This is a genomic window from Hydrogenophaga sp. (genome assembly GCF_048549895.1).
Lineage (GTDB): Bacteria > Pseudomonadota > Gammaproteobacteria > Burkholderiales > Burkholderiaceae_C > Hydrogenophaga.
Genome location: NZ_JBLYYB010000053.1, coordinates 1 through 55,929, shown reverse-complemented (window position 1 = coordinate 55,929; position 55,929 = coordinate 1). Strand labels below are relative to the sequence as shown.

The 55,929-nt window shown below is 67.0% G+C and carries 54 protein-coding genes and 1 tRNA gene (1 of these 55 only partly in view); 22 read left to right on the top strand and 33 right to left on the bottom strand.

What is annotated here, in order from left to right:
* The 4 genes in view from ACN4F8_RS05635 to ACN4F8_RS05620 are tightly spaced (at most 36 nt apart) and all read right to left on the bottom strand, a layout consistent with a single transcriptional unit that may run on beyond the window.
* On the bottom strand, positions 1-835 hold the 5' portion of the coding sequence (locus ACN4F8_RS05635; RefSeq protein ID WP_159603838.1) for a TRAP transporter large permease. The gene continues 485 nt to the left of window position 1, outside the view; only the first 835 of its 1,320 coding nucleotides appear in the window; its start codon is at positions 833-835; its stop codon lies beyond the left edge, outside the window.
* Positions 832-1,386, bottom strand: coding sequence for a TRAP transporter small permease subunit (locus ACN4F8_RS05630; protein WP_419472647.1), 555 nt, complete (start codon positions 1,384-1,386; stop codon positions 832-834). Before ACN4F8_RS05630 ends, ACN4F8_RS05635 begins: the two co-directional genes overlap by 4 nt.
* Before the next feature lies 1 nt (position 1,387).
* Positions 1,388-2,479, bottom strand: coding sequence for a C4-dicarboxylate TRAP transporter substrate-binding protein (locus ACN4F8_RS05625; RefSeq protein WP_419472646.1), 1,092 nt, complete (start codon positions 2,477-2,479; stop codon positions 1,388-1,390).
* A 36-nt stretch (positions 2,480-2,515) separates the two neighbouring features.
* Entirely contained in the window at positions 2,516-3,346 is an 831-nt protein-coding gene (locus ACN4F8_RS05620; protein WP_419472645.1) for an intradiol ring-cleavage dioxygenase, read from the bottom strand.
* Between the two features lie 125 nt (positions 3,347-3,471).
* Here ACN4F8_RS05620 and ACN4F8_RS05615 point away from each other — a divergent pair, with 125 nt between their 5' ends.
* Both ACN4F8_RS05615 and ACN4F8_RS05610 read left to right on the top strand, forming a co-directional pair.
* On the top strand, positions 3,472-4,401 hold the full coding sequence (locus ACN4F8_RS05615) for a LysR family transcriptional regulator (RefSeq protein WP_419472644.1): 930 nt from the start codon (positions 3,472-3,474) through the stop codon (positions 4,399-4,401).
* 77 nt (positions 4,402-4,478) lie between these two features.
* A complete protein-coding gene (locus ACN4F8_RS05610) occupies positions 4,479-5,216 on the top strand; it encodes a hypothetical protein (RefSeq protein ID WP_419472643.1) in 738 nt (245 codons plus the stop codon).
* 53 nt (positions 5,217-5,269) lie between these two features.
* On the opposite strand, the gene ACN4F8_RS05605 is transcribed toward ACN4F8_RS05610, so the two are convergent.
* From ACN4F8_RS05605 to ACN4F8_RS05585, 5 genes are all read right to left on the bottom strand, one after another.
* Positions 5,270-6,328 carry a maleylacetate reductase gene (locus ACN4F8_RS05605; protein WP_419472642.1) on the bottom strand — a complete coding sequence of 353 codons (1,059 nt, stop codon included), beginning with the start codon at positions 6,326-6,328 and terminating at the stop codon, positions 5,270-5,272.
* Positions 6,325-7,194 carry an NAD(P)-dependent oxidoreductase gene (locus ACN4F8_RS05600; protein ID WP_419472641.1) on the bottom strand — a complete coding sequence of 290 codons (870 nt, stop codon included), beginning with the start codon at positions 7,192-7,194 and terminating at the stop codon, positions 6,325-6,327. The genes ACN4F8_RS05605 and ACN4F8_RS05600 overlap by 4 nt, the downstream gene beginning before the upstream one ends.
* A 130-nt stretch (positions 7,195-7,324) precedes the next feature.
* Complete coding sequence (pcaF, locus tag ACN4F8_RS05595) at positions 7,325-8,527, bottom strand: 3-oxoadipyl-CoA thiolase (protein ID WP_419472640.1); 1,203 nt, start codon at positions 8,525-8,527, stop codon at positions 7,325-7,327.
* Between the two features lie 118 nt (positions 8,528-8,645).
* On the bottom strand, positions 8,646-9,287 hold the full coding sequence (locus ACN4F8_RS05590) for a 3-oxoacid CoA-transferase subunit B (RefSeq protein WP_419472639.1): 642 nt from the start codon (positions 9,285-9,287) through the stop codon (positions 8,646-8,648).
* A complete protein-coding gene (locus tag ACN4F8_RS05585) occupies positions 9,284-9,985 on the bottom strand; it encodes a 3-oxoacid CoA-transferase subunit A (RefSeq protein ID WP_419472638.1) in 702 nt (233 codons plus the stop codon). The genes ACN4F8_RS05590 and ACN4F8_RS05585 overlap by 4 nt, the downstream gene beginning before the upstream one ends.
* Before the next feature lie 103 nt (positions 9,986-10,088).
* Between ACN4F8_RS05585 and ACN4F8_RS05580 the strand changes: the two genes are divergently transcribed.
* From ACN4F8_RS05580 to ACN4F8_RS05570, 3 genes are read left to right on the top strand one after another with little or no spacing between them, the layout of a single operon-like run.
* Positions 10,089-10,889, top strand: coding sequence for an IclR family transcriptional regulator domain-containing protein (locus ACN4F8_RS05580; RefSeq protein WP_419472637.1), 801 nt, complete (start codon positions 10,089-10,091; stop codon positions 10,887-10,889).
* Positions 10,886-11,536, top strand: coding sequence for a trimeric intracellular cation channel family protein (locus ACN4F8_RS05575; protein WP_419472636.1), 651 nt, complete (start codon positions 10,886-10,888; stop codon positions 11,534-11,536). Before ACN4F8_RS05580 ends, ACN4F8_RS05575 begins: the two co-directional genes overlap by 4 nt.
* Before the next feature lie 26 nt (positions 11,537-11,562).
* Positions 11,563-11,997 carry a DUF1841 family protein gene (locus ACN4F8_RS05570; RefSeq protein WP_419472635.1) on the top strand — a complete coding sequence of 145 codons (435 nt, stop codon included), beginning with the start codon at positions 11,563-11,565 and terminating at the stop codon, positions 11,995-11,997.
* Positions 11,998-12,050: 53 nt separating this feature from the next.
* On the opposite strand, the gene ACN4F8_RS05565 is transcribed toward ACN4F8_RS05570, so the two are convergent.
* The gene (locus tag ACN4F8_RS05565) at positions 12,051-12,719 is read right to left on the bottom strand and encodes a c-type cytochrome (RefSeq protein ID WP_419472634.1); all 669 of its coding nucleotides are present in this window, start codon (positions 12,717-12,719) and stop codon (positions 12,051-12,053) included.
* Positions 12,720-12,900: 181 nt separating this feature from the next.
* Here ACN4F8_RS05565 and ACN4F8_RS05560 point away from each other — a divergent pair, with 181 nt between their 5' ends.
* The 6 genes from ACN4F8_RS05560 to ACN4F8_RS05535 all read left to right on the top strand — a co-directional run bounded on the left by ACN4F8_RS05560 (position 12,901) and on the right by ACN4F8_RS05535 (position 21,871).
* Positions 12,901-13,743: an AAA family ATPase gene (locus ACN4F8_RS05560; protein ID WP_069045400.1), complete on the top strand. Its 843-nt coding sequence runs from the start codon at positions 12,901-12,903 to the stop codon at positions 13,741-13,743.
* An 11-nt stretch (positions 13,744-13,754) separates the two neighbouring features.
* A complete protein-coding gene (locus tag ACN4F8_RS05555; RefSeq protein ID WP_419472633.1) occupies positions 13,755-14,348 on the top strand; it encodes a GNAT family N-acetyltransferase in 594 nt (197 codons plus the stop codon).
* Between the two features lie 15 nt (positions 14,349-14,363).
* Entirely contained in the window at positions 14,364-15,551 is a 1,188-nt protein-coding gene (locus ACN4F8_RS05550) for a vWA domain-containing protein (RefSeq protein ID WP_419472632.1), read from the top strand.
* 97 nt (positions 15,552-15,648) lie between these two features.
* Positions 15,649-17,604 carry an autotransporter assembly complex protein TamA gene (locus ACN4F8_RS05545; protein WP_419472631.1) on the top strand — a complete coding sequence of 652 codons (1,956 nt, stop codon included), beginning with the start codon at positions 15,649-15,651 and terminating at the stop codon, positions 17,602-17,604.
* A complete protein-coding gene (locus tag ACN4F8_RS05540; protein ID WP_419472630.1) occupies positions 17,601-21,677 on the top strand; it encodes a translocation/assembly module TamB domain-containing protein in 4,077 nt (1,358 codons plus the stop codon). The genes ACN4F8_RS05545 and ACN4F8_RS05540 overlap by 4 nt, the downstream gene beginning before the upstream one ends.
* 119 nt (positions 21,678-21,796) lie before the next feature.
* Positions 21,797-21,871, top strand: a tRNA-Arg gene (locus ACN4F8_RS05535).
* Positions 21,872-21,898: 27 nt separating this feature from the next.
* Here the strand turns inward: ACN4F8_RS05535 and ACN4F8_RS05530 are convergent.
* The 3 genes from ACN4F8_RS05530 to ACN4F8_RS05520 all read right to left on the bottom strand — a co-directional run bounded on the left by ACN4F8_RS05530 (position 21,899) and on the right by ACN4F8_RS05520 (position 25,365).
* Positions 21,899-23,152: a nucleoside recognition domain-containing protein gene (locus tag ACN4F8_RS05530; protein ID WP_419472629.1), complete on the bottom strand. Its 1,254-nt coding sequence runs from the start codon at positions 23,150-23,152 to the stop codon at positions 21,899-21,901.
* An 88-nt stretch (positions 23,153-23,240) separates the two neighbouring features.
* A complete protein-coding gene (locus ACN4F8_RS05525) occupies positions 23,241-23,684 on the bottom strand; it encodes a twin-arginine translocation signal domain-containing protein (RefSeq protein WP_419472628.1) in 444 nt (147 codons plus the stop codon).
* A 73-nt stretch (positions 23,685-23,757) separates the two neighbouring features.
* Entirely contained in the window at positions 23,758-25,365 is a 1,608-nt protein-coding gene (locus ACN4F8_RS05520; RefSeq protein WP_419472627.1) for an ABC transporter permease, read from the bottom strand.
* A gap of 133 nt (positions 25,366-25,498) precedes the next feature.
* Between ACN4F8_RS05520 and ACN4F8_RS05515 the strand changes: the two genes are divergently transcribed.
* Complete coding sequence (locus ACN4F8_RS05515; RefSeq protein WP_419472626.1) at positions 25,499-26,614, top strand: ABC transporter ATP-binding protein; 1,116 nt, start codon at positions 25,499-25,501, stop codon at positions 26,612-26,614.
* On the opposite strand, the gene ACN4F8_RS05510 is transcribed toward ACN4F8_RS05515, so the two are convergent.
* The 3 genes from ACN4F8_RS05510 to ACN4F8_RS05500 all read right to left on the bottom strand — a co-directional run bounded on the left by ACN4F8_RS05510 (position 26,615) and on the right by ACN4F8_RS05500 (position 29,024).
* Entirely contained in the window at positions 26,615-28,030 is a 1,416-nt protein-coding gene (locus ACN4F8_RS05510; protein WP_419472625.1) for a PepSY-associated TM helix domain-containing protein, read from the bottom strand.
* Between the two features lie 4 nt (positions 28,031-28,034).
* Positions 28,035-28,520 (bottom strand): copper chaperone PCu(A)C, encoded by a 486-nt coding sequence (locus ACN4F8_RS05505; RefSeq protein WP_419472624.1) that lies wholly within the window; start codon positions 28,518-28,520, stop codon positions 28,035-28,037.
* Between the two features lie 117 nt (positions 28,521-28,637).
* Positions 28,638-29,024 (bottom strand): DUF2946 family protein, encoded by a 387-nt coding sequence (locus ACN4F8_RS05500; RefSeq protein WP_419472623.1) that lies wholly within the window; start codon positions 29,022-29,024, stop codon positions 28,638-28,640.
* A 102-nt stretch (positions 29,025-29,126) separates the two neighbouring features.
* Here ACN4F8_RS05500 and ACN4F8_RS05495 point away from each other — a divergent pair, with 102 nt between their 5' ends.
* On the top strand, positions 29,127-29,771 hold the full coding sequence (locus tag ACN4F8_RS05495) for a glutathione S-transferase (protein WP_419472622.1): 645 nt from the start codon (positions 29,127-29,129) through the stop codon (positions 29,769-29,771).
* Here the strand turns inward: ACN4F8_RS05495 and ACN4F8_RS05490 are convergent, their stop codons facing one another.
* From ACN4F8_RS05490 to ACN4F8_RS05465, 6 genes are all read right to left on the bottom strand, one after another.
* Entirely contained in the window at positions 29,772-30,515 is a 744-nt protein-coding gene (locus ACN4F8_RS05490; protein WP_419472621.1) for a lysophospholipid acyltransferase family protein, read from the bottom strand.
* On the bottom strand, positions 30,512-31,843 hold the full coding sequence (locus ACN4F8_RS05485; RefSeq protein ID WP_419472620.1) for a dihydroorotase: 1,332 nt from the start codon (positions 31,841-31,843) through the stop codon (positions 30,512-30,514). The genes ACN4F8_RS05490 and ACN4F8_RS05485 overlap by 4 nt, the downstream gene beginning before the upstream one ends.
* A 106-nt stretch (positions 31,844-31,949) precedes the next feature.
* Positions 31,950-32,912: an aspartate carbamoyltransferase catalytic subunit gene (locus tag ACN4F8_RS05480; protein ID WP_419472658.1), complete on the bottom strand. Its 963-nt coding sequence runs from the start codon at positions 32,910-32,912 to the stop codon at positions 31,950-31,952.
* Complete coding sequence (gene pyrR / locus ACN4F8_RS05475; protein ID WP_419472619.1) at positions 32,909-33,424, bottom strand: bifunctional pyr operon transcriptional regulator/uracil phosphoribosyltransferase PyrR; 516 nt, start codon at positions 33,422-33,424, stop codon at positions 32,909-32,911. Before pyrR ends, ACN4F8_RS05480 begins: the two co-directional genes overlap by 4 nt.
* Complete coding sequence (gene ruvX / locus ACN4F8_RS05470) at positions 33,421-33,849, bottom strand: Holliday junction resolvase RuvX (RefSeq protein ID WP_419472618.1); 429 nt, start codon at positions 33,847-33,849, stop codon at positions 33,421-33,423. Before ruvX ends, pyrR begins: the two co-directional genes overlap by 4 nt.
* A complete protein-coding gene (locus ACN4F8_RS05465) occupies positions 33,846-34,433 on the bottom strand; it encodes a YqgE/AlgH family protein (RefSeq protein WP_322275555.1) in 588 nt (195 codons plus the stop codon). Before ACN4F8_RS05465 ends, ruvX begins: the two co-directional genes overlap by 4 nt.
* Positions 34,434-34,509: 76 nt before the next feature.
* Between ACN4F8_RS05465 and ACN4F8_RS05460 the strand changes: the two genes are divergently transcribed.
* Positions 34,510-36,018, top strand: a complete 1,509-nt coding sequence (locus ACN4F8_RS05460; RefSeq protein ID WP_419472617.1) for a cryptochrome/photolyase family protein — start codon at positions 34,510-34,512, stop codon at positions 36,016-36,018.
* On the opposite strand, the gene tldD is transcribed toward ACN4F8_RS05460, so the two are convergent.
* Genes tldD through rodA form a run of 3 tightly spaced genes read right to left on the bottom strand, consistent with a single transcriptional unit; the run spans position 36,015 to position 39,553 of the window.
* Positions 36,015-37,475: a metalloprotease TldD gene (tldD, locus tag ACN4F8_RS05455; RefSeq protein ID WP_419472616.1), complete on the bottom strand. Its 1,461-nt coding sequence runs from the start codon at positions 37,473-37,475 to the stop codon at positions 36,015-36,017. The two genes, ACN4F8_RS05460 and tldD, sit on opposite strands and share 4 nt — an antisense overlap.
* A gap of 39 nt (positions 37,476-37,514) precedes the next feature.
* Positions 37,515-38,402: an NAD(P)-dependent oxidoreductase gene (locus tag ACN4F8_RS05450; protein WP_419472615.1), complete on the bottom strand. Its 888-nt coding sequence runs from the start codon at positions 38,400-38,402 to the stop codon at positions 37,515-37,517.
* The gene (gene rodA / locus ACN4F8_RS05445; protein ID WP_419472614.1) at positions 38,399-39,553 is read right to left on the bottom strand and encodes a rod shape-determining protein RodA; all 1,155 of its coding nucleotides are present in this window, start codon (positions 39,551-39,553) and stop codon (positions 38,399-38,401) included. The genes ACN4F8_RS05450 and rodA overlap by 4 nt, the downstream gene beginning before the upstream one ends.
* A 22-nt stretch (positions 39,554-39,575) precedes the next feature.
* On the opposite strand from rodA, the gene ACN4F8_RS05440 reads away from it, so the two are divergent.
* From ACN4F8_RS05440 to ACN4F8_RS05405, 8 genes are read left to right on the top strand one after another with little or no spacing between them, the layout of a single operon-like run.
* On the top strand, positions 39,576-40,184 hold the full coding sequence (locus tag ACN4F8_RS05440) for a YqiA/YcfP family alpha/beta fold hydrolase (protein ID WP_419472613.1): 609 nt from the start codon (positions 39,576-39,578) through the stop codon (positions 40,182-40,184).
* Positions 40,185-40,208: 24 nt separating this feature from the next.
* Positions 40,209-42,293, top strand: coding sequence for a ribonuclease catalytic domain-containing protein (locus ACN4F8_RS05435; RefSeq protein ID WP_419472612.1), 2,085 nt, complete (start codon positions 40,209-40,211; stop codon positions 42,291-42,293).
* A 28-nt stretch (positions 42,294-42,321) separates the two neighbouring features.
* Positions 42,322-43,191 (top strand): energy transducer TonB, encoded by an 870-nt coding sequence (locus tag ACN4F8_RS05430; RefSeq protein WP_419472611.1) that lies wholly within the window; start codon positions 42,322-42,324, stop codon positions 43,189-43,191.
* Positions 43,192-43,938 (top strand): monofunctional biosynthetic peptidoglycan transglycosylase, encoded by a 747-nt coding sequence (gene mtgA / locus ACN4F8_RS05425; RefSeq protein ID WP_419472610.1) that lies wholly within the window; start codon positions 43,192-43,194, stop codon positions 43,936-43,938. It abuts the gene before it with no gap.
* Positions 43,935-44,552 (top strand): lysophospholipid acyltransferase family protein, encoded by a 618-nt coding sequence (locus ACN4F8_RS05420; RefSeq protein ID WP_419472609.1) that lies wholly within the window; start codon positions 43,935-43,937, stop codon positions 44,550-44,552. The genes mtgA and ACN4F8_RS05420 overlap by 4 nt, the downstream gene beginning before the upstream one ends.
* Positions 44,552-45,541, top strand: a complete 990-nt coding sequence (locus tag ACN4F8_RS05415) for a phosphatidate cytidylyltransferase (protein ID WP_419472608.1) — start codon at positions 44,552-44,554, stop codon at positions 45,539-45,541. Before ACN4F8_RS05420 ends, ACN4F8_RS05415 begins: the two co-directional genes overlap by 1 nt.
* On the top strand, positions 45,538-46,086 hold the full coding sequence (gene ruvC, locus ACN4F8_RS05410) for a crossover junction endodeoxyribonuclease RuvC (protein WP_419472607.1): 549 nt from the start codon (positions 45,538-45,540) through the stop codon (positions 46,084-46,086). The genes ACN4F8_RS05415 and ruvC overlap by 4 nt, the downstream gene beginning before the upstream one ends.
* Before the next feature lie 2 nt (positions 46,087-46,088).
* On the top strand, positions 46,089-48,338 hold the full coding sequence (locus ACN4F8_RS05405; protein WP_419472606.1) for an ATP-binding protein: 2,250 nt from the start codon (positions 46,089-46,091) through the stop codon (positions 48,336-48,338).
* Between the two features lie 4 nt (positions 48,339-48,342).
* Here ACN4F8_RS05405 and ACN4F8_RS05400 read toward each other — a convergent pair whose 3' ends face one another.
* The 8 genes from ACN4F8_RS05400 to ftsA form a co-directional block, all read right to left on the bottom strand.
* A complete protein-coding gene (locus ACN4F8_RS05400) occupies positions 48,343-49,743 on the bottom strand; it encodes a glycosyltransferase family 2 protein (protein WP_419472605.1) in 1,401 nt (466 codons plus the stop codon).
* Positions 49,740-50,789 carry a HEAT repeat domain-containing protein gene (locus ACN4F8_RS05395; RefSeq protein ID WP_419472604.1) on the bottom strand — a complete coding sequence of 350 codons (1,050 nt, stop codon included), beginning with the start codon at positions 50,787-50,789 and terminating at the stop codon, positions 49,740-49,742. Before ACN4F8_RS05395 ends, ACN4F8_RS05400 begins: the two co-directional genes overlap by 4 nt.
* Positions 50,770-51,525 (bottom strand): YaiO family outer membrane beta-barrel protein, encoded by a 756-nt coding sequence (locus tag ACN4F8_RS05390; RefSeq protein WP_419472603.1) that lies wholly within the window; start codon positions 51,523-51,525, stop codon positions 50,770-50,772. Before ACN4F8_RS05390 ends, ACN4F8_RS05395 begins: the two co-directional genes overlap by 20 nt.
* Positions 51,522-51,911, bottom strand: coding sequence for a response regulator transcription factor (locus tag ACN4F8_RS05385; RefSeq protein ID WP_419472602.1), 390 nt, complete (start codon positions 51,909-51,911; stop codon positions 51,522-51,524). Before ACN4F8_RS05385 ends, ACN4F8_RS05390 begins: the two co-directional genes overlap by 4 nt.
* Positions 51,908-52,084 carry a hypothetical protein gene (locus tag ACN4F8_RS05380; protein ID WP_201450003.1) on the bottom strand — a complete coding sequence of 59 codons (177 nt, stop codon included), beginning with the start codon at positions 52,082-52,084 and terminating at the stop codon, positions 51,908-51,910. Before ACN4F8_RS05380 ends, ACN4F8_RS05385 begins: the two co-directional genes overlap by 4 nt.
* 19 nt (positions 52,085-52,103) lie before the next feature.
* Positions 52,104-53,027, bottom strand: a complete 924-nt coding sequence (lpxC, locus tag ACN4F8_RS05375; protein ID WP_419472601.1) for a UDP-3-O-acyl-N-acetylglucosamine deacetylase — start codon at positions 53,025-53,027, stop codon at positions 52,104-52,106.
* A 222-nt stretch (positions 53,028-53,249) separates the two neighbouring features.
* Entirely contained in the window at positions 53,250-54,458 is a 1,209-nt protein-coding gene (gene ftsZ / locus ACN4F8_RS05370) for a cell division protein FtsZ (RefSeq protein ID WP_300660020.1), read from the bottom strand.
* Positions 54,459-54,623: 165 nt separating this feature from the next.
* Entirely contained in the window at positions 54,624-55,853 is a 1,230-nt protein-coding gene (ftsA, locus tag ACN4F8_RS05365) for a cell division protein FtsA (RefSeq protein WP_056270025.1), read from the bottom strand.
* Positions 55,854-55,929 lie beyond the last annotated feature (76 nt).

Genomic DNA, 55,929 nt, shown 5'->3' with positions numbered 1-55,929 from the left:
GCCACAGCTTGCGCCAGGTGAGGCGACCGCGCACCAGCGCGATCACCAGCGCACCCGCAGCCCCCACGGCACCCGCCTCGGTGGGCGTGAAGAAGCCAGCGTACAGACCACCGAGCACCAGCGTGATGAGCAGCAGGATGGGCACGAACTTGATGGCCGCCGACAGCGGCGTCTCTTCAATCCCCGCGCCTACGCCAGCCAACGCCTCTGGCGTGCCCACCTTGTGCGGCACCAGCCAGGCCATGCCCACGATCAGCACACAGAAACCCAGCGCCAGCAAGGCGCCGGGAATGATGCCGGCGATGAACATGCGGCCGATGGATTCTTCGGCCAGCACGCCGTAGATGATCATCAGCAGGCTGGGCGGAATGAGCATGCCCAGCACCGACGAGCCCGCCACCACGCCCACCGAGAAACGCGGTGTGTAGCCGTGGCGGATCATCTCGGGCACCGCCACCTTGGTGAACACCGAAGCCGACGCGATGGAGATGCCGGTGATGGCGGCGAACACCGCGTTGGCCGCCACCGTGGCCAGGCCCAGCCCGCCGCGGATGCGCCGCAGGAGCCACTGGAACACGTCAAACGTGTCGCGCCCCACCCCCGACACACTCACCAGCATGCCCATGAGCACGAAGAGTGGAATGACGCCGAACAAATAATCGCGAATGGCGTCGTTGGCCGAGGCCGCCACAAAACGTGCCGCCACTTCGGGGCTCTTGATGAGCCACACGCTCACGAACGAGGTGGCGATCAGGGCGATGCCGATGTGCATGCCGAAGTAGATGCCCGCGAGCATGCAGACGATGGCGGCGATGCCGATGTGCAGTTCGGTCATGCGTGCTCTCCGGCTTCGCGCCAGTCTTGTACCGCCAACAAGGCGTATTGAATGGCGGCCAGCGCCGCACCACCCAGCACCACCAGCCGCATGGGCCAGGTGGGGAAGGTGAAGATGCCTTCGATGCCCAGGAACTCGTCGTTGCCCCAGGCGCGGCTGAGCAGCGGCCAGGTGGCGTACGCGATGACACCGCAGGCAAAGATGCCCACCACCGAGAACACCGCGCGCAGGCGCTTGCCGGCGCGCGGGCGCTTGAGGATGTAGGGGTCGATGAAGAGATCGGCCCGGCTCATGCGGCCGTGGCGCAGCGTGGCCGGCAGCTGCAGGAAGACGATCACCACGATGGACGTGGCCACCAGCTCGGCCACGCCGTCGATGGGGTGGTTGAGCAGGTTGCGCATCAGCACGTCCACCACCATCAGCACCATCACCAGGCCGATGACGACCGATCCAAATGCGTTGAGGCTGTCGATCAAACGGCCAAAGGGGCTGGTGGGCGCGCCCGATGGCGGCGGCCCAGCCTCCAGGTCGGTGTTGGCTTCGTAGCTCATGTCAGAGTTCTTTGTCCCAGTCGCGCGCGGGTTTGACACCCCGCTTGCGCAAGGCATCCATGTAGGTCTTCACGATCTCTTTCGCTGGCCCCTTGGACGCGTTGGTCTTGGCCCACTCGGCCGCCAGGTTGGGCATGGTCTTGACCCACTTGTCGCGCTCGCCCGAGCTCATGTTGGTGATGCGCACCGAGGGCGTCTGCTTGGCGCCGTTGGTCTCCATGGTCTTGAGTGCGGTCTCGTAGCGCTGCATCAGCGTGGCGCCCAGCGCCTTCGAGTATTCCTTGCCCACGTCTTTCACGATCTGCTGAACCTCGGGCGGCAGGCCGGCGTAACTGTCCTTGTTCATCGCCATGCCCCCGATGTAGAGCGCGCCGATGTTCACCGTGGTCACGTAGGGCGCCACTTCGTAGATCTTGTTGGGCAGGATGCCGGTGGCAATGGAGATCGTGCCTTCGCTCACCCCCGTCTGGATGTCGGTGTAGTAGCTGGTGAGCGAGCCGTCCACCGGCACCGCGCCCGAGCCCTTGAGCCACAGGCCGATGCTGCCCGGCGCGCTGATCTTGCGGCCCTTGAGGTCGGCGTAGGTGGCGATCGGGTTCTTGGTGAACAGGTGGTAGGTGTCCACGCCGGTGGCGCCCAGGAACACCATGTTGTTCTTCTCCCATTCCTTCTGCAGCGCAGGCACTTTCTCGTTCATCTCGTTGGCCACGTCCAGGATGATGCGCACGTCGTCGGTGGTGAACGGGGTCACGGTGCCGAACTGCGAGAGCGGCATCTTGGCGGCTTCCAGGTTGTGGAAGACCCAGCCGATGTCGGTGATGCCCTGCTCCACGCTGGTGAGCGTGGCGTTCATCTTGTAGAGCTGACCGCCGTAGGCTTCGCGCCACTCGATCTTGTAGCCCTTGTTGAGCGCGGCCACGCGTTTGTTGACCTCGGGCACGAACAGCGAACTCATCAAGCCCACCCACGGCAGCGTGGTCGGGTGGCTCGACGCGATGGTGAGCTTGAAGGTCTGCTGCGCATGGGCGGTGCCCAGGCCGGCGGCGGTGAGGGCGGCCACCAGCGTGGTGGTGAGGAAGGCGCGTTTCATCATGGTCTTGTCTCCTTGTTGTAGGGCGGTGGCAAAAACTCAGGTGGCGGGGTTGAGGACGAAATCGAATTCAACGAGGTAGCGGCCGTCCGCCTGCGGCAGCCAGTCGGCAATGAGCGATTCGCGCACGCCGAACACGGCGTCGGAGTCGAGGTATTGGTCGCCGTTGCGGAACACGTGGGTGATCAGCGTCTGGTAGCCCGGCGCCTTGATCAGAAAGTGCAGGTGGGCCGGGCGCCAGGGGTGGCGTTTGGTGGCCTTGAGCATGTCGCCCACCGGGCCGTCATCGGGGATCGGGTAGGCCTCGGCCAGGATGGAGCTGAAGTGGTAACGCCCCTGCGCGTCGGCCTGCAACACGCCCCGCGCTTGCGCCCCATCGCAGTCGGCGCGCTGCACGTCGTACAGGCCTTCCGCATCGGCCTGCCAGACCTCGATGTGCGCCTGCGGCACCGGCGTGCCGTCCAGGCCGCGCACCGTGCCACGCACCTCGCACGGTGTCCCTTGGGCGCCCTGCGCCACGTCGCCACCCAGCTCGATCTGCGGCGCGCCTTCCACATGGAACGGGCCGAACACCGTGGCCTCGGTGCAGCCCGGCGGCTTGTCGTTGTTCATCGCCACGGTCAGCATCGACAGGCCCAGTGTGTCGGACAACAAGATGAACTCCTGGCGCTTGTCGTCGCACTTCTGGCCGGTGGCGGTGAGAAATTCAATGCCCTGCATCCATTCGGCCTCGGTCAACTTCACCTCGCGCGCAAAGGCGTGCAAGTGCTGCACCAGGCTGGTCATGATCTCTTTGAGGCGCGGATCGGGTGTCTGCGCGAAGCGCGCCATCACGGCTTGCGTGATGTTGTACTGGTCGAGGTTGCGCACGGCCTGTCTCCTCTGGTTCTTCCTGCGGGGTTTTCTCTGTAGGTCGCACTGTAGAAGCTGCGCACAATGACATCCAGTGCGGCGCTGCAAATGACTTTTCCGCGCGCTGCAAATACGGGGTGAACATGGATCGCTGGACCGAGATGGAGTTGTTTGTGCACGTGGCCGAGAGCGGCAGCCTGAGCCGTGCGGCAGAGTTGATGGACATGTCCAACGCGAGCGCCAGCCGCCAGCTGGCCGCGCTCGAAGAGCGCCTGGGCGTGCGCCTGGTGGAGCGCAACACGCGCCGCCTCTACCTCACCGACACGGGCCAGGAGTTCTTTCAGCGCGCCCGCAGCATCCTGGCCGATCTGCGCGACGCCGAGTCCACGGTGAACGCTGCCGCGCTCAACCCCACCGGCACGCTGCGCATCAGCGCCTCGCTCTCGTTCTCGTTGCACCACATCGCGCCGCTGCTGCGCGAGTACACCGAGCGTTACCCCAACGTGACGGTACACGTGGAAGCCGCCAACCGCTACCTGGACATCATCGACAACAACATCGACGTGGCGATCCGCAACCGCGAGGTGGAGCCCGACAGCAACATCACCATCCGCCGCCTGGCCGAAACCCGCCGCGTGCTCACCGCCTCACCGCGGTATCTCGCCAAACACGGTTTCCCGAAAACGCTGGACGAGCTGCAGCGCCACCACCTGCTGATCTACGTGCACGCCAACAACCCCTACGAGCTGCGCTTCACGCGCGGTGACGAGAGCCAGACGGTCGCGGTGAAGGCCCTGCTCGAATCCAACGACGGCCAGATCCTGCGCGCCGCCGCGCTCGACGGCCTGGGCATCCTGGTGCAGCCCAGCTACATCGTCTACGACGACATCGTGGCCGGGCGCCTGGTCCCCGTGCTGGACGACTGGGACCTGCCCCGCATCACCGTGAACCTGGCCTACCCCAGCCGCAAACACCTGAGCGCCAAGGTGCGCACCTTCATCGACTTCATGGCCGAGCACTTCGTGAAGATGGGGTATGAGCGCAAATGGACGGGGCGGTTCACGGTGTATTGAAAGAACATCGAGTACGCTGGGTTTTCTCGTGCGCGCATCTACCTATCACCAACGAAAAACCATAGGGCTGGCAAACCGTGACCACAGAAATCGTCGCGCTACTTGGCGCAACACTGAGCGCTTTGATCGCAGCATTTGCCTACTATGGAAAAGCTCGCCATGAGCGGCTCCGAACAACACGAACCGTTCTGTACCATCTTCTCGAAATGCGGCATCACTTTGCAGCAACCGAGTATGGAATCGCAAAATTTCCAGAACAGTACCTCGAGGTAGTCAATGCGACATTTAAGCGAAACGAAGTTGTCATCCCAGATGCACAGCGCGAGGCACTTGTTCCGCAACTAAGGCAGTTCGTGCGAGATATTCAGGCTGCAAAGGTGGAGGCGTTAGGAATACAGATCATCGAGCCCTTTCTCCGAGCGCTTTCCGATCTTGCTCGGGACGACCCTTTGCTTGCATACGACCTAAAAGGCAAGGAAGTCATTAAAAGCGTGTCATCCTTGGTTACGGTAATTCCTAGCATTGCAAACGCTCTCGAAGTGCCGTCCGAGGAGGAACATGTGAAAGAGATTCTGATGACAAACTTGGATGATCTCGATAGGGAGGTCACGCTGGAAGTCCTTGCCGATGCAATCCGACAAGTTGCTCGCAAATGCGGACCCACAGTCTATGTCCGCACCATGGGAGCAATAAGGAGGCAATCAACCACCGCGTTTCCGTCGAAATTTGCAGCAAGGGTCGATTCAATGCTGGACAGAGTTCTCAAGCTTGCCATCCAGCAAGCAGCGCAGAATCACCCAAACATTGGTGCGTGAGGACATGAGTCCGTAGATCGTTTGACAGCCAAAAGCATCAACCTGCAGATATCTCAGCCAGGCCTCCTGCCCTCAAACGCGTCCTGCAACAACCGCCGGATCACCCCGCGTTCCAGCGCCCGCGGGTTCGGGTACTGGTTGCTCATCGCAGTTTCGCAGGCCCGGTCCAGGTCGGCTTCTTTCATGCCGATGTCCCTGAGCGCCACCGGCGCGCCGTTGTCCCGCGCCAGGTCGAACACCGCTTGTGCGGCGCTGGTGCCGCCGAGTGCTGTGGCGATGCGGGCCATCGCCTCGGGCACAGCGGTGGCGTTGTAGGCCAGGGCGTGGGGCAACACGATGGTGTGGGTTTCGGCGTGCGGCAGGTTGAAACTGCCGCCCAGCGTGTGGCAGAGCTTGTGGTGCAGGGCCATGCCCACCGCGCCGAGCACCACGCCGCAGAGCCAGGCGCCGTAGAGCGCGTCGGACCGCGCGGCCACGTCTCCCGGGTGGACCTTGATCACCGGCAGCGCTCGGCCCAGGGCCGCGATGCCTTCTTGCGCCATGAGGCTGATGACCGGGTTGGCGTCCACCGCGTACAGGCCTTCGGCGGCGTGTGCGATGGCGTTGATGCCGCTGGTCACGCTCAGGCCCACCGGCAGACTCAGCGTGAGTTCGGGGTCGTAGATCACGGTGCGCGGCAGCACGCGGATGTCACGTCCGGTCTTCTTCAGACCCGCTTCGGTGATGCCGTAGATCGGTGTCATCTCGGAGCCGGCGTAGGTGGTGGGGATGGCCAGGATGGGCAGACCCGAATCGAGTGCGATGGCCTTGCCCAGGCCGGTGGTGGAGCCACCGCCGATGGCCACCGCACAGTCGGCGCCGAGCTGGCGCGCCACCTCGCGGGCTTCGCGCGCGGTCTCGATCGGCACGTGCATCACGGCGCGGTCGAACACGCCCGCGGCGCGCTCACCGAGCAGGGCCACCACGCGCTCGGCCAGGCCGCGTTGTTCGGGGGTGCACAGCACCAGCGCGCGGTGCGCGCCCATGGCTTCGATCTCGCGCGGCAGTTGGGCCAGCGAGCCGGCGCCGAACACCACGCGCGACGGCAGGCTTTGGTAGGTGAAGCGTTTCATGCCGAGAGCCCTGCGCTGCGTTCGACCGCCTTGATGATGGCGGCGTAGTCGGCGTCCGCATCACCATGGGCGCGCGCGGCGTCCATGAGCTGGCGGGTGATGGCGGTTTGCGGCAGAGGCACCTGGTGGTCGCTCGCCGCGCCGAGGATGAGGTCGAGGTCCTTGATCATCTGGTTCACGGTGAAGGTGGCGGAAAAATCGCGCTCCGAGAGCTGTGCCGACTTGGCCTTGACGATGGGCGAGGCCACGGCGCTGGCACCCATCACACGCCACATGTCGTGCCAGTCAAGCCCACCCTTGCGACCCAGCGTGAGCGCTTCGCCGAGCATGGCGCTGGTCTGCGCAATCATCAGGTTGATCACCAGCTTCATCAGGCGGGCCTGCTCGGCACCACCCAGGTAAAACTGGTTGGGTCCCCAGCGCTGCAGCAGCGGCAGCACCCGGTCGTAGGTGGTGCGCGGGCCCGAAGCCAGCACGGTGAGTTGCGCGGCCTCGGCCATCTTGTTGTTGCCCGAGACGGTGGTGCGCACGTGGTCGATGCCCGCGCCGGCACAGATCCGGGCGACCGTGGCGGAGGCGGTGAGCGAGACGGTGCTGGTGTCGACCCAGAAGGTGCCGGGCTTCGCGTGGGTCGCCACCTGCTCGGCCACCTTGAGCAGGGCCGCATCGTGCGGCAATGAGGAGAACACGCCGTCGGCCTGTTTCAGTGCCTGCGCGGTGTCGGCTGCGACATTGAGCCCCTGTTCGGTGGCGAGCGAACAGCGCGCCGCATCAAAGTCGCTCACGCTCAGCTCGGCGCCGCTGGAACGCAGGTGCGTGGCCATGGGCAGGCCCATCTTGCCCACGCCGATGAAGTGCAATCGCATGTGGTGTCTCCTGTGGCCGGGGGCGTGCGACGGTGCAATGCCCAGCCTTTCAGGCAGTGTCGCGGGCCTGCCGCACCACTTCAACCGGCGCTGCGCAAATCAGTTTTGCGCGCGCCGGAAAACGGGCCGATCAGACGCGTTCGATCACCAGCGCAATGCCCTGCCCCACGCCGATGCACATGGTGCACAGCGCGTAGCGCCCGCCGGTGGCGTGCAGGCGGTTCACCGCGGTGGTGACCAGCCGCGCGCCGCTGGCGCCCAGCGGGTGGCCCAGGGCAATGGCACCGCCCCAGGCGTTCACGCGCTCGTCGTCGTCCTGCAGGCCCAGCATGCGCAGCACGGCCAGGCCTTGCGCGGCGAACGCTTCGTTGAGCTCGATCACGTCCATCTGCGCCAGAGACAAGCCGGTGAGCGCCAGCACCTTCTGCGTGGCCGGTGCCGGACCGATGCCCATGATGCGCGGGGCCACGCCCACCGTGGCCATGCCGACCACGCGGGCGCGTGGCGTCAGGCCGTTTTTCTTCGCGCTGGCTTCATCGGCCAGCAGCAGGGCACACGCGCCGTCGTTCACGCCGCTGGCGTTGCCAGCGGTCACGCTGCCGTCGGGCCGCACCACACCCTTGAGTTTGGCGAGCGATTCCATCGTGGTGGCGCGCGGGTGTTCGTCGTGCTCCACCACGATTGCGTCGCCCTTCTTCTGGGGAATCGTCACCGCCACGATCTCGCGCGCGAGATGCCCGGCCTTCTGCGCGGCCACGGCCTTGGTCTGGCTGGCCAGGGCCATGCGGTCCTGCGCCTCGCGCTCGATCTTGAATTCGGTGGCCACGTTCTCGGCGGTTTCGGGCATGGAGTCCACGCCGTACTTTTCCTTCATCAGCTTGTTGACGAAGCGCCAGCCGATGGTCGTGTCGTACACCGCGTTGTTGCGGCCAAAGGCGGTCTCGGCTTTGGGCATGACGAATGGCGCGCGGCTCATGCTCTCCACGCCACCGGCGATCATGAGACCGGCCTCGCCTGCGCGGATGGCTCGCGCTGCGGTGCCCACGGCATCGAGGCCCGAACCACACAGGCGGTTGATGGTGGCGCCGGGCACCTCCAGCGGCAGGCCGGCGAGCAGGGTGGCCATGTGGGCCACGTTGCGGTTGTCTTCGCCAGCCTGGTTGGCGCAGCCGAAGATCACGTCGGTGATGCTGGCCCAGTCCACCCCCGGGTTGCGCTGCATCAGCGCGCGCAGGGGGATGGCGCCGAGGTCGTCGGTGCGCACGCTGGAGAGCGCGCCGCCATAGCGGCCGATGGGGGTGCGGATGGCGTCGCAGATGAAGGCTTGGGTCATGGCAGGTACTTCAAAAACACCGTTCGCCCTGAGCTTGTCGAAGGGCTCTTGCGGTGTGGGTTGGCGGGGGCTTCGACAGGCTCAGCCCGAACGGAAATTTTGTACTGTCCGAACAGTTTCAGATGGCGATGGGCAAGCCCACCAGGCGTTCGAGTTCGGCGTGCTCCAGGCCATCGACCGTGTCGATGAGCCTCAGGCCTTGGGGTGTGCACGCGAGTGTGGCGAGATCGGTGTAGATGCGTTTCACGCAGGCGACACCGGTGAGCGGGTAGGTGCAGGCGGCCACCACCTTGCTGCGGCCTTGTTTGTCGAGCAGGTCCATCATCACCCAGGTCTGCTTGGCGCCCACGGCCAGGTCCATCGCGCCGCCCACGGCGGGAATGGCGCCCGGCTCGCCGGTGCTCCAGTTGGCCAGATCACCCGTGGCCGAGACCTGAAACGCGCCAAGCACGCAGATGTCGAGATGGCCGCCGCGCATCATGCCGAAGCTGTCGGCGTGGTGAAAGTACGCGCCGCCGGGCAGCAGCGTGACCGGCTGTTTGCCGGCGTTGATGAGGTCGTAATCTTCTTCCCCCGCAGCCGGTGCCGGGCCCATGCCCAGGATGCCGTTTTCGCTGTGCAACACCACCTCGATGCCTGGAGCGAGGTGGTTGGCCACCTGCGTGGGCATGCCGATGCCCAGGTTCACATAGGCGCCGTCGTGGATGTCGCGCGCGACGCGTTGGGCGAGTTCGGCCTTGCTGCGTTTCTGGTAGCTCATACGGCCCCCTTGAAGCCGCCGGCCTGGGTGGCCACGCGGTCGATGCGAACGATTTTCCCCACGTGGATGCCGGGCGTGACGATGGTCTCGGGGTCAAGCTCGCCGAGTTCGTCGAGGTGGTGCACGGTGGCGATGGTGTGGCGCGCGGCCATGGCCATCACCGGCCCGAAGTTGCGCGCGGCCTTGCGGTAGGTGAGATTGCCCCAGCGGTCGCCGCGCTCGGCTTTGATGAGCGCCACGTCGCCGGGCAGCGGCGACTCGAAGACGTAGTGGCGGCCGTTGATCTCACGCGTTTCCTTGCCCTCGGCCAGCGCGGTGCCATAGCCGGTGGGCGTGAAGAAGCCACCAATGCCGGCACCAGCGGCGCGCAGCCGCTCGGCCAGGTTGCCTTGGGGCACCAATTCCAGTTCGATCTTGCCGGCGCGGTACAGGCCGTCGAACACGTGGCTGTCGGCCTGGCGCGGAAAGCTGCAGACGATCTTGCGCACGCGCCCGGCGGCCAGCAGGGCGGCCAGCCCGGTGTCGCCGTTGCCGGCGTTGTTGTTCACCACCGTGAGGTCGCGCGCGCCGTGCTCGATCAGGCCGTCGATCAGCTCGGCGGGAATGCCGGACGTGCCGAAGCCACCGATGAGCACGGTGTGCCCGTCTTGCACCACCGAGAGCGCGTCGGCAATCGACGGGGAAATCTTGTTGATCACGTTGTCTCCTGTGCGGGTACTCTGCGGCGCGGTGAAATTTTGTTCGTCTAAAGAACAAATGTTCGCATATTGAATTATAAACAGGCATTCGCCAAAACCACCCATGCCCTCCGCCACCACAACCGCCCCACCCCGCCCAGGCGACAGCTACGTGCAGTCGTTCGCGCGCGGGCTTGAAGTCATCCGCAGCTTCAGCGCCCAGGCACCACGCCAGACGCTGAGCGAAGTCGCCGCGCGCAGCGGCCTCACACGCGCCGGAGCCCGCCGCATCCTGCTCACGCTGCAAGCACTGGGCTATGTGGAGAGCGATGGCCGCGACTTCCGCCTCACCGCGCGCATCCTCGACCTGGGCTTCGCCTACCTCTCGTCCATGCCGATCTGGAACCTGGCCGAGCCGGTGGTCGAGGCGCTGGTCGAATCGGTCAAGGAATCGAGTTCGGCCGCCGTGCTGGACGGCACCGACATCGTGTATGTGATGCGCGTGCCCACCCACAAGATCATGAAAAACTCGCTGGGCATCGGCTCGCGCCTGCCGGCTTACTGCACGTCGCTCGGCCGCATGCTGCTCGCGGGCTTGAGCGACGCCGAGGTGCGCGCGCGGCTCGATGCATCCGACCTCCAACCGCTCACCCGCCACACCCTCACCGACCCGGCCACCGTGCTCGCGCGGGTGCAGCAAGCGCGCAAACAAGGCTGGTGCCTGGTGAACCAGGAACTGGAAGAAGGCCTCATTTCACTGGCCGCGCCGCTGCTGGACGCCAGTGGCCGCACCGTGGCCGCGCTCAACCTCAGTGGCCAGGCCAACCGCACCAGCGCGCGGGTTGTGCAAGACACCTTGCTGCCCCCGCTGCTGGACGCCGCCCGCCAGATCTCTGCCTTGCTCGCGGTGAAAGGCAGCGCATGAACCCGGCCCTGAACAACGTGGCGCTGTGGGGCGAAGGCCTGCGCCTGCTGGTGGAGATCAGCGCCACGGCCGCGTTTGCGCTCTCGGGTGTGATGGCGGGCGCGCGCAAGAAGCTCGACGCGGTGGGCGTGTGCGTGGTGGGTTTCCTCGCGGCCTTTGGCGGCGGCACGCTGCGCGATCTGCTGCTGGACCAGCGCCCGTTCTTCTGGGTGCGCCAGGTGGAGCTGCTGTGGGGGGTGTTCGCACTGTGCGTGCTGGCCATGCTGTTCCTGCGCTCGCGCCACTTTGCACTCACCGAGCGCGCCATGCAGTGGCCCGACGCGCTGGGCCTGGGCCTGTTCGCCGCCACGGGCGTGCACCAGGCGCTGCTGCTGGACATGCCCGCGCTGGTGGCCGTGCTCATGGGCTTGATCACCGGCGTGTGCGGCGGCGTGCTGCGCGATGTGGTGTGCAACGAGATCCCCACCGCCTTCCACGACCACCGGCCTTACGCCGTGTGCGCGTTCGCCGGCAGCTGGGTCTACGTGGGCCTGTGGCACCTGCAGGCGCCGGGCTGGCTGGCGCTGCTGGCGTGTGTGGGTGTCACCGCCGGGCTGCGCGGCCTGGCCCTGTGGCGCAACTGGCAACTGCCCGCCTGGCGGCTCTGAACCCTGCGCTGCGGGACAATCGCCCCATGTTCAATCCGACCCAAGCCGACGTGCGCCGCTTCTTCTGCGCGGTGCACGCCAAGACGCTGCAGCAGCAGCCCATGGAAGCCATCGAGATGCTGGCCAGCCAGTGGATCGCCGAGCATCCCGAGTACCACGCCGAGCTGAGCGACGTGGACGCGGCGCTCTCCCGCATCGGCGAACCCGGCACCGAGCAAGACAACCCGTTTCTGCACCTGTCCATGCACCTGTCGATCAGCGAACAGTGCAGCATCGACCAGCCCCCCGGCATCCGGCAGGCGGTGGAACTGCTCACCGCGCGCCGCGACGACCTGCACAGCGCGCACCACGAGGTGATGGAGTGCCTGGGCACCATGCTGTGGGAAAGCCAGCGCGCCGGGCGCCCGCCGGACGGCCAGGCCTACATCGACCAGGTGCGCCGCCGAGCGACACAGGACTGAGCGGACATGAAAAAGCCGCTCGGTGAGCGGCTTTTCTTCGGGGCGGTCGGTGCTTACTTGAAGCGCGGCTGCGAAACCACTTTCATCTCACCGTCCAGCGAACCCAGGTACTTGGCGATTTCGCGCATTTCGGCGGTGGAGTACTGCTTGGCGATGCCGGCCATGATGCCGTTGGAACGACCCACCACCGCGTTGCCTTCAACCGTGTAGGCCTTGAGCGCGAAGAACAAATAGTCAGCGTGCTGGCCGGCCAGCTTGGGGTAGCTCGGGTCGATCGGCTTGCTGAAGTTGGCACCGTGGCAGGACGCGCAGGCGCCTTTTTCAATCAATGCGGCAGCGGTGGTGCTGGCGGTGCGGGGCGCGTCGGGTGCGGTCTTGTCGGCGTGCGAGGCGTAGTAGGCGGCCAGATCGGCCATGTCCTGCTCGCTCAGCGAACCGGCGATGCCGCGCATGGTGGGGTGCTTGCGGTCGCCCTTTTTGTAGGCGTTGAGGGCTGAGACGATGTACGCACCCGACTGGCCCGAGATCATGGGCACCTTGTGGATTTCGGGAAAGCTGTTCTGGTAGCCCGAAATGCCGTGGCAGCCGATGCACATTTCGGCCTTCTTCTGACCGGCCGCCACATCACCGGTGACACCCTGGGCGTGAACCGAAAAAGCGGCTGCGGAAAGCGTCGCAGCGGCGACAAGGGTGCGGGTGATCGTGGACAACAGTGAGGTCATTTTGCAAGCACAATGAATGAGTCAGCGGGGGAAAATCAACCGCTGATTATATAGACCGGTCGAGGCGCCCCTCCCCTCAAAACCCCCGGCGGTGCGGGCCTTGTCAGGCTGCTGCCAGCAGCCAGGGGGCCGGATCACCCAGGATTCCCCCACTTGTTCCACCCTTCCAGCAGAGCATTTCATGAAATTCCAAGGCTCCGAGAACTACGTCGCCACGCAAGACCTGATGCTGGCCGTGAACGCCGCGATCACGCTCAAGCGCCCGCTGCTCGTCAAGGGTGAGCCGGGCACCGGCAAGACCATGCTGGCCGAAGAGGTGTCCACCGCGCTCAAGCTGCCGCTGCTGCAATGGCACATCAAGAGCACCACCAAGGCGCAGCAGGGTCTGTATGAATACGACGCGGTGAGCCGCCTGCGCGACAGCCAGCTGGGTGAAGAGAAGGTCAAGGACATCCACAACTACATCTTGAAGGGTGTGCTGTGGCAGGCCTTCACCGCCGATGAGCCGGTGGCGCTGCTGATCGACGAGATCGACAAGGCCGACATCGAATTCCCGAACGACCTGCTGCGCGAACTCGACCGCATGGAGTTCTATTGCTATGAGACGCGCGAGCTGGTGCGCGCCAAACACCGCCCGCTGGTGTTCATCACCTCCAACAACGAAAAAGAGCTGCCCGATGCGTTTTTGCGCCGCTGCTTCTTCCACTACATCAAGTTCCCCGACGCCGAGACCATGCAGCGCATCGTGGACGTGCACTTCCCCAGCCTCAAGAAGGAACTGCTGGCCGCGGCCATGAAGACCTTCTACGACGTGCGCAACCTGCCCGGCCTGAAGAAAAAGCCCAGCACCTCCGAGCTGCTCGACTGGCTCAAGCTGCTGATGGCCGAAGACATCCCGCTCGAAGCCCTGCAAAGCGCCGACAGCAAGGTCAGCATCCCGCCGCTGGTGGGCGCGTTGCTGAAGAACGAGCAGGACACGACGCTGTTCGAGAAGCTGGTGTTCATGAACCAAAGGAACCGTTGAACGGCTTTGATATGTCATTCGTTCAACCCGTCACCCTGCGCAACAACGGCATCGCCCTGGTCCCGCTGTCGCTGGACCACGAAGATGGCCTGCGCGCAGCGGCGGCCGATGGTGAACTCTGGAAGCTGCGCATCACCTCGGTGCCCGAACCGCACGAGACACGCGGCTACATCGAGACCGCGCTGAAGATGCGCGAAGAGGGCCACCGTTTCGCGTTTGCCGTCACCGTCGAAGCCACAGGCCAGGTGCTGGGCAGCACCAGCTTTCACGACATCCTGCCGGCGGTGAAACGCGTGGAGATCGGCTACACGTGGTACGCCAAAAGCGTGCAGCGCAGCCACGTCAACACCACGTGCAAGCTGCTCATGATGGGTCACGCCTTCAACACCCTGGCCTGCCATGTGGTGGGCTGGCGCACCGACAACTACAACTTCGCGTCGCAACAGGCCATCGAGCGCCTCGGCGCGAAAAAAGACGGCGTCATCCGCGGCCACGCCCTGCGCCGCGACGGCACCATCCGCGACACGGTGATGTACAGCATGCGCGCGGGTGAGTGGCCGGAGGCGAAGGCGCAGCTGCACTATCTGCGGGCCCTTCACGCCTGAAACCAGGAGATCACCATGCTGATCGACTTCTTCTACACCCTGCGTTCGGCCAAGCTGCCGGTCTCCGTCAAGGAGTACCTGATGCTGCTGGAGGCGCTGCAGTCCGATGTGGTCGGGCCGCGCAATCCCGATGCCTGCAGCATGGACGACTTCTACTTCCTGGCGCGCACGGCGCTGGTGAAGGACGAGAAGCACTACGACAAGTTCGACCGCGCCTTCGCTGCCTACTTCAAGGGCGTGGAGATGATCGCGGACTTCACCAAGCCGATTCCGGCCGACTGGTTGCGCCAGGAAATGGAGCGCATCCTGTCCGATGAGCAGAAGGCGAACGCGCCCAAGATGGACTGGGACGAGCTGATGGAGACGCTGCGAAAGCGGCTCGAAGAGCAGAAGGAACGCCACGAGGGCGGCAGCAAGTGGATCGGCACCGGCGGCACCTCGCCGTTTGGCAACAGCGGGCAGAACCCGCAGGGTGTGCGCATAGGCGGCAAGGGCGGCAACAAGAGCGGTGTGAAGGTGTGGGAGCAGCGCGCCTACCGCGACTACGACGACACCCAGGAGCTGGGCACGCGCAACATCAAGGTGGCGCTGCGCCGCCTGCGCAAGTTCGCGCGCGAAGGCAACGAGTTCGAGCTGGACCTGCCCGACACCATCCGCGCGACGGCAGCCAACGCCGGTTACCTGGACATCAAGATGATCCCGGAGCGGCACAACAACGTGAAGGTGCTGCTGCTCATGGACGTGGGCGGCACCATGGACGAACACATCCAGCGGGTGGAGGAGCTGTTCTCGGCGGTCAAAGGCGAGTTCAAGCACCTCGACTTTTATTACTTCCACAACTGCGTGTATGACTTCATGTGGAAGAACAACCGCCGCCGCTACGCCGAGAAATTCCCGACCTGGGACATCATCCGCAAGTACAACAAGGACTACAAACTGATCTTCGTGGGCGACGCCACCATGAGTCCTTACGAAATATTGCAACCTGGCGGCAGCGTGGAATACAACAACGAGGAGGCTGGCGCCGAGTGGCTGCAGCGCCTCACGCACGCTTTTCCCAAGTACGCGTGGATCAATCCGGAACCTCAGGGCGTGTGGCAGTATCGACAGAGCATCAGCGTGGTCCAGCAACTCATGAGCCAGCGCATGTTCCCGCTGACCTTGAAGGGGCTGGAAGACACGATGAGATTGCTCTCCAAATAACGGCATGACCTGTTTTGTTCCGGACTCCGCCCGCTGGGCGGGGTCTTTAGTGCTTTGCGTCGCGCTGTTGTGTCCACCGGCTGCGCTGGCGCAAGCCGTGGAAGCGCCCGTCGCACCGGCGGCCAGCGCCCTGCAGGACGCGGTGGATGCGGCCGATGCCGATGCGCCGGCCCCGCCGACCACCCGCGACCGGACCACTCCCCGCACACCGCGCCCACCGGCGGAGCCGCGTTTCGAGATCGACCTGCAGGCGCCCGACGAGGTGCGTGACTTTCTGCTGCGCCACCTGGAGCTGCAGCGCTTTCGCCTGCTGCGCAACCTCGACGCCAACGAACTCACCCGGCTGCTGGCCGCGGCCCCCGCCAACCTGCGCGAACTGCTGGCCACCCTGGGTTATTTTTCGCCCGTGGTGGACGTGATCGGGCCGCCTGCCCTGCCCGCGGCGGCGGACACGGCCGCAGCCGGCAACGGCTCCAGCAGCCGACCCCTGGGCACCGTGACCATCCGCGTCTCGCCCGGCCCCATCACCCGGGTGGCGTCGGTGAACGTGTCCTTTCTGGGCGACATCGCCACCGCGCCCGAGGCCAGCGAGCAGCGCGACACCATTCAGCGCGAAGTGAGCGTGATGCAGGGCCTGCCGTTTTCGCAGAGCGACTGGGACCGCACCAAGGACGCCGCCCTGCGCGCGCTGATCGCGCGGCGCTACCCCGCCGGCCGGGTGCAGAACAGCCTGGCCGACATCGACGCCGACAACCGCCAGGCCAACCTCTACATCGAGCTCGACTCCGGCCGCGCCTTCCAGATGGGCGAGGTGGTGGTGGAAGGCGCGCAGCGCTACGACAAGGTCACGGTGGAGCGCCTGGTGCGCCTCTCGGGCGTGGTGCCCGGCAGCGACTACGACCTGGCCCAGCTGCAAGCGGCGCAACAGCGCCTGATCGAAAGCGGCTACTACGACTCGGCCTTCGTGTTCGTGGAGCCCAGCATGGACGGCGAGTCCCTGCCGGTGAAGGTGCAGCTGCGCGAAAGCCTGCGCCAGAAACTGGTGCTCGGTGTGGGTGGCAGCACCGACAGCGGCGCGCGCCTGTCGATCGAACACACGCACCACAGCGTGCCCGGCATCAACTGGCGCGCCGTGAGCGTGCTCAAGGTGGAGCGCGTGGACCAGCTCGCCAGCACCGACTGGAGTTCACCGCCCAGCAACGACGGCTGGCGCTGGATCGCGGGGGGGCGCCTGCTGCAAGAGCAGGACGACTTCAACATCACCACCAGCCAGCGGCTGCGCGCGGGCCAGTCGCAAGACGGCATCGAGTACGACCGCAGCTTCTACCTGCAGTACGACCGCGCCAGTGTCTTCAACGAAGCCACGCAGACCCTGCGCACGGCCGAGGCCAATTCGTCGATCACCGCCAACTACGCCTGGACGCGCCGCCGCTTTGACGACCCGATCTCGCCCAACTCGGGCCACGGCCTGGCGGTGGAGCTGGGCGTGGGCTACACACTGGGCACCACCCGACAGCCCTTCACGCGCACGCAGGCGCGCTGGCTGGGTTACTGGCCGCTGGGCGACCGCTCACCACCGCCCGAGGCCAAGCCGGGCGAAGCGCGCGAGCTGAAGGTGCTGAACAACCGCACCAACCAGGGCCGCCTGGCGCTGCGTGTGGAAGGTGGTGCGGTGGTGGCACGGCGCGATGCGGCCATCCCCGACACCCAGCTGTTCCTCACCGGCGGCGACGCCACCGTGCGCGGCTACGGCCTGCGCGACATCGGCGTGCGCCAGGCGGACGGCAGCGTGCTGCCCGGTCGTTACAAAGGCGTGGTCAGCCTGGAATGGCAGCGGCCGATCTTCAACGCCAACGGCCGCTCGCCGGTGGAGAGCGTGCTGTTCATCGACGGCGGCGCGGTGGCCAACCGCGCGGGCGACCTCAAGCCGCTGTGGGGCGTGGGCACCGGCGTGCGCTACAACAGCCCGGTGGGCCCGCTGCAGCTCGATCTGGCCTACGGCCTGGAGACCAAACGCTTGCGGCTGCACCTCAACGTGGGCTTCGCGTTTTGAGCGAATCACCCGATCCCAAAGCAACCCGGCGGCGCGCACTCGGCGGCATCGGCTGGTTCGCCCTCTGGCTGCCCGGCGCCCTGCTCGGCCTGGTGCTGGCGGGCGCCATCGCCCTCTGGGTGTGGGCCGGCACCGCAGGCTCGCTCGCGCAGGCCATCGGCTGGGGACAGTCCTACATGGCCGACCAGGGCCCCAGCGCGGGCACGCTGAGCGTGGCCGAGGTGCAGGGCAGCCTGCGCAACGGCGGCGAAATCGGGCGGCTGCAGTGGCAGCGCGACGAACTGATCGTGCAGGCCACGAGCGTGCGCATTGCGCTGGACAACCGCTTCTGGCTCGACGCCCTGCTCGCGCGCGGCCTGCGCCTATCGCAGTTCGACATTGGTCGCCTGCAGATCACCGACCGCCGCCCGTCCACCCCGGTGGAGCCGCTGCAGCCCATCACCCTGCCCATGGCCATCACGCTGCACTGGTCGGTGGGTGAACTGGTGCTTGACGGCAAACAGGAACTCTCGCTGAGCACCCTCAAAGGCCAGTACCGCTACCGGCCGGCCGACAGCCTGTGGAACCTCGGCGTGGCCGATGCGCACCAGCTCGATCTGGAGAACCTGCGCGTGGCCGGCGGGCTGTACCAGATCCAGGCCGTGCTGGGCGCGCAGGCCCCGATGCCGCTGCGGGTGGACGCGCAGGGCGAGGTGAGGGCCACCGTGCCCGGCGGCGAGGACCTGGTGCTCAAGGCCATTGCCAAAGTGACGGGCCAGCTGGCCGAGTCCGACGCGGCGCTGGACGCCACGGCCAACATCACCACCAGCACATCGGACACGCCGGTGCTCGACGCCTCCGCGCGCATCCGCCCTTGGAAGACCCAGCCGATCGAGGCGGCCAACGCGCGCATGAACCGGCTCAACCTCGCCGCGCTCTGGCCCCAAGCCCCGGTGACCGAACTCAGCGGCACGGTGGTGGCGCAGCCCGAGGGGGACGCCTGGCGCGCCCAGGTGCGCCTGACCAACACCGTGCCCGGCCCCGCCGACCAACAACGCCTGCCGCTGCAAAGCCTGCAGGCCGATCTGGAGCAGCGCGGTGCGCGCTGGACGCTCTCGAACCTGGACGCCCAGCTCGGCGGCGGCCGTGTGGTGGGCCAGGGCTGGCGCGAACCGGCGGCTTCGCCCCTGGGCGACTTTCAAGGCGAGCTCAAGGCCAGCCGCATCAACCCCGCCACGCTCTGGAGCAGCATCGCGCCGGCCGCGCTCGACGGCAGCTTCTCCGCCCGCGCGGTGAACGCCGAATCGGCCAACCCCGCGATCGACCTCAACGCGGTGGTCAAGCCCTCGGGCACCCAGCCCAAGGCCGGGCAGCTCGCCGGCGTGCGCCTGCGCGACCTGAACCTGCAGGGCCGCTGGACGCCCCAGCCCGACAACGCCGCGCTCGGCGTGCTCGACCTGCGCACGCTCAGCGCCGGTCTGGCAGACGCCACGCTGGACGGCCAGGGCCAGCTTGATGTGGGCGCGCGCAGCTTTGACGGGCGCCTCGCGCTCAAACTGCCCGGCGCCCAAGGCGACTGGCAAGGCCGTGTGGCACACGCCCAGGGTAAGGGCGAATTCAACCTGGCGCTGGACGACGCATCGCGGGTGCTCGCTTGGGTGAAGAGTCTGCAGACGCTTCCCGTGCTGGGCCCGCTGCTGCGCGCGCAGCTCGACGCGCAACCCGGTCTGCAAGTGGAGGGAAGCGCCCGCCTGGGTGCAACCTGGGACGGTGGCCTGGGCGTGCTCGGTTACCCCGCGCCCGTGGCGGGCGCCGGCACCGCAGCGCCGCCACGTGTGCAGGCCCGTGTGCAAGCGCCGAAGCTGACCATCACCCGCGGCACCGCAGCGCGCGCCGCCGACCCGGCCACCGGCACCGCCGCGGTGGTGGGCACGCTGCAAACGCTGACCCTGGCCAACCTGAACCTGCAGGCCAGCGGCCAGCCGCACCAGCTCGACATCACCGCCACCGGCCAGGCCGAGCAAGGCCCGTGGCGCGGCACGCTGGACACCCAGGGCCGGCTGCAACTGGGCAGCGCGCAACGGCCCGACTTTGACAGCGGGCGCCTCGACCTCAGCCGCCTGCAACTGCGCGCCACCGACAGCGCGCGCAAGGACCGCGTGGTGGACTGGACGCTGCAGAGCGTTGCCGCGCTAGGCCTGCGTTGGCAGGACGCGCGCTCCGCCATCAACCTCCAGGCCGACGCCGGCCAGCTGCGCCTGCAACCCAGCTTCAGCAACCGCGCAGCCGCCGTGGTCACCAGCCCCATGACCCTGGCCTGGGACCAGCTCAGCTGGCAACGAGGTGCGCTGGCGACACGCGGCCAGCTCACCGGCCTGCCGCTCTCGTGGGTGGACGCCTTCACCACCGCCGAGGGCGCAAAAACCGGTCCGCTGAGCCAGGCCGGCCTGGGCGGCGACGTGGTGTTCGACGGCAGTTGGGACTTCCTGTTGCCCGCGGACGCCGCCACGCCGCCGCGCCTGAGCGCGCTGCTCCAGCGCCGCAGCGGCGACCTGTCGGTGCAGACCGATGGGGCGTTCGATGAAAACACCACCTCCACCCAGCGCCTGCAGACCGGCATCAAGGACGCGCGTCTGAACGTGACCACCCAGGGCGCCAACGTGCAGGCCAGCCTGCGCTGGGACACCGAGCGCCTGGGCCAGGCCAGCGCCGAACTCGGCACCACGCTGAGCCCGCCCGGTGGCGAGCAGACCGCCTGGCACTGGGCGCCCGACGCACCGCTGCGCGGCACCCTCACGGCCAACCTGCCGCAGGTGGGGGTGTGGTCCGCGCTGGCGCCACCCGGCTGGCGCGTGCGCGGCACGCTGGCCGCCAGCGCCACGCTCAGCGGCACGCGCGCCAACCCGCTGTGGAACGGCACGCTGCAGGCCGACCAGCTCGCGCTGCGCTCCATCGTCAACGGCATCTCGTTCTCGCGCGGCGAACTGCGCGCCACACTGGCCGGCGAGCGCATCACCATCGACCGTTTCTACCTGCAGGGCCGTGGCGGTGTGGAGGTGGGCGGCACGCTGCTGGCCAGCGGCACCACCGAGTTCCGCCGCGTCACGGTGGACGGCGTGAGCCAGCGCCAGCCCTACATCAACCTGCAGGCCACGGCCACCAAACTGCGCGTGTCATCGCGCGCCGACCGGCGCCTCACACTGTCTGGTCAATTGCAGGCCGAGCTGGTGGGCACGGCGCTGCAGATTCGCGGCGGCCTGCGGGCCGACTCCGCGCTCTTCGTGCTGCCCGACGAATCCACCCCCAGCCTGGGTGCCGACGTGGTGGTGCGTGGCACCGAGACCGCGCTGGTGGCGCCGGGCGCGTTTCGCGTGCGGCCCGACGTGTTGATCGACATCGACCTGGGCGACGACTTCCAGGTGAGTGGCCAGGGCCTGCAGACGCGGCTGGCCGGCCAGATCAATGTGCGCAGCACACCCGAGCTGCCCACGCCGCGCGTGCTGGGTGACGTGCGCACCGAACGCGGCTCCTACCGCGCCTACGGCCAGCAACTCACCATTGAAAACGGCGTGCTGCGTTTCACCGGGCCGTACGACAACCCCACGCTGGACATCACCGCCGTGCGCCCCAACAGCAGCCAGCGCGTGGGCGTGCAGATCAGCGGCACGGCGCAAGTTCCTCGCGTGCGCCTGTTCTCCGACCCCGAGTTGCCCGACAGCGAAAAACTCGCCTGGCTGGTGCTCGGCCGCCCGGCCAGCGGCGCGGGGGCCGAAGCCGCCGTGTTGCAGCAGGCCGCACTCGCTCTGCTCGCGGGCCGCGACGGTCGGCTGGATGGCGGCCTGGCGGGTGCACTCGGCCTGGACGAACTCTCGATCGCCGGCAGCGGCACCAACGCCGACGGCTCGGCCGCGTCGGCCGCGCTCACGCTGGGCAAGCGCCTGTCCAACAACCTCTACCTCAGCTACGAGCGCAGCCTGGCCGGGGCGTTGGGCACGGTGAGCATCTTCTACGACGTGTCGCGCCGACTCACGGTGCGGGCGCGTGCCGGTGAAGAGAACGCGCTGGACCTGATCTTCACCGTGAAATACGACTGACCCCCGCGCCGCACCTGCAGCGCGTCACCCCCTTCCAGGGGGCAACACCTGCGGCCTGGCAAAGCCAGTTCCGCGGCGCTCTGGATGCGGGTGCCCCCGTACAATGCGCACTCGCTTGCGCGGCCATAGTTCAATGGATAGAACGGGCCCCTCCTAAGGGCCAGATAGGGGTTCGATTCCCTTTGGCCGCACCACGCAACAAGCAGCTCCGTTGACCCGCTTCAGCGCAGCATGGCGTAGCCCACACCGATCGCCGCCGCCAAACCCACCGCATCCGCAAACAGCGCACAGGCGAGTGCGTGCCGCGCATGCTGAATGCCCACGCTGCCGAAGTACACCGCGAGCACATAGAACGTGGTTTCGGTCGAGCCCTGCACGATGGCCGCCAGGCGCCCGGCGAACGAGTCCACGCCGTGCGTCTGCATCACGTCGATCATCAAGCCTCGCGCACCCGCGCCCGAGAGCACCTTCATCAGGCCCACCGGCAGAGCCGGGAGAAAGTCGGTGTCCCAGCCCATCGCCGCCACACCCGCCCCGATGCCCGAGAGCAGGAAGTCCATGCACCCGGCGGCGCGAAACACGCCGATGGCGATCAGGATGGCGATGAGGTAGGGCACGATCTGGATCGCCACGCCGAAACCTTCCTTCGCACCTTCGATGAAGGCGTCGTACACGTTGATGCGCTTGAAGGCGCCCGCCAACACGAACAGCATCACCACGCTCAGGATCACCCCCGCACCGGTGGTGCCTGCCACGCGCGCGGCCTGCTCGGCGGGCAGGCGGGCCAGCGCGGTCACGGCCATCGCCAGCAGACCCGCCACCGCCACCACGGGCAACAGAAACCGCGCCCGCCACAACGGCAGCCGCTGGCACACCGCGACCGCCAGCACACCGGCCAGCAGCGAGATGAAAGTGACCAGCAGCGTGGGCAGGAAGATGTCGGCCGCGTTGAAATCGGCACCCAGCCCCTGCTTGAGCGCGATGCTCTGGCGGATGGCGATGACCGAGGTGGGGATCAGCGTGAGGCCTGCGGTGTTCATGACCACGAACATGATCTGCGCGTTGCTGGCGGTACCGAGCGTCTCGACGTTGAGCGTCTGCAGCTCGCGCATGGCCTTGAGGCCCAGCGGCGTGGCGGCGTTGTCCAGGCCCAGCAGGTTGGCCGACATGTTCATGGTCATGGCGCCCTGCGCCGGGTGGCCTTGCGGCACGGCGGGAAACAGGCGGCGCAGCAGCGGTCCGGTCAGTCGCGCGAGCAGTTCGATCATGCCGGCGCGCTCGCCCACGCGCATGAGCCCCAGCCACAGCGCCATCACCCCGGCGAGACCCAGCGAGATCTCGAAGCCCGAGCGCGCGCCGTCGAACATGGCCATCATGAGCGCCTGCAGGATGCCGTGCTCGCCGAGCAACCAGCGCACCACGGCGGTGGCGAATGCCACGGTGAAGAAACCGACCCAGACCCAGTTGAGCGCCATGGACAGCGATGGTAGTCGGTGAGCGCTCGCCGCATTGACGCTGCACGCCTGTCGAAACGACGACGTGGGCCAAGGGCGATGGATCACCTCAGAGCTGTCCTTCGCTCAGCGTGTCGAGCTGGAAGCGCCCGCTGCGGTCCCACAGCCAGGTGTCCACGTACTGCACCCGCCCGAAGCCGGGCGGTGAGGGAAACGGCGCGGCGGCGCGCACCAGGCGTTCGATTTCGGCCATGACCTCGGGTGCGTGGCTGGGACCACGCAGCCAGCGTGTGGCGCCCACGCGCCCGCCCTGGCTCAGCTCGACCTCGAACACGCCGATGGCGTACAGCATGGGCGGCAGTTTCCCGCGGTAAATGCGGTCGGCGTATTTGCGGTAGAGGTGGGTGGCGGCTTCGCGGCGGTAGGCCGCGCTGGCGGGGGCCTGGCCGGGCAACGGTGCGCGGGTGCCGCAGCCGGCGGCCAGCGCCGTTGCGCCGGTGGCAGCGGCCAGTGCCATGAACCGGCGGCGGTCTTCTTGAGATTTGTTGAGCATGTGGGCAGGCCTTCGAATGAAAAAACCATTGGACCAGCGCACACGCACCGGCACAACAGGCCGCAACACACGTTTACCGCTGTCGCAAGGTGCGGCTCAGCAGCATCACCGGCACCAGGCCCACCAGCACCAGCGTGAGCGCGGGCAGCGCCGCTTCGCCCAGGCGTTCGTCGCGCGCGAGCTGGTAGGTGACCACAGCCAGGGTGTCGCTGTTGAAAGGGCGCAGCACCAGGGTGGCGGGCAGCTCCTTCATCACGTCCACAAACACCAGCAGCGCGGCGGCGGCGGTGGAGCGTTTGAGCAGCGGCCAGTGCACGCGCGCGGCCAGGCCCAGGCCGGTGGTGCCGAGCATGCGTGCCGAATCGTCGAGGCTGGCCGGAATGCGCGCATAACCGCTTTGCATGGACTGCAAGGCCACCGCAGTGAAGCGCACCATGTAGGCCCACACGATGCCCAGCGCCGTGGCCGTGACAAAGTAGCCCACGCTGGTGTCGGGCTTGATGGCCTGCAACCAGCCCACCGGCAGCAGCAGGCCCACCACGATGACGGCGCCCGGTACGGCGTAGCCCAGACTGGCAAGCTGCACCACACCGCGCGTGACCTTGCCCGGGCGCACCCGCAGGGCAAACGCGAGCGCCAGCGCAATGGCGGTGGCCAGCGCCGCCGACAGCCCGGCGAGCCACACGCTGTTGCGCGACCACTGCACGAAGGACGTCCAGGGCAGTTCTTCCCAGCCGCCAATGAGCGGGCGCAGCATGAACAGCACCGGCAACACAAAACCAAACGCGATGGGCAGGGCACACAGCGCCACCGCCAGCGCCGCACGCCCCCCGCGCAGCTGCGCGGGCTGGGCCTCAAAGCTGCCGGCGCGCAGGCCGCGCAGGGTGGAAAAGCGCATGCGGTGCTGCGCGCGGTGTTCGAGCCACAGCAGCAACGCCACCACCGCCAGCAGCATGGTGGCAAGCTGCGCGGCAGCAGAGCGGTTGTCCATGGCCAGCCAGGCTTTGTAGATGCCGGCAGTGAAGGTCTGCACGCCGAAGTAGCTCACCACGCCGAAGTCGGCCAGGGTCTCCATGAGCGCCAGCGCCACGCCCGCGGCCACGGCGGGGCGGGCCAGCGGCAAGGCCACCTCGCGGATGCGCCGCGCCAGCGGCGCGCCCAGCAGGCGCGCAGCTTCCATCAGCTGCGAGGCGCGCTCGGCCAGCGCCGTGCGCGCCAGCAAGTACACATAGGGATAGAGCGAAAACGTGAACACCCAGACCGCGCCCGGCGTGTTGCGGATCTCGGGGAACACGCGGCCACTCAGGCCAAAGCTCTCGCGCATCCACACCTGCAGCGGGCCGCTGAACTGCAAAAAGTCGGTGTAGGCGTAGGCCACCACATACGCGGGCATGGCCAGGGGCAACAGCAGCGCCCATTCAAAGAAGCGCCGGCCAGGAAACTCGAACAGCGTCACCGCGCTAGCCGTGAGCATGCCCACCACCGCCACGCCCATGGCCACCGACACACACAGCAGCACGGTGGTGAGCGCGTACTCGGGCAACACGGTCTGCGCCATCTGGCCCAGCACATCGCGCGCCGCAGCGTCGAACTGGAACCACGAGCCGCCCAGCGAAAGCACGGGCAGCGTGAGCAGGCACGCGAGCAGGATCAACGGGGCGAAGGCCAACCAGCGCAGCATGGAGTGAGGGATTGGGGGACGAGGAGACAGAGGGCTGGGCCCGATGATGGCACGCAGGCCCGCCGCGTTCCGCGAGGGGCTTTTGATGCACATCAATGCAAATGAGAATTGTAGTTATCTACAATGCCCCTCCATGTTCCTGAACGTCTCCCAACTCAGCGTGCGCTACCCCGGCCAGCCCCAGGCGGCGGTGGACGGTGTCACGCTCGGGCTGCGCGCGGGCGACATCGGTGTGCTCATCGGCCCCTCGGGCTGCGGCAAGACCACGCTGCTGCGCGCAGTGGCGGGCCTGGAGCGCGCCAGCGGTGGCAGCATCACGCTCGAAGGCGAGAAGGTCAGCGACGGCGCGCACCACATGCCGGCCGAGCAGCGCCGCATCGGCATGGTGTTCCAGGACTACGCCCTCTTCCCGCACCTCGATGTGGGCAAGAACATCGCCTTCGGCATCGACCGCCTGCCGCGAGCCGAGCGCGATTCGCGCGTGGCCGAGGTGCTCAAACTCGTGGGCCTGGACGGCATGCAGAAGCGGTTTCCGCACGAGCTCTCGGGCGGGCAGCAGCAGCGCGTGGCGCTGGCGCGTGCGCTGGCGCCGCGCCCGCGCCTGCTGCTGCTCGACGAACCTTTTTCCAACCTCGACGTGGACCTGCGCGAACGCCTGGCGCACGAGGTGCGCGGCATCCTCAAGGCTGCCGGGGCCACGGCGCTGTTCGTCACACACGACCAGCTGGAGGCCTTTGCCATCGGCGATGTGATCGGTGTGATGCACGAAGGCCACCTGCACCAGTGGGAAGACGCCTACGCGCTCTACCACCGCCCGGCCACGCGCTTCGTGGCCGAGTTCATCGGCCACGGTGTGTTCGCGCCGGCGCAGATCAGCCAGGTGGGCAACGAGGTGTCGGTGCACACCCCGCTGGGTGCGCTGCAAGATGTGGACGAATGCCCGCTGCCCACGGCCTATACCTCGGGCCTGTGCGACGTGCTGCTGCGCGCCGACGACATCGTGCACGACGACGATGCGCCGGTGAAGGCGCAGATTTTGCGCAAGGCGTTTCGCGGTTCTGAATTTCTCTACACGCTGCGCCTGGCCAGCGGCGAGGTGCTGATGACGCATGTGCCCTCGCACCACAACCATGCGGTCGGCGAATGGATCGGCATCCGCGCCGAGGTGGACCACGTGGTCACCTTCGAACGCGGCTCGGGCGCTTCGAGCCCGCCAGCGCCGGGTGTGGCGCGGGCGCAGGCGGTCTGATCAATTCAGCCTGTTCTTGAGCGCGGGCAGGCGTGAGATCACCAGCCAGTCCAGCAACAGCACCGCGAGCAACACCGCACCGCTGAGCGGAAACGCCAGCGCCACGACACACATCAACACCACGCCGGTTCTCCACAGCGGCAGATCGCGCGGCACAGGGGGCGCCACCAGGCGCCAGTTGCGAGCCGGACGGCGCTTGAACCACACCACAACGCCGCTGACGCACAAGAACACGGTGGCTGCGCAGAACAGCAAATTCAGCACGGCGTTCCACAGCCCCAGGTCCCCCTGGTGCAGCGCGATGCCCACCGCCATGCCTTTGGCCACCGGCGAATAGTCGGCAAAGGCGGCCTCGGCGATCACGCGGCCGGAGTACTGGTCCACGTGCACCGTGCGGTCCTGCGTGGGGTTCTTCAGGTCGCCGCTCATGGTGTCGGCCGACACAGTGAACACACCGGTGGCGTCCTTGGGCAGGTGGATGTGGTGCTGGCCACTGAAGCCCAGCTGCTTCGCGAGCGCGGCCACGGCGTCCAGGTTCACCGGCTGGCCAGCGGGCACGCCCACCATCCCGGCGCTTGAGCCCGAGGCCGGCAACGGCGTCTGCTCCAGACCCCAGGGCACTTCTTTCTTGCCGGTGTTCAGCGTGGCATGCGCCGCATCCGACAGCGGCACCGCGTCCCACTTGGCGGCTGGAAATGTGCCCCAGGGCTGTGCGAACTGCGCGCCCCACACGCCCGTCCACGACAGGCCGGTGAGCAGGAACACGAACAGCACCGCGCTGATCCAGAAGCCCACGCTGGCGTGCAGCGAACGCCACCACAAACGGCCCTGGAGCCGCAGGTCGGGCACCAGCACCTGCGCCCAGCGGGTACCACCGCGTGGCCACCACAAATACAGGCCGGTGACGATCATCACGATGCCCAGACCCGCCGCCACCTCGATCAAGCGGTCGCCCACATCGCCGATGAGCAGCGTGCCGTGGATGCGTTCGGCCCAGGCGAACACGGTGTCCTGCTTGTCCACCAGGTGCAGCACCTGCGCGGTGTGCGGGTCCACCGCCACCGCTTCGGTGAGGCCGTCGCGTTCGACCACGAACCAGCTGGCCTCGTCGGGCGCGCGCGGTGCGATGTATTCGACCAGCTGGCCTCCTGCGCGCAGATCAAGCACCGCCTGCGACTGCGCGCTGACGGGCTGCACGGCGACCTGTTGTGCCACGTGCACGGTGAAGCCGAGCCGGGTCTGGAAACCGGTGAAAAACACCATGACGGCACCCGTGAGCGCCAGCATGATCAGAAAGGGCACGACGTAGAGTCCGGCATAAAAATGCCAGCGCCACGCCACGGCGTGAAAGTCAGGATGCCGGGACGGCCTTGTCCCCGCGTCCGCCGGGGACGCGCGTTCAGCGGTGCGGCTCATGGCCTCAGTGCTTGTGTTGGCCGTGGGACGCCGCAGCGGGCGCGGCGGCAGCGGCGTTGCCCAGCGGGCGCGCTGTGGCTTTCACCTCCAGCGTCGAGCGCAGGCCGTCCTTGCTCTCCAGCACCAGGGTCACGGGCACCACATCGCCCGCCTTCACCGGGCCCTTGAGGTCCATCATCATCACGTGGTAACCCCCGGGCTTGAGTTCCACCGTCTTGCCGGCTGGCAAGCTCAGCGCGGGCACGGCGCGCATCTTCATCACGTCCTTGTCCAGGGCCATTTCGTGGATCTCGACCACGCCGGCGATGGGCGAACTGACCTGCACCACGCGGGTGTCGGCCTGAGCGGTGAGCTGCATGAAGGCGCCGGTGGATGTTTGTTGCGCCACGGTGGCACGCACCCAGGCGTCCTTGACTTCCACCTTGGCGGGCGCTTGGGCCCAGGCGCTGGCGGTGAGCGACAGCAGGGTGGCGATGATGATTTTTTTCATGAGGGAATCCAGAACATTTGAAACAGGTCTGACGGGCGCGCGGCATGCAGCGCAAACACCGGGTCAGACACAAAAAAAGCAGCACCGCGCGCAGCGCGGTGCCAGTCCACAGCAGGCTCAGGCGGCCGGCGGGGCGCGCGACTGCGCCGAAGACCACACCGCCGCCGGGCGGGCCGAGGTGAACGCTGCGATGGGCACGGAGCCCTGGGCGCTGACGGCAGCGACCAGCGCAGGCTCGGGCGGCAGACCGGCCGCGCCCTGCATCGGGCACCACGGGCAGTGGGCGGAGGCGTCCGCCATGCCGCTCGGCTGGCCGGTGGGCGACTCTGCCCCGCCGTCGACCCGCATCCAGAGCACGCCACTGGCGCTGCACACCTCCACCCAGCCCTGGCGGCTTGAGGCGGACACCGCAGCCTGCGCCAGCGTGGGCACCAGCGCACCCCACAGCACGGCCAGCAAGGCCAGCCAGGCGGCAAAACGACGGTGACAGGAGGGTGCAAACATGGGGTGCGAGTTTATCAGCGGGGTCAAATGCGAGACCCATCGCGGCGACACGTCCCCACTAACATCACGCCACCCAACACCACCCACCCCAAGGAGACAGACATGCTCACACTCTGCGGCTTTGCGGCCAGCAACTACTACAACAAGGTCAAGCTCGCGCTGCTGGAAAAAGGCGTGGCGTTTGACGAAGAACTGGCCTGGCTCGGCCAGACCGACCGGGTCGCCAGCCCGCTGGGCAAGGTGCCCTATCTCAAGACCGATGCCGGTTCGTTGTCCGAGTCCACCGTGATCCTCGAATACATCGAAGACGCCTACCCCGCCCACCCGCTCATGCCCGCCGACGCCTTTGGCAAAGCCAAGGTGCGCGAGATCCTGCGTTACCTCGAACTGCACCTGGAGCTGGTGGCGCGCAACCTGTACGGCGAAGCCTTCTTTGGCGGCAAGGTGAGCGACGCAGCCAAGGAAAAAACCGGCGAGCAACTCACCAAAAACGTGGCGGCTTTTGCGCAACTGGCGAAGTTTTCACCCTTCATCGCATGCGACACCTTCACCCTGGCCGACTGCGCCGCCGCGGTGCACCTGCCGCTGGTGAGCAGCGCCACCAAGATCATTTACGGCCGCGACTTTTTGGCCGAACTGCCGGTGGGTGAGTACCTGAAGCGCCTGGGCGAGCGGGCCACCGTGCAGAAGGTGAACGCCGAGCGCAAGGCGAACACCGCCTTGATGATGCAGCGCGCCAAGGGCTGATCAGTCGGGCATGCCGCGCAGCCGATCGACCTCGGTGCGCAAGTCCTGCGACCATGTCCGGCGGTCGCGGCCGCCAGGCGGCTGGGCTTCACCGTAGCGCACCTTCGCCTGCACGCCGTCGGCGCACAGCGTGGTCCAGATCGAAGCCACCAGCGTGGTGTCGCCGATGAACATGGGCGCGTCGTGCCGACCGCCGCGAACGCTGTCGACAAAACCCAGCGCCAGCGGCAGCACCGGCGCATTGGCCGTGATGGCGGCCTGCAGCAGGTTGGCGTGGAACGGCAGCAGCGTGCGGCCATCGCTGGTGGTGCCTTCGGGGAACACGGTGAGCACGTCGCCCGCGCGCAGGCGTTCGACCATGTGGTGCACCACGCGCATGGCGTCGCGCCGGCTTTCGCGTTCGATGTAGAGCGTGCCCGCGCCGGTGATGAGCGAGCCCAGCAGCGGCCAGCTTTTCACGTCGGCCTTGGAAACAAACCGGCTGGGGTGGGCGGCGTTGAGCACCAGGATGTCGAGCCACGAGATGTGGTTGCTCACCATGAGCAGCGGGCCGTGCGCGGGCACCTCGCCCTGCACCACCAGTTCAACACCCAGGATGGTCAACATCTGGCGCGACCACTCGCGCACCAGCAGCTGGGTTTGCGGCGGGGTGAGCCGGCCGAATTCGCTGCGGATGATCCACAGGCCGCGCACCACGTGGCCGATGGCACGCAGGGCGCGCCAGGCGGCGCGCAGCTGTTTCACGCGAGCGCGTCCGACAGCTGGTGCGCGACCTGCCCGCCCACCAGCGTGGCGCGCACGCGCGCGGGCAGCTCGTGCCCACCAAACGGCGTGTGTTTGCCCTGGCTGCGCAGCGCATCGGCCTGCACTGTCCAGTTCGCGTTGGGGTCGAAGATGCAGAGGTCGGCCACGCCACCCACCGCGATGCGGCCCACACTCGCCTGCAGCGTGCCCAGGCTCGCACCCAGCACCGATTGAGGACCGCTGGTGAGCACGGCCAGCGCCTGCATCAGGCCCAGGCCGTCTTGCTGTGCCCAGGTGCAGGCCAGGCCCAGCAGCAGCTCAACGGCGGTGGCACCCGGTTCGGCCTCGGCGAACGGCAGCGTCTTGGCGTCGCTGTCCACCGGGTTGTGGTCGGACACCAGCGCGTCCACCGTGCCATCGGCCAGGCCGGCGCGCAGCGCGTCGCGGTCGCGCTGCTGGCGCACGGGCGGTTGCAGGCGCAGACGGCTGTCGTAGTAACCGATGTCGATGTCGGTCAGGTGCAGGTTGTGCACGCTCACGTCACACGTGACCGGCAGGCCCTCGGCCTTGGCCTGGCGCACCAGCGCGAGGCCGGCCGCGCTGCTGATGCGGCACAGGTGCACGCGCGCGTTGGCGCTGCCGGGCGTCTTGCCCTGCGTGGCGCGCATGAGTTCAAACAGCGTGTGCAGCGCGATGGTTTCGGCCGCTGCGGGAATGCCCGCGAGACCCAGGCGCGTGGCCAGCGGGCCGCTGGCCGCCACGCCCTTGCCGAGCCAGAAGTCTTGCGGGCGCAGCCACACGGTGTAGCCGAACGTGGCGGCGTACTGCAGCGCGCGCTGCAGCACCTGCACGTTGACGATGGGCACCTCGGCCTGGCCGAAGCCGATGCAGCCGGACTCGGTGAGTTCGGCCATTTCGGTCAGCACCTCGCCCTGCAGGCCGCGCGTGAGAGCGCCCAGCGGAAACACGCGCGCGAGGTGCAGCTTTTCGGCGCGGAACTTGAGCATGTCCACCAGGCCGGGTTCGTCGAGCACCGGGTCGGTGTCCGGCGGGCAGACCAGCGAGGTCACGCCACCGGCCACGGCCGCGGCCATTTCGCTCTCCAGCATGCCGGCGTGTTCCTGGCCAGGTTCGCGCAGGCGAACGGCGAGGTCCACCAAGCCAGGGGCGACCACGCAACCGGTGGCGTCGATGGTGCGCGCGGCGTGGAAGTCGGGCGCCACGTTGCCGATGGCGATGATGCGGCCCGCGGCTACCGCCACGTCGGCGATCTCGTCGCGGCCGGTGGCCGGGTCCATGACGCGGCCGTTCTGGATCAATATCTTCACGTTAGGTCCTCATAGGTTTCGCCGCCGGGCCGCCCCAAGGCGAAACGCGCCCCCTCGGGGGGCAGCGACCCGCGAAGCGGCGGAGCGTGGGGGCCACATTCATGCTTCAGGCCTCATTGCTGGCAACGATGGACATCACGGCCATGCGCACCGCGATGCCGTAAGTGACCTGCGGCAGGATCACGCTTTGCGGCCCGTCCACCACGGCCGAGTCGATCTCCACGCCCCGGTTGATCGGGCCCGGGTGCATCACGATCGCGTCCGGTTTGGCCCAGCGCAAGCGTTCGGGCGTGAGGCCGAAGCTCTTGAAATACTCCTGGCTCGACGGCAGCAGCGCGCCACTCATGCGTTCGTTCTGCAAGCGCAGCGTGATCACCACGTCGCAGTCCTTGATGCCTTCTTCCAGCGTGTGGCACACGCGCACGCCCATGTGCGAGAGGTCGCTCGGCACCAGCGTGCGCGGGCCGACCACGCGCACGTCGGGGCAGCCCAGCGTGGTGAGCGCGTGGATGTCGGAGCGCGCCACGCGCGAGTGCAGCACGTCGCCCACGATGGCCACCGAGAGCTTGGTGAAGTCCTGCTTGTAGTGGCGGATGGTGTACATGTCGAGCAGGCCCTGCGTGGGGTGCGCATGGCGCCCGTCGCCGGCATTGACCACATGCACATGCGGCGCGACGTGCTGCGAGATCAGGTAGGGCGCGCCCGACTCGCTGTGGCGCACGACGAAGATGTCGGCCGCCATCGCGCTGAGGTTGGCGATGGTGTCGAGCAGCGACTCGCCCTTGGCGGTGGAGCTGCGCGCGATGTCCAGGTTGATCACGTCGGCGCTCAGGCGCGTGGCCGCGATCTCGAAGGTGGTGCGGGTGCGGGTGCTGTTCTCGAAGAACAGGTTGAACACGCTTTTTCCGCGCAGCAGCGGCACCTTCTTCACCTCGCGGTTGCTCACGCTCGTGAAGTTGGCCGCGGTGTCCAGGATCTGCGTGAGGATGTCGCGCGAGAGGCCCTCGGTGGAGAGCAGGTGAATCAGTTCACCGTTCTTGTTGAGCTGGGGATTGCGTTGCACGGTCAGGCTTCCTTGGTTTCCAGCACGAAGCTCAGGCGACCGCCGCCGTCTCTGGCGAGCTCAAGAGACTGGCCTGCGGGCACGTCAACGCGCGCGGCACACACGTTGGCTTCAATCGGCAGTTCGCGCCCGCCCCGATCCACCAGCACCGCCAAGCGCACGCTGGCCGGACGGCCGTAGTCGAAGAGTTCGTTGATCACGGCGCGCAGCGTGCGGCCGGTGTAGAGCACGTCGTCGATCAGGAGCACGTGTGCGCCGTTCACGTCGAAGGGCAGCACGGTCTGAGCACTCGATGCCAGGCCGCGCTGCGCGAAGTCGTCGCGGTGCATGCTGGACGAGATGACACCGGCTGCGCCGGGCAAACCCAGCTCGCGCTGCAGGCGCTCGGCCAGCCAGGCGCCGCCGGAGGTGATGCCGACGAGGACCACAGGGCCGGGCGATTGGGCGAGCAGCGCCTTAACGGCGAACAAGAGCTCGGCGTAGAGCGCCTCTGCATTCAGAGGCAAAGACTCGGTCAAGGCAGGCTCCTCAAAAATTGTTCCATGATGATGCAGGCCGACGCCGCGTCGGCGTCTTTCGCGCCCAGGCTGTGGGCTTCGGTGGTGCTGTAACGCTCGTCCACTTCAAACACCGGCAGGCCGTGGCGCCCGCGCAGCTGGCGGGCGAACTTCAAGGCACGTGCGGTGTTCTCGTGCGCCGCGCCGTCGGGGTGGTAGGGCACCCCCACCACCAGGGCGTCGGGTTGCCATTCCTTCAGGCGCTGCGCGATCAACGCGAAGCGCGCATCGCCCTCGGCGTTGATGGTGGTTTGCGGTGTGGCGCTGCGGGTGATGCGGTTGCCGGTGGCCACGCCGGTGCGTTTGGTGCCGTAGTCGAACGCCAGAAACATCTGGCAGTGCACCGGGACTTCAAGGGTCGTGGGCGCAGCGGCAGGTGCACTCATGCGTGGCCTGCATCCGGTGAAAGCATCCAGGGTTGCAGACCGAGCAAGGCCATCGCGCGCTCATACCGCTCGGCCACCGGCGCATCAAAGATGAGCGAAGGATCGGCCTCCACCGTGAGCCAGCTGTTCTCGGTGATTTCCGATTCCAGCTGCCCCTGGCCCCACGAGGCATAACCGAGCGACACGAACACCCGGCGCGGGCCGGCGCCCGAGGCCATGGCCTCCAGCACGTCTTTGGAGGTGGTCATCTCCAGCCCGCCGGGGATGGAGAGCGTGGAGGCGTAGACCGATTCGCCCTCGCCCGACACCGCTTCGTGCAACACGAAACCGCGCTCGGTCTGCACCGGGCCGCCCTGGAACACGGGGTGTTCCAGCAGATCATCGCGGCCCATGGGCAGGTCGACCTTCTCGAACAGCCGGGGCAACAGGATGTCGCTGGGCTTGTTGATCACCAGGCCGAGCGCCCCGCGTTCGCTGTGTTCGCACATGAACACCACGCTGCGGCCAAATAGCTCATCGCTGAGGCCGGGCATCGCAATCAGGAAATGATTGGTCAGGTTGATGGGGGCAAAATCAGCAGGCATCGGCGGATTTTAAGCCGCTTACCCTCCCCAGCATGGCTGCGCGCAGCCATCCCCCCAGCACCACCCGCCCGAACCCATGAACACCTACGACAAAGGCCTGATGTGGTTCCGCCGCGACCTGCGCACACAAGACAACGCCGCGCTGTACCACGCGCTCAAGGTCTGCCGGCAGGTCTGGTGCGTGTTCGTCTTCGACACCGACATCCTCGACGCCCTGCCCCGCTCTGACCGGCGCGTGGAGTTCATCCGCGAATCGCTGGTAGAGCTCGACGCTGCCTTGCGAGCGCTGGGACGCGACAACGGCGCGGACGGTGTGGGCCTGATCGTGATGCACGGCCCGGCGACCAAGGCAGTGTCGGCGCTGGCCCAACAACTCGCGGTGCAGGCGGTGTTCACCAACCACGACGACGAGCCCGCAGCCAAAGCGCGCGACGCGCAGGTGTTTGGCGACCTGGCGCACGCCGGCATCCTGCTGCACAGCCACAAGGACCACGTGATCTTCGAGCGGCGCGAGGTGCTCACGCAGATGGGCAACGCGTTCGGTGTGTTCACGCCCTACAAAAACGCCTGGCTCAGGGCACTCACGCCCTTCCACCTCAAGGCCTACCCGGTGGCGCAGTACGCGCGCACGCTCAGCACCGTGCCCACGGCCTGGGCCAAACCGGTGCCGAGTCTGGCCGACATCGGCTTCGAGCCCACCAACCTGTCGCAACTGCCGCTGCCCACGGGCGCCAGCGGCGCACACCGCCTGTTTGAAGACTTCGTGGAGCGCATCGACCGCTACGACGAGACGCGCAACTTCCCCGCCGTCAAAGGCCCGAGTTACCTCAGCGTGCACCTGCGCTTCGGCACCATCTCGATCCGCCACCTGGCGTCGGTGGCCTACCAGATGCACCTGCAGGGCCTGGTGGGTGCGAGCACCTGGCTCTCGGAGCTGATCTGGCGCGACTTCTACCACCAGGTGATGGCCAACTTTCCGCACGTGGTGGACAAGGCTTTCAAGCCCGAGTACGACGCCATCAAGTTCGAGCACGGCAAACACGCCAAGGAGCTGTTCGCCGCCTGGTGCGAGGGCCGCACCGGCTACCCGCTGGTGGACGCGGCCATGCACCAGATCAACCAGACCGGCTACATGCACAACCGCCTGCGCATGGTGGTGGCGAGTTTTCTGGTGAAGGACCTCGGCATCCACTGGCAGTGGGGCGAGCGCTACTTTGCCGAGAAGCTGATCGACTTCGACCTCGCCGCCAACAACGGTGGCTGGCAGTGGGCCAGCTCCAGCGGGTGTGATGCGCAGCCCTACTTCCGCATCTTCAACCCGGTGAGCCAGAGCGAGAAGTTCGACCCGCAGGCCAAGTTCATCCGGCGTTACCTGCCCGAGCTGGCGGGCCTGCCCGATGCTGCGATCCACGCGCCGTGGCTCGCGCGTGAGATGGAACTGCTGGGTGGTGGCGTGGAGCTGGGCAAGACCTACCCAAGGCCAGTGGTGGACCACGCAGTGGCACGCGATCAAACGCTGTTGCGCTACGCAGTCGTGAAAAAGCCGGGAAAGATCCCGGCTTCTGGCACTGCGGCGGCGGATTAAGCGGTGCCGCCGACGGTCAACCCGTCAATGCGCAGCGTGGGCTGACCCACGCCCACCGGCACGCTCTGGCCCTCTTTGCCGCAGGTGCCCACGCCGCTGTCGAGCTTCATGTCGTTGCCGATCATGCTCACGCGGGTGAGGGAATCGGGGCCATTGCCCACCAACGTGGCGCCCTTCACCGGGTACTGGATCTGGCCGTTTTCCACCCAGTAGGCCTGGCTCGCGGAAAACACGAACTTGCCCGAGGTGATATCGACCTGGCCACCACCGAAGTTGGTGGCGTAGAGGCCCTTCTTGATGCTGGCCACGATTTCTTCCGGCGCCTTGTCGCCACCCAGCATGTAGGTGTTGGTCATGCGCGGCATGGGCACGTGGGCGTAACTTTCGCGGCGGCCATTGCCGGTGGGCTTCACGCCCATCAGGCGCGCGTTCATCGAATCCTGGATGTAGCCGCGCAAGATGCCGTCTTCGATCAACACGTTCTTCTGCGAGGTGTGGCCTTCGTCGTCCACGTTGAGCGAACCACGGCGGTCAGCGATGGTGCCGTCATCCAGCACGGTCACGCCCTTGGCGGCCACGCGCTGGCCGATGCGCCCGGCAAACGCGCTGCTGCCCTTGCGGTTGAAGTCGCCTTCCAGACCGTGGCCCACCGCTTCGTGCAGCAGGATGCCCGGCCAGCCCGAGCCCAGCACCACCACCATCTCGCCGGCCGGCGCGGGCCGGGCGTCGAGGTTGGTCAGCGCGGACGACACGGCTTCGTCCACGTAGGTCTGCACCATCGCGTCGTCAAAGTAGGCCAGGCCAAAGCGGCCACCGCCGCCGGATGAGCCCACCTCGCGGCGGCCCGCCTGCTCGGCGATCACCGTGACCGAGAGGCGGATCAGCGGCCGCACATCGGCGGCCAGCGTGCCGTCGGCGCGCGCCACCAGCACCACGTCGTGCTCGGCGGCCAGACCGGCCATCACCTGCACCACGCGCGGGTCCTTGGCCTTGGCCATTTTTTCCACCTTCTCCAGCAGCGCCACCTTGGCGGTGCTGTCGAGCGTGCCGATCGGGTCCACGCCGCCGTAGAGCGAGCGCGACTTGGCGACCTTGGCCGCCGGTGTCTTGACTTTCTTCGACTGGCCCTGGCCGGAGATGCTGCGCACGGTGTGCGCGGCGTCCAGCAGCGAGTCCCAGGAGAGGTCGTCGGAATACGCAAACGCGGTCTTCTCGCCGCTGACCGCGCGCACGCCCACGCCTTGGTCGATGCTGAAGCTGCCGGTCTTGACGATGCCCTCTTCCAGGCTCCAGCCTTCGCTGCGCGTGGTCTGGAAATACAGGTCGGCGTCGTCCACACCGTGCGACATGATCTCGCCGAGCGCGCGCTGCAAATGCGCGGGCGTGAGACCAAACGGTTCGAGGAGCAGGCTTTGGGCGGTGGCCAGACGGGCCAGGGTGGGTTCGCGTGAAATCATGGGGGTCATTGTAAGAACGACCCGCCCCACGCGCGCGCTTCAGGGTCTTGGGGTGGGCTGGCGCAGGAACGCGAGCAGCGCGGCGTCGTCCAGATCGGCCATGCCCGCTTCATGGGCCGCTTTGAACACCTGGGCCGCTCGCGCGCCCAGCGGGCCTTCAAACCCCACGCTGTGCGCGGCCGCCACCGCCAGCCGCGTGTCTTTTTCCAGCAGCGTCACATGGGCGCGCGGCGCGAGGTCACCGTCGATCGCGCGGCGCATGCGGTCCGAGCCGATCCAGCTCTGGCCGCTGGAGCGTTCGATCACGTCCAGCGTGGTCGTGAGGTCCAGCCCCAAACGCTCGGCCAGGGCCAGCACCTCGGCCGCACCCACCAAATTGATGCCGGCCAGCAGGTTGTTGACGAGTTTGGTGCGCGCGCCGTCGCCCACACGCTCGCCGATGCGCATCACGTTGAGCGACAGGGCCGCCAGCAGATCGGCGTGGCGATCCAGCACCGCCGCTGGCGCGGCGACCATCAGGCTCATGCGGCCGTCGCGCGCGCGCTGCGGGCCGCCCGACATGGGCGCGTCGATGCAATCGATGCCTCGGGTGGCCAGCCGTTCGGCCATGGCCACCGTGTCGTCGGGCGCGATGGTGGGGCACAGCACCACGGCCTGCCCGGGCCGCAGGCCATTGGCTGCGCCCTGCTCGCCCCACAGCACCTCGCGGCATTGGTCGGCGTCCACCACCACGATCACCAGTGCGTCCTGGGGCCCGAGTTGGGCCACCGCCGACAGCGGTGAGTCGGCCAGGCTGGCACCGGCGGCCAGGGCCTGCTGCTGGCGCAGCGGGTCGGTGTCGCACACGGTCACGGGCCAGCCGGCTTCGCACAGCCGCTCCACCAACGCGCCGCCCATGTTGCCCGCGCCGATGAAGGCGACCGTCATGACTGCATGAAACGCCGGGACTTGGCGATCGACATCAGCATGCCCAGCCCCACGCCCATGGTGACCATGGCGGTGCCGCCGTAGCTCACGAACGGCAGCGGCACGCCCACCACCGGCAGGATGCCGCTGACCATGCCCATGTTGACGAAGGCATACACAAAGATGTTGAGCGTGAGCGCGCCGGCCAGCAGGCGCGAGAACAGCGTCGGCGCTTCCATGGCGATGACCAGGCCGCGCACGATGAGGAAGATGAAACCGGCCATCAAGCACAGCGTGCCGACCAGGCCGAATTCTTCGGAGAACGCCGCGTAGATGAAGTCGGTGGTGCGCTCGGGGATGAATTCCAGGTGGGTTTGGGTACCCTGCATGAAACCCTTGCCCCACACCCCGCCGGAGCCGATGGCGATCATGCCCTGGATGATGTGGAAACCCTTGCCCAGCGGGTCCTTGGACGGGTCAAGCAGCGTGCACACGCGCTGGCGCTGGTATTCGCGCAGCACCTGCCAGTCCACATCGGGCGCACACAGCTGCGGCTCGAAGATGATGAGCAGCACGATGCCCACCGCGCCCAGGAGCACCGGCGGCAGGATCAGCTTCCAGCTCAGGCCAGCGAAAAAGATCACAAACAGGCCGGACGAGAGCACCAGCAGCGAAGTGCCCAGGTCGGGCTGCATGAGCACGAGTGCCACCGGCAACACCAGCAGCAGGCCGGCGGCCACGAAGTCCAGCGGCTTGAGCTGGCCTTCGCGGCGGTGGAACCACCAGGCCAGCATCAGCGGCATGGCGATCTTCATCAGCTCGCTGGGCTGGATCACCATGCCCACGTTCAACCAGCGCTGCGAGCCCTTGCGTTCGATGCCGAAGAACTCAACGCCCAGCAGCAGCACCACGCCCACCGCATAGGCGGGCAGCGCCAGGCTCATGAGCCGGTGGGGCGGAATCTGCGCCACGATGAACAACACGCCCGCGGCAATCATCATGTTGCGGCCATGGGACTGGAACCGCGTGCCGTGGTCAAACCCGACCGAGTACATGGTCAACAAGCCGGCACCCGCCATGATCATGATGGCCAGCAGCAGCGGCAGGTCAAAGCCCTGAAAGACCGGGGCAATGCGCTGCAGCAGGGAGGGTTTGTCGAACACGGCGGACATGGAGCACGATTATCCTTCGCCGATGCGCGCCCCCACCACCCACCTGCTCTATCTCCACGGCTTTCGTTCGTCGCCGCAATCCCTGAAAGCGCAGAAGGTGGCCGCGCGGGTGCAGGCCGATCACCCCGGCGTTGTCTGGTGGTGCCCGCAGTTGCCGCCCTCGCCGGCCGAGGCCATGACCCTGGTGATGCAGGGCACGGCGAGCTGGCCGCGCGCGAGCATGGCGGTGGTGGGCTCGTCGCTGGGCGGTTTTTACGCGCGCTGGGTCGCGCTGCAGACCGGTTGCCCCGCGGTGCTGCTCAACCCGGCCCCGTTCCCGGCACGCGATCTTTCGGCTTACATCGGCGAGCAGGCGGCGTGGCACGATCCCCAGGAACGTTTCTTTTTCCAGCCCGGTTTTGTGGACGAACTCAAGGTGCAGCAGGCCGACATCGAACGCTTGGCCGCGCAAAGACCCGCCACGGATGAAGACCTGTTCGCCATCGTTTCCAAAGGCGACGAGGTGCTGGACTGGCGGGAAATGCAGGCCTTCTGCGCCGGTGGCAGGGTGCGCCTGCTCGAAGGCAGCGACCACGCGATCAGCGACTTTGATGACCATACCGATGCGATGTTTGGTTTCCTGAACCTGTAGCGCCCCCATGGGACAATCCCGCCCATGCACATCCTGTTTGATGAAGCCGGCAAGTTGTTGACCGGCCGCCTCCTGTCCGAGGCTGAAAGTTCCCTGCAAGTCGAGCTCGAATCCGGCAAGCGCGTCAAGGTCAAGGCGGTCAACGCGCTGCTGCGGTTCGAAAAACCCGCGCCCGCCGCCTTGATGGCTTCGGCCACCCAGCTGTCCAACGAGATGGACCTCGCCCTGGCCTACGAGTTCGCACCCGAAGACGAGTTCGGTTTTGCCGACCTGGCGCGCGAGTACTTCAGCAGCAGCGCCAGCACCGCCGAGCAGGTGGCCGCACTCTTGTGCCTGCAGGGTGCGCCGCACTACTTTCGCCGCGCCGGCAAGGGCCGCTACAAAAAGGCGCCGGCCGACATCCTGGCCCAGGCGCTGGCCGGCATCGAGAAGAAGAAACAGCAGCAGGCGCAGATCGAAGCCTGGGCCGCCGACCTGGCCAGCGGCACCTGCCCCGAGCCGGTGCGCCAGCAGCTCTACAAGATCCTGTTCAAGCCCGACAAGAACGCGCCCGAGTACAAGGCCGTGGTCGAGGCCGCGCGCAGCAGCCACACCGCACCGCTGACCCTGCTGCAAAACGCGGGCGCCATCAGCAGCGCCTACCAGTTCCACTGGCAGCGTTTCCTGTTCGACCAGTTCCCCAAGGGCACCGGTTTCCCGGCGCTGCAGGCCCCGGTGATCACCGACGAACTGCCACTCGCCACCGTGCAGGCCTTCTCCATCGACGATTCGCACACCACCGAGATCGACGACGCGCTCTCGCTGCAGGGCCTGGGCAGCGGCTCGGTGGTGCTGGGCATCCACATCGCCGCGCCGGGCCTGGCCATCGCGCCCGAGAGCGCCATCGACCAGGTGGCACGCCACCGCCTGTCCACCGTCTACATGCCGGGTCACAAGATCACCATGCTGCCCGACGAGGTGGTGCAGGCCTACACGCTCATGGCCGGGCGCGACTGCCCTGCGGTGTCGCTATACGTCACATTTGACGAAGCCACGCTGGCCATCACCGACACGCGCACCGTGCTCGAGCGCGTGCCGATCGTGCAGAACCTGCGCCACGACCAGCTCGACACCGTGATCACCGAAGCCTGGCTGTCGGGCGAAGCCCCGGCCGACAACGCCGTGCCCGAGATCGCTGCGCTGCAACCCACGCTGGCCTTCATCTTCACGCTGGCGCGGCACCTCAAAGCGCAGCGCGAGGTGGTGCGCGGCAAGCCGGAGAACTTCACACGCCCCGACTACACCTTCCGCCTCGAAGGCAAAGCCGGCGATGAACCGGTGGGCGACGAGACGGTGGTGATCGGCACGCGCCAGCGTGGCGCCCCGCTCGATTTGATGGTGGCCGAGGCCATGATCCTGGCCAACAGCACCTGGGGCAACTGGCTCAACGACTGCGGCGTGCCCGGCATCTACCGCAGCCAGGCCAGCATGGCGCCGGGCGTGAAGGTGCGCATGGGCACCAAGGCGCAGCCGCACGCCGGCATTGGCGTGAAGAGCTACGCCTGGAGCACCTCGCCCCTGCGCCGTTATGTGGACATGGTCAACCAGTGGCAGATCATTGCCTGCGCGCGCCACGGCAAAACGGCTGCGCTGGCCGCGCCCTTCAAGCCCAAAGACGCGAACCTGTTTTCCATCATCAGCGCGTTCGATGCCGCCTACACCGCCTACAACGGTTTCCAGAACGGCATGGAACGCTACTGGACACTCAAGCACCTGCAGCAAAGCGGCACCACCGAGCTCACCGCCACGCTGGTGAAAGACAACCTGGTGCGCGCGGACTCGCTGCCCCTGGTGCTGCCGGTGCTGGGCGCGGATGGCCTGCCGCGCGGTGCGCATGTGCGCGTGAGGCTGGGCGAGATCGACGACATCACGCTGGACGTGCACGGGACCGTGATCGAGCGGCTGGACCTGCCGGTGGATGACGCAGCGATGGAGGGCGCGGGCGAGGACGGTGAGGACGAGGAGCTGTCTGCGCCGCTGGCCCTGGCCATCGATGTGAACGAAGGCGATGGCACCGAGCCCGCCGCCCAGCCGACCGAGGCCACCGACCCGGCGGGCCATTCGGCCTGAAGGCACGGGCCACACCCATAATCGCCGCGTGAAGACCACCCTCCTCGCGTTCCTGAAAGGCCTGAGCACGCTGCAGCTGGCGCTGGGCATCTCCATCGCGGTGCACGCTGCGGTCCTCACGGTGCGGTTTGTGAATCCCGAGGGTTTCAACCGGGTGTTCCAGGACACGCCGCTGGAAGTGATCCTGGTCAACGCGCGCAGCAACGAGCGGCCCGAGAAGGCCACCGCGATTGCGCAGGCGTCGCTCGCCGGTGGGGGTGATGCGGTGCGCGGACGCTCCACCTCGCCCTTGCCGCCCACCACGGTGGCCCGCGTGGGCGACACGCCCGAAGAAGACGAACGCAAGATCGAAGCGCTGCGCGAACAGCAGAACCAGTTGCTCGCCCAGGTGCGGCGTGAACTCGCCAGGATGCCGGCGCCCGACACGCAGGCCGTGAACCCCAGCCGCGAGGTGGTGGAGCGCGAAGAGAAACGCAAGGCACTGGTGAAGATCCTGGCCGAGATCGAGCGGCGCATCAACGAAGAAAGCGCAAGGCCGAAGAAGCGCTACATCAGCCCGGCCACGCGCGAGGCGGTTTACGCCATTTACTACGACGAGTTGCGCCGCAAGATCGAAGACCGCGGCACCACCAATTTTCCGGAGGCCGCCGGGCGCAAGCTCTATGGCGATCTCACCATGATCATCACGGTCAACCACACCGGTGGCGTGCTCGACACCGAGATCGTGCAGACCTCGGGCAACAACCTGCTCGACCGCCGCGCCCAGGCCATCGTGCGCAGCCTCTCGTTTGGCCAGTTCAACGACGGCATGCGCCGCCAGGCCGACCAGATCGTGGTGGTCTCGCGTTTCCGTTTCACGCGCGACGAGACGCTGCAAACACAACTGTCCGGGCAATAGATGCGATCGTTCGGGCGTTGGCTGTTGTGGATGTTGCTCGCCGGCGTGGCGCTGCAGGTGTTTTTTGCGCTGCGCATCGCCGCCATGGTGGCGATCGATCCCACCAGCACTGCGTTCATGCGCTCCGAGGCCTGGCGTGTAGGCCAGGAGAGCATGACCACCGACAAGACATGGCGCTGGTCGCACCAGTGGGTGGCGGGTGAACAGATCAGCCCCCACCTCAAGCGCGCGGTGATCGCGTCGGAAGACGCGGGTTTTCTGGAGCACGGTGGCGTGGACTGGGAAGCCATCGAGACCGCCTGGCAGAAAAACGAACGGCGCCAGCAGCAGGCCGAAAAGCGCGCCGCCGCCCAGCCCAACAAGCCGGTGCGTGAACCCAAGGTGGTGGGCGGCTCCACCATCACCCAGCAACTCGCCAAGAACCTGCTGCTCTCGGGCGAACGCCAGTTCCTGCGCAAGGGCCAGGAGCTCGTGCTCGCGGTGGCGCTGGAGGCGCTGTTGAGCAAGGAACGCATCCTGGAGATCTACCTCAACAGCGTGGAGTGGGGCGAAGGCGTGTTCGGTGCCGAGGCCGCCGCGCAGCGTTACTTCAAGAAGCCGGCCAGCCGGCTCAGCGCGTCGGAAGCCGCGCGGCTCGCGGTGATGCTGCCTTCGCCCAAGTTTTTCGAAACGCGCCAGGGCTCGGCCTACCTCGCCCGGCGCACCGGCACCATCGTGGCCCGCATGGGTGACGTTCAGTTGCCATGAACCTGCGCGCCACCGCCATGAGCGTGTTCCTGCTGGGCCTGGTGCGCCTGCTCACCGGCGCGCAGGCGCGCTGGTACGGTTGCCCGCCCAAGGCCGAGCAACGCATTTACTTTGCCAACCACCAGAGCCACGCCGACCTGGTGCTGATCTGGGCCGCGCTGCCGCACGAGCTGCGCAGCATCACGCGCCCCATTGCCGCCAAGGACTACTGGACCGCGTCGAACTTCAAACGCTGGATCACCACCGAGGTGTTCAACGCGGTGTACGTGGAGCGCGAGCGCAAGGGCGACGAAGACCCGCTGCAGCCCCTCATCAACGCGCTGGACAGTGGCGACTCTTTGATCCTGTTTCCCGAAGGCACACGCGGCCATGGCGAAGACCCGCAGCCGTTCAAATCGGGCCTGTACAACCTGGCCCAGCGCTTCCCCGGCGTGGTGCTGGTGCCGGCCTGGATCCACAACGTGCAGCGCGTGATGCCCAAGGGAGAGGTGGTGCCGGTGCCGGTGCTGTGTTCGGTGACGTTTGGTGAACCCATTGCACCCGGGGCCGATGAACCCCGCGCCGATTTTCTGAAGCGCGCACGTGAGAGCGTCATCGCTCTCAGGGAAGTCTGATGGGCTCCTTTCTGCGCAGCCTCACCGGCGAACAACAGGTCAGCCTGTTGTTCGTGCTGTTGTTCGGCCTGCTGTTCATCGCCAGCGGCGTGAGTGTGTTGCTCTCGGTGCGCGAGCGCCGTGCGGGTGAAGACGAGTCGGGTGAACGCGAATTGCGCCTGCGCGACAACCAGGCGCTGCTGCGCAGCTCGTGGGGCATGGCGCTGGTGTTCTGGATCGGCTGGGCCATGGGTGAAGGTGTTGCCATCGTGCTGTTCGGCCTGGTGTCCTTCTTCATCCTGCGCGAATTCATCAGCCTCTCGCCCACACGCCGTGGCGACCACCGCAGTCTGGTGCTGGCCTTTTTCATCGTGCTGCCGCTGCAATACGCGCTGGTCTGGAACGAACGCTTCAACCTCTTCACCGTCTTCATTCCGGTCTATGTGTTCCTCGCCATCCCGGTGGTGAGCGCGCTGGGCAACGACCCGCAGCGATTTCTGGAGCGCAACGCCAAGCTGCAGTGGGGCATCATGGTCTGCGTCTACGGCATGAGCCACGTGCCCGCGCTGCTCTTGCTCAACTTCCCCGGCTTCGCGGGCCGCACCGCCTTCCTCGTGTTTTTCCTGGTGCTGGTGGTGCAGACCTGCATGCTGGTGCAGCACATCGCGTCGCGCACCATGGGCAAGCCAGTGGCGCCCGCCATCAGCGAGAGTTTTCACTGGCGCAGCTGGGGCATGGGGCTGGCCGCGGGCGGCTTGCTCGGTGCGCTGCTGGCCGGCCTCACGCCTTTCAAGCCGCTGCCTGCGCTGGCCATGGCGCTGGTGGCCTGCGTGGCCGGGTCGATGGGTCATCTGGTGATGAAGGCGATCAAACGCGACCGTGGCGTGACCCACTGGGGCCTGGCCGGCCGCTCCACCACCGGCGCCAGCGGCCTGCTGGACCGCGTGGATGCGCTGTGTTTTGCCGCGCCGGTGTTCTTCCATTCGGTGCGCTGGACCTTCAACTTATGAGAATCCTCGGCATCGACCCCGGTCTGCAGTGCACCGGCTTCGGCGTGATCGACACCGACGGCCCGCACCTGCACTACGTGGCCAGCGGCACCATCCAGACCAGCCCGAAAGACGGCGCGCTGCTGCCCGAGCGGCTCAAGATTCTGTTCGACGGCATCACCGAGGTGGTGGCCCGCTACCAGCCCGAGGTCTCGGCCTGCGAGATCGTGTTCGTCAACGTCAACCCGCAGGCCACGCTGCTGCTGGGCCAGGCGCGCGGTGCCTGCCTCACCGCGCTGGTGGCCAACCACCTGCCGGTGGCCGAATACACCGCGCTGCAACTCAAAAAGGCGGTGGTGGGCTACGGCAAGGCGGCCAAGCCGCAGGTGCAGGAGATGGTCAAACGCCTGCTGAAACTGCCCGGCCTGCCGGGCAAGGACGCGGCCGACGCGCTGGGTCTGGCCATCACGCACGCGCAGGTCAGCCGCACGCTGCAGGCGATCAACCAGGTGTCGCCGCTGCAGGCACGCTCCAGCGCGTCTTACAAGGCGGGAAGGATCTACTGAGCATGAAGCTGGCCAAGCCGACCAACCTCAGCCTGGGCGCCTGGCTGGCGCTGGCGTTCACCTTGCTCTCGGTGCTGCTCACGCTGTTGCTCACGCTGCTGAGTGATCGTGCTGCCAGCACGCAGGTGCGTGAGGGCATTGGCGCCAACCTGGCCGAGCTGGCCAACCAGACCACCAGCCGCCTGGACCGTTCGATGTTCGAGCGCTACCGCGAGGTGCAGCTGATTGCCCGGCGGCTTGATGGCGAGCTCGACCTGGCCGAGGTGAAACGCGAGATCGAAGCGCTGCAGGAGAGTTACCCCACCTACGCATGGATCGGCGTGACCGATCCGGCCGGCAAGGTGCTGGTGGCCACGCGCGGCATGCTGGAGGGCATCGACGTGTCGGCCCGGCCCTGGTTCGGCAATGCCTTGAAGGGCACGCCCATGGGCGACGTGCACGAGGCCCTGCTGCTGGCCAAACTGCTGGGCAATGAAAGCAGCGAACCGCTGCGTTTCGTGGACATCGCCTTTCCGCTGCGCAACGACCAGGGACAGACCACCGGTGTGCTGGGGGTTCACCTCTCCTGGCAGTGGGCCCGCGACATCGAAAAAGCGATCTTCGTGCCGGTCGGGCGCAGCCGGACCGTTGAACCCTTGATCGTCTCCCGGGCCGGCACCGTCTTGTTGGGGCCGCCCGATGTGCAGGGCAGCGTGCTCAAGCTGGCGAGTCTGGACGCTGCCGAACGCGGCGAGCGAGGCAACGTGCAGGAGACCTGGCCCGATGGCAAGGCGTACCTGGTGGGCTACAGCAGCGACCGCGGCTTCGGCGCGTATCCCGGCCTGGGCTGGCGCGTGCTGGTGCGCCAGGAACTCGGCGAGGCCTATGCGCCTGTGAACCAGTTGCACCAGCGCATGCTGCTTGTCGGCCTGGTGGCCGCGCTGCTGTTTTCACTGCTGGGCTGGGGCGTTGCCCGCCTGATCACCCGCCCCCTGCTGGGCCTGACCGATGTGGCGCGCGGCATCGAGGCCGGGTACGCGGTGAAAGTGCCCACCGCCCGAAGCTACGCCGAAGTGTCCATGCTGGGCAATGCCTTCACTTCGCTGGTGAAGAAGCTGCAGGACAACGAGACCGAGGTGCGTGAACTCAACGTGTCGCTGGAGCGGCGGGTGCACGAGCGCACCGCCGCCATGCAGGAAGCCCTGGAGCGCGTGACGGCCAGCGAAGAGCGCATCCAGACGGTGATCGAGACCGCGCAGGACCCGTTCATCGGCATGGATTTCGACGGCTGCATCACCGACTGGAACACCCAGGCCGAGAAGCTGTTTGGCTGGAAGCGCGAGGAAGTGCTGGGCGAGTCGTTGGCGCACACCATCATTCCCGAGCGCCACCAGGCGGCCTTCATCCAGGCGCTGGTGCACTACCTGCAGACCGGCAAGGCCCCCTTCCAGGGCAAGCTGCTGGAGCGCACCGTGCGCGATCGCCAGGGCCGCGAGATTCCAACGGAGATGAAGATCGGTCTGATCGACACCGGCGGCGTGCAGCTGTTCAGCGCCTTCGTGCACGACATCTCCGAGCGCAAGGAAGTGCAGCGCCTCAAGAGCGAGTTCATCTCCACCGTGTCGCACGAACTGCGCACGCCGCTGACCTCCATCTACGCATCATTGAGCATGCTGGAGTCGGGCATGGCCGGTGAGCTGCCGGCCGATGTGCAGGAGCTCATGAAGATCTCCAGCCAGAGCTGTGAGCGCCTGATCCGGCTGATCAACGACGTGCTGGATGTGGAAAAAATGGACTCGCAGCAGTTCACCTACGACATGCAACGCCAGCCGCTGCGACCGCTGGTGGAGACTGCGATACGCGACACGCAGTCGTATGCCGACAGCTTCGGGGTGCGCTTCGAGTTCGAGGTGATCGCCGATGGCGAGGTGTTGGCCGATGGCGACCGCATCGTGCAGGTGGTGACCAACCTGCTGTCCAACGCGGCGAAGTTTTCACCGCCGGGGGGGCTGGTTCAGGTGATGCTGAGCGCCAATGCCGACCGGGTCCACCTGGGCGTGATCGACCGTGGGCCGGGCGTGCCGCAGAAGTTCCGGGACCGGGTGTTCGAGCGCTTCGCCCAGGCCGACGGATCGGACCGCCGGCAAAAGGGCGGGACCGGGCTGGGCCTGAACATCTGCCGCACCATCGTCAAGGAGCACGGCGGCGAGATCGGCTTCGAGAGCGAGGAAGGTGTGCGCACCGAGTTCCACTTCGAACTGCCGCGCGCTTGACCGTTCAGGTGCGCGCTTTCAGGCCCTTGCGCTTCATCTCGCCCCACTGCGCTTCGCGCTGCGTGGCCCAGCGGTACAGGCCCACCAGGCGCCACCAGCTGTTGATCTGCCGGTAACCCAGGTTCTCGGCCACGATCACCAGCGCCAGCAAGGCCAGCTGGCCCATGCGCGGGTACAGGTGGAAGGCCATCTCTTCGAGCAGCAAGCCCGACACCGACAACAGGATGCCCAGGCCCACCGCCACGAACAGGAACACGGCGAAGGCTTCCCACGAGATCGCACCCAGCGCATAGGCCACCGCCATGAAGACGTAACCACCGAGCTCCACGATCGGGCCCAGCCACTCGAACGCCACCATGAACGGGTAAGCCAGCCAGCCGGGCGCACCGCCGCGTCGGCTGAACATCAGACCCGCGTGGCCGCTCAGGCTTTCGGACAGGCCGCGCTGCCAGCGGATGCGCTGGTTGCGCAGCGTCTGCAGGTCTTCCGGCGCCTCGGTCCAGCACACCGGGTCGGGCACGAACTCGATGCGGTAGGGCGTGCCCTGCGCCCGCAGGTGGCGGTGGATGCGCACCACCAGCTCCATGTCTTCGCCGATGGTCTTGACCCGGTAGCCCCCGGCGGCGATCACCACGTCCTTTCGGAACAGGCCGAAGGCACCGGAGATGATGAGCATGGCGTTCAGGCGCGACCAGCCCAGGCGCCCGAACAGGAAGGCGCGCAGGTACTCCACCACCTGGAACAGCGCCCAGGGGTTGGTGGGCAGGTTCACCTGCGTCATGAAGCCGCCCTCGATCACGCAGCCGTTGGCCACCCGCACCGTGCCACCGGTGGCGACCACCCTGGGGTCGCGCAGGAAGGGCTTGACCACGCGCTGCAGGCTGTCGCGCTCGAGAATCGAGTCGGCATCCACGCCGCAGAAGAGGTTGTGGCGCGAGAGGTTGATGCCGGCGTTGAGTGAGTCGGCTTTGCCGCCGTTGTCCTTGTCGATCACGCGCAGGTTGGCGTGCAGGCGCGAGCGGTAGTAGGCGCGCACCGGCTGGGTGGGCAGGCGTTCGTTGACGGCTTCGGGAAACACCTCGAGCTCGAACTCGCGTTTGAGCACCTCCAGCGTGCCGTCTTTGGAGCCGTCGTTGATCACGATGATCTCGAAGTTGGAGTAGGCCAGTTGCAGCATCGAGCGCAGCGAGTCGGCCATGGAGGCCTCTTCGTTGTAAGCCGGCACCAGCAGGCTGATGGCCGGGTCCAGCCCGGTGAAGACCTGGGGCAGTTCATCGAGCACCTTCTCCTGCAGGCCTCGGTAGAGGCTGCCCATGGAGAGCAGGTTGAGTGCGAGATAGCCCAGGTTGAGCAGCACGAAGTAGCCCAGCACGAACCAGGTGATGAACTGCACCGCAGTGTTCATGCCCAGGTCCTTTCGGCCAGCACGTGGCGCACCACGGTGTCGCTGGCTGTGCCGGGCCGGCCGAACTCTGTGAGTTGTTCGTCGCTCAGGAACGGCAGTTGGGCCAACGCCTGCGCCGCGCCCATGCGCACGTCCCAGCGCGGGTCGTCGAGCTGGCGGGCCAGGGCCGGGATGTCGTCCGGTGTGGCTTGCTGCGCCAACTGCTGTGCGGCCTGCTCGCGCACCCGCCAGTCGGGGTGTTGCAGGCAGGCACGGACATCGTCGAGCAATTCACCGGTGCTCACCAGCCGCAGGGCGGCCTTCACCACGGCCGCCGGCTGGCCAGGCTGCAGCAGCACGCGCACGGCACTGGCGGGCAGCTTCAGGCGCAAGGCATCGGCCAGGCGCAACGCACGCGGCAGATCGCGCGGCGGCAGGCTCGGCAACTGCCGCACCAGATGCAGCCAGAAGGCGTCGCGAGCCTCCACCAAAAAGGCCGCCACGCGGCTCACATCCCAGTCGCGCCGGCTCAGGATCAGCGGCATCAGCGTTTCAGCGCCTTTGAAGGCGTCGATCTGGATCAGCGCACGCGCCGCGTTCACCGACACCAGACCGTCGGCGCGCCGCGCGAGTTTCAGCAAGGCGTCCCAGGCGGCTTCGTCGCGCAAATAGCCCAGGGCGAGCACCGCCTGCAAACGCTCGGCGCGCGTGCCACGCACCAGCAGTCGTCGCGCGGTGCGGTCGATCTGCAGCACGCGCGCGGCCTGGTTGAGTTCTTCGGCCGCTGTGCCGCGCACCGATTCGTGCAGGTAGACCCACAGGCGCAGGAACAGCGTGCGTTCGCTTCGGGCCAGGGCGGGCAACGTGGGCGGTTCATCGGGCTCCATCATCATGGCCAGCAGGAGCGGGCGCCAGCGTTCGACGAACGCGCTCCAGCGCCGCTCCTGGCGCTGCAGGTTGAGCCGCAAGACCACGATGACCGCCGCCAGGGCCACGGTCAGACCCAGCGCGATGGTGCCGGCCCACAAGGCCGCGAGCAGGTAAGGGTCAGAAGTCGCGCTGAACACCAAGGCTCACACCCGTGCGTGTGTAGAAGCTGCCCTGGCGCGTGCGGCTCAGCGCATAGTTCAGGCTGTAGTCCGGCCCCAGCCAGTGTCGCCCCACCAGCGCCAGCGAACGCACATCGGCCAACGCGATCACCCCGGCACCCAGTTGCGTGGCCTCGTCGCCCCGGCTGGCGATCAGGCCAATTGAGCCGTCGTCGCTGTGGTACCAGGTGGCGCGCACTTCATACAGGTCGCTGCGCGTGCCCAGGGCGCGCACCGGCGACCACGCGAGCGAGGCACTGAAGTTGCCGACATAGCGCTCCAGCATGAAGCTCAGGCGGTTGACATCGGTGCTGTCGTAGTGGGTGTGGCGAAAGCCGCCGTGCAACAGCCAGGCGGGTGCAAATTCGTACTGCAGGCTGGCGCCCACGCTGTACTCGGGCAGCACCCGGGCCGTGGGGCTGTAGCCGGCCTGCACCGAGGCCACGAGCGATGGCGACAGCGGCAGGGTGTGCACCACGTCGATCTGCGAGTCTTTCAACCCGAAGCGGGACGTGCCGGTCACGGCCAGCTCGGTGCTCTGGCGTGGTGCGCCCAGACGCACGTAACGCAACGAGACCTCGCTCCAGTCGCGGTTGCCCCGGCTCAGGTCGCTGAGCTCGGTGCTCAGGATCAGGCGTTGTCCGCCGTCGGTTTGCGCCAGCGCCGGCAGCGTTGCAGCAGCACAGGCAAGCAGGGTGAGAACGCGTGCGCTCATGGTCGGGGCCGGGTGAAGCGCCGCAGGCGGGCCAGCAGCTCGTTGGGCTGGAAGGGCTTGAGGATGTAGTCGGTCGCGCCGGCGTCCAGCGCACGCACGATGTCGCGCTCCTGCGTTTTGGCGGTCAGCATCACCACCGGCACCGTTTCCCAACCCGGCTGCGCGCGGGCCAGCCGCACCAGCTCGAAGCCGTCCACAAACGGCAGCATCACGTCGAACAGCACGATGGTGGGCACCGGTTGCGACTGGATGAAGGCCTGGCCTTCACGGCCATCGCGGGCCAGGTGCACGGTGTACTTTTCGCGCTCCAACATGAAGCGCAACAGGTGGGCAATGTGTTCATCGTCTTCCACCACCAGGGCCACGGGTTTCAAAGGCTCGCTCACAACAACCGCTCCAGCACCAGCACAGCAAAGAAGCCCAGCGCGGCAATCACCGTCCATTTGAGGATGATCACGCCCCAGGCGCGAAAGCGGGCCTGACCGGTGCCCACATAAAACGCAAAACACACACCCGCAGCGATCAACAGCAGCAGAACAGTCCAGCGAAACAGCAGCATGGTTGCGTGGACGAGGTGTTTACCAGGCCGGCGCCAACTGCGCGAAGCCCTGCGGCGCTTCGCGGTCCTGCTCGAAGCTCACGATGTCCCAGGCGTCGGTGCGCGCGAGCAAGGCGCGCAGCAGCTGGTTGTTCATGGCGTGGCCGCTGCGAAACGCGCTGTAGGCGGCCAGCAGGGGTTTGCCCACGATGTAGAGGTCGCCCATGGCGTCCAGGATCTTGTGTTTGACGAACTCGTCCTGGTAGCGCAGGCCGTCGGCGTTGAGCACCTTCACGTCGTCCATCACGATCGCGTTGTCCAACCCGCCACCGAGTGCGAGACCGTGCGAGCGCATGGCTTCCACGTCCTTGGTGAATCCGAAGGTGCGGGCGCGAGCGATCTCGCGCGCGTACTGGCCGCTGCCGAAGTCGAACTCCACGCGTTGCCCGGTGGAGTTCACGGCGGGGTGGTCGAACTCGATTTCGAACGCGAGCTTGTAGCCGTGAAACGGCTCCAGCCGCGCCCACTTCACTTGTCTGCCCTCGCCTTCGCGCACCTCCACGGGTTTGGTGACGCGAATGAAGCGCTTGGGCGCCTTCTGCATCACGATGCCGGCGCTCTGCAGCAGATACACGAACGAGGCAGATGATCCATCGAGGATGGGCACTTCTTCGGCGGTGATGTCCACGTACAGGTTGTCCAGCCCCAGGCCGGCGCAAGCGCTCATGAGGTGCTCAATGGTGTGCACCTTCACATTCCCGTTGGAGATGGTGGAGGCCAGACGCGTGTCGGTCACGGCGGTGGCGTTGACCACAATCTCCACCGGTTCGGGCAGGTCGACACGGCGGAACACGATGCCGGTGTCGGGCGCGGCCGGGCGCAGGGTGAGCTCCACCCGCTGACCGCTGTGCAGGCCGACGCCCACCGCTTTGGTCAGGGATTTGAGGGTGCGTTGCGCGAGCATGAAAGCATTTTAGTTCCCCCCTGCGCGCCTGACGGCGCTTCCCCCCAGAGGGGGGACGATGCCTGTGGCCCGGCAAAGCCGGTTCCACGGCATCTCTGGAACGAGACACGCCCGCCGGAGCAGGTGACTTCACACCAGAGGAGCCGCGGGACTGGCTTTGCCAGACCGCAGGTTCCGTCCCCCCTCCGGGGGGAAGCGGCGCAGCCGCGCAGGGGGAGCTCGTCAATCCGCCTGTTTGCGCAAGAAAGCCGGGATCTCGAAATCGTCCATGCCACCCGACGCCAACGCGTCCACCTTGGCCGCCGCCTGGGTGCGGTTGGTGCGCCACACGCTGGGCACGGCCATGGAGTTGTAGTCCGGCTGGGTCGCGCCCGGGCCACCCACGGCGGTGTTCACGGTCGGCACGTTGAACGGCACGTTGTCGGTGCCGGTGCGCAGCACCTGCAGCGGAGGCGCCGTGCGGCGCACACCCTGGCGGCTCAGACCCGTGGCCACCACCGTCACACGCATCTCGTCACCCAGGCTGTCGTCGTACGCCGCGCCGTAGATCACGTGCGCTTCCGACGACGCGTAAGCACGGATCGTGTTCATCGCCAGCTTCGATTCCGACAGCTTGAGCGAACCCTTGGCCGCCGTGACCAGCACCAGCACGCCCTTGGCGCCCGAGAGGTCGATGCCTTCCAGCAGCGGGCAGGCCACGGCCTGCTCGGCGGCGATGCGGGCGCGGTCCGGGCCAGCGGCCACGGCCGTGCCCATCATGGCCTTGCCGGGCTCACCCATCACGGTGCGCACGTCTTCAAAGTCGACGTTCACGTTGCCGTACTCGTTGATGATCTCGGCGATGCCGCCCACGGCGTTTTTCAGCACGTCGTTGGCGTGGGCAAAAGCCTCGTCCTGCGTCACGTCGTCGCCCAGCACTTCAAGCAGCTTCTCGTTCAGCACCACGATCAGCGAGTCCACATTGGCCTCCAACTCGGCCAGACCGTGGTCGGCGTTGGTCATGCGGCGGCCACCTTCCCAGTCGAACGGCTTGGTGACCACGCCCACGGTCAGGATGCCCATTTCTTTGGCCACACGCGCGATCACAGGGGCGGCACCGGTGCCGGTGCCACCGCCCATGCCGGCAGTGATGAACAGCATGTGCGCGCCAGCAATGGCTTCGCGGATCGAGTCCACCGCCACTTCGGCGGCGTCGCGGCCCTTGTCGGGCTTGCTGCCGGCGCCAAGACCCGTGGTACCGAGCTGGATGGTCTTGTGGGCGGCGCTGCGCGAGAGCGACTGCGCATCGGTGTTGGCGCAGATGAACTCCACGCCCTGCACGCTGCGCGCGATCATGTGCTCGACCGCGTTGCCGCCGCCACCGCCCACGCCGATGACCTTGATCTGGGTGCCCAGGTTGAATTCTTCGACTTCAATCATTTCGATGCTCATGGTGTGCTCCTTGTGTGCCCTTTGTCGGGGCGCTTGTGATTCAGAAAAACGCTTTGGATTCGGATACAGATTCGGTTGGGGCAGCAAGTCAGCCAGGCGGTCCGGTGCATTCCATGCAACGGGTGCGCAGGTGGCTTCGCGGCGCGGGCGTGATCAGGTGTTTCATCAAAAGGTCCCCACAAACCAGTTTTTCATGCGCTCCAGCGCGCCCTGAACCGAGCCCGCTTTTTGCGATACCTTGTGCCCGCGAACACGCGCCAGCCTCGCTTCTTCGAGCAGGCCCATCACCGTGGCCGCACGCGTCTGCGCCACCATGTCGGACAAGGCGCTGGCGTAGTTCGGGATGCCACGGCGCACGGGTTTCAGGAAGATGTCTTCGCCGAGCTCCACCATGCCGGGCATGACCGCGCTGCCACCGGTGAGCACGATGCCCGAGGACAACATTTCTTCGTGGCCCGAATCGCGCAACACCTGCTGCACCAGCGAAAAAATCTCTTCCACGCGCGGCTCGATCACGCCGGCCAGCGCCTGGCGGCTCAGCATGCGCGGTGCGCGGTCGCCCAGGCCGGGCACCTCGACCTGCGTGTCCGGGTCGGCCAGCAGTTGTTTGGCGCAGCCGCTCTCGACCTTGATGTCTTCGGCGTCTTTGGTGGGCGTGCGCAGCGCCATGGCGATGTCGCTGGTGATCAGGTCGCCCGCGATCGGGATCACTGCCGTGTGGCGGATCGCGCCGCCCGAGAAGATGGCCACGTCGGTGGTGCCGGCGCCGATGTCGACCAGCGCCACGCCGAGCTCCTTCTCGTCGTCGGTCAACACCGCCTGGCTGCTGGCCAGCGGGTTGAGCATGAGCTGGTCCACTTCAAGCCCGCAGCGGCGCACGCACTTGATGATGTTTTCCGCCGCGCTTTGCGCACCGGTGACGATGTGCACCTTGGCTTCCAGGCGGATGCCGCTCATGCCGATCGGCTCTTTCACCTCCTGGCCGTCGATCACGAATTCTTGCGGCTCCACCAGCAGCAGGCGCTGGTCGGTGGAGATGTTGATCGCCTTGGCGGTTTCGATCACGCGCGCCACGTCGGTAGCGGTGACTTCGCGGTCCTTGATGGCCACCATGCCGCTGCTGTTGATGCCGCGGATGTGGCTGCCGGTGATGCCGGTGTAGACGCGGGCGATGCGGCAGTCGGCCATCAGCTCGGCTTCTTTCAAGGCTTGCTGGATGCTCTGCACCGTGGCGTCGATGTTGACCACCACGCCGCGCTTCAAGCCGTGGCTGGCGGCCACGCCCAGGCCCGCGAGCTTGAGTTCGCCGTTGGGCTGGACCTCGGCGACCACCACCATGATCTTGGCGGTGCCGATGTCGAGTCCGACCACCAAATCCTTGTATTCCTTGGCCATGATTGCTTCTTGATTACCGGTTGGGTTGGGTTGCGTTGGGAGCGATGTCGGTGACGGTGGTCACGCCGCGCAAGCG

Bases quoted from the DNA above. Each gene is read 5' to 3' on its own strand.
- ACN4F8_RS05630 (WP_419472647.1), bottom strand. From the start codon at position 1,386: ATGAGCTACGAAGCCAACACCGACCTGGAGGCTGGGCCGCCGCCATCG.
- ACN4F8_RS05625 (WP_419472646.1), bottom strand. From the start codon at position 2,479: ATGATGAAACGCGCCTTCCTCACCACCACGCTGGTGGCCGCCCTCACC.
- ACN4F8_RS05615 (WP_419472644.1), top strand. From the start codon at position 3,472: ATGGATCGCTGGACCGAGATGGAGTTGTTTGTGCACGTGGCCGAGAGC.
- ACN4F8_RS05605 (WP_419472642.1), bottom strand. From the start codon at position 6,328: ATGAAACGCTTCACCTACCAAAGCCTGCCGTCGCGCGTGGTGTTCGGC.
- ACN4F8_RS05600 (WP_419472641.1), bottom strand. From the start codon at position 7,194: ATGCGATTGCACTTCATCGGCGTGGGCAAGATGGGCCTGCCCATGGCC.
- pcaF (WP_419472640.1), bottom strand. From the start codon at position 8,527: ATGACCCAAGCCTTCATCTGCGACGCCATCCGCACCCCCATCGGCCGC.
- ACN4F8_RS05590 (WP_419472639.1), bottom strand. From the start codon at position 9,287: ATGAGCTACCAGAAACGCAGCAAGGCCGAACTCGCCCAACGCGTCGCG.
- ACN4F8_RS05580 (WP_419472637.1), top strand. From the start codon at position 10,089: ATGCCCTCCGCCACCACAACCGCCCCACCCCGCCCAGGCGACAGCTAC.
- ACN4F8_RS05575 (WP_419472636.1), top strand. From the start codon at position 10,886: ATGAACCCGGCCCTGAACAACGTGGCGCTGTGGGGCGAAGGCCTGCGC.
- ACN4F8_RS05570 (WP_419472635.1), top strand. From the start codon at position 11,563: ATGTTCAATCCGACCCAAGCCGACGTGCGCCGCTTCTTCTGCGCGGTG.
- ACN4F8_RS05565 (WP_419472634.1), bottom strand. From the start codon at position 12,719: ATGACCTCACTGTTGTCCACGATCACCCGCACCCTTGTCGCCGCTGCG.
- ACN4F8_RS05560 (WP_069045400.1), top strand. From the start codon at position 12,901: ATGAAATTCCAAGGCTCCGAGAACTACGTCGCCACGCAAGACCTGATG.
- ACN4F8_RS05555 (WP_419472633.1), top strand. From the start codon at position 13,755: ATGTCATTCGTTCAACCCGTCACCCTGCGCAACAACGGCATCGCCCTG.
- ACN4F8_RS05550 (WP_419472632.1), top strand. From the start codon at position 14,364: ATGCTGATCGACTTCTTCTACACCCTGCGTTCGGCCAAGCTGCCGGTC.
- ACN4F8_RS05530 (WP_419472629.1), bottom strand. From the start codon at position 23,152: ATGGCGCTCAACTGGGTCTGGGTCGGTTTCTTCACCGTGGCATTCGCC.
- ACN4F8_RS05525 (WP_419472628.1), bottom strand. From the start codon at position 23,684: ATGCTCAACAAATCTCAAGAAGACCGCCGCCGGTTCATGGCACTGGCC.
- ACN4F8_RS05520 (WP_419472627.1), bottom strand. From the start codon at position 25,365: ATGCTGCGCTGGTTGGCCTTCGCCCCGTTGATCCTGCTCGCGTGCCTG.
- ACN4F8_RS05515 (WP_419472626.1), top strand. From the start codon at position 25,499: ATGTTCCTGAACGTCTCCCAACTCAGCGTGCGCTACCCCGGCCAGCCC.
- ACN4F8_RS05510 (WP_419472625.1), bottom strand. From the start codon at position 28,030: ATGAGCCGCACCGCTGAACGCGCGTCCCCGGCGGACGCGGGGACAAGG.
- ACN4F8_RS05505 (WP_419472624.1), bottom strand. From the start codon at position 28,520: ATGAAAAAAATCATCATCGCCACCCTGCTGTCGCTCACCGCCAGCGCC.
- ACN4F8_RS05500 (WP_419472623.1), bottom strand. From the start codon at position 29,024: ATGTTTGCACCCTCCTGTCACCGTCGTTTTGCCGCCTGGCTGGCCTTG.
- ACN4F8_RS05495 (WP_419472622.1), top strand. From the start codon at position 29,127: ATGCTCACACTCTGCGGCTTTGCGGCCAGCAACTACTACAACAAGGTC.
- ruvX (WP_419472618.1), bottom strand. From the start codon at position 33,849: ATGAGTGCACCTGCCGCTGCGCCCACGACCCTTGAAGTCCCGGTGCAC.
- ACN4F8_RS05465 (WP_322275555.1), bottom strand. From the start codon at position 34,433: ATGCCTGCTGATTTTGCCCCCATCAACCTGACCAATCATTTCCTGATT.
- ACN4F8_RS05460 (WP_419472617.1), top strand. From the start codon at position 34,510: ATGAACACCTACGACAAAGGCCTGATGTGGTTCCGCCGCGACCTGCGC.
- tldD (WP_419472616.1), bottom strand. From the start codon at position 37,475: ATGATTTCACGCGAACCCACCCTGGCCCGTCTGGCCACCGCCCAAAGC.
- ACN4F8_RS05450 (WP_419472615.1), bottom strand. From the start codon at position 38,402: ATGACGGTCGCCTTCATCGGCGCGGGCAACATGGGCGGCGCGTTGGTG.
- rodA (WP_419472614.1), bottom strand. From the start codon at position 39,553: ATGTCCGCCGTGTTCGACAAACCCTCCCTGCTGCAGCGCATTGCCCCG.
- ACN4F8_RS05440 (WP_419472613.1), top strand. From the start codon at position 39,576: ATGCGCGCCCCCACCACCCACCTGCTCTATCTCCACGGCTTTCGTTCG.
- ACN4F8_RS05435 (WP_419472612.1), top strand. From the start codon at position 40,209: ATGCACATCCTGTTTGATGAAGCCGGCAAGTTGTTGACCGGCCGCCTC.
- mtgA (WP_419472610.1), top strand. From the start codon at position 43,192: ATGCGATCGTTCGGGCGTTGGCTGTTGTGGATGTTGCTCGCCGGCGTG.
- ACN4F8_RS05420 (WP_419472609.1), top strand. From the start codon at position 43,935: ATGAACCTGCGCGCCACCGCCATGAGCGTGTTCCTGCTGGGCCTGGTG.
- ACN4F8_RS05415 (WP_419472608.1), top strand. From the start codon at position 44,552: ATGGGCTCCTTTCTGCGCAGCCTCACCGGCGAACAACAGGTCAGCCTG.
- ruvC (WP_419472607.1), top strand. From the start codon at position 45,538: ATGAGAATCCTCGGCATCGACCCCGGTCTGCAGTGCACCGGCTTCGGC.
- ACN4F8_RS05405 (WP_419472606.1), top strand. From the start codon at position 46,089: ATGAAGCTGGCCAAGCCGACCAACCTCAGCCTGGGCGCCTGGCTGGCG.
- ACN4F8_RS05400 (WP_419472605.1), bottom strand. From the start codon at position 49,743: ATGAACACTGCGGTGCAGTTCATCACCTGGTTCGTGCTGGGCTACTTC.
- ACN4F8_RS05390 (WP_419472603.1), bottom strand. From the start codon at position 51,525: ATGAGCGCACGCGTTCTCACCCTGCTTGCCTGTGCTGCTGCAACGCTG.
- ACN4F8_RS05380 (WP_201450003.1), bottom strand. From the start codon at position 52,084: ATGCTGCTGTTTCGCTGGACTGTTCTGCTGCTGTTGATCGCTGCGGGT.
- lpxC (WP_419472601.1), bottom strand. From the start codon at position 53,027: ATGCTCGCGCAACGCACCCTCAAATCCCTGACCAAAGCGGTGGGCGTC.
- ftsZ (WP_300660020.1), bottom strand. From the start codon at position 54,458: ATGAGCATCGAAATGATTGAAGTCGAAGAATTCAACCTGGGCACCCAG.
- ftsA (WP_056270025.1), bottom strand. From the start codon at position 55,853: ATGGCCAAGGAATACAAGGATTTGGTGGTCGGACTCGACATCGGCACC.